This window comes from Alphaproteobacteria bacterium, assembly GCA_019635875.1.
Taxonomy (GTDB): Bacteria; Pseudomonadota; Alphaproteobacteria; order Reyranellales; family Reyranellaceae; genus JAFAZJ01.
This window is the reverse complement of sequence record JAHBYP010000002.1, coordinates 391,410-448,236: the sequence shown is the minus strand read 5'-3', so window position 1 is coordinate 448,236 and position 56,827 is coordinate 391,410. Positions and strand designations below refer to the sequence as shown.

Annotated in this window: 53 protein-coding genes (2 of these 53 only partly in view); 19 read left to right on the top strand and 34 right to left on the bottom strand. The window is 69.3% G+C overall.

Annotated elements, in window-relative coordinates:
- The 6 genes from KF889_08310 to KF889_08285 form a co-directional block, all read right to left on the bottom strand.
- On the bottom strand, positions 1–315 hold the 5' portion of the coding sequence (locus KF889_08310; protein MBX3499431.1) for an efflux RND transporter periplasmic adaptor subunit. It extends 858 nt beyond the left edge of the window; the window shows 315 of its 1,173 coding nt (coding positions 1–315); its start codon is at positions 313–315; its stop codon lies beyond the left edge, outside the window.
- 149 nt (positions 316–464) lie between these two features.
- A complete protein-coding gene (locus tag KF889_08305; protein MBX3499430.1) occupies positions 465–1,316 on the bottom strand; it encodes an SMP-30/gluconolactonase/LRE family protein in 852 nt (283 codons plus the stop codon).
- Positions 1,317–1,397: 81 nt separating this feature from the next.
- Complete coding sequence (locus KF889_08300; GenBank protein ID MBX3499429.1) at positions 1,398–2,468, bottom strand: TauD/TfdA family dioxygenase; 1,071 nt, start codon at positions 2,466–2,468, stop codon at positions 1,398–1,400.
- Between the two features lie 230 nt (positions 2,469–2,698).
- Entirely contained in the window at positions 2,699–4,234 is a 1,536-nt protein-coding gene (locus tag KF889_08295; GenBank protein ID MBX3499428.1) for an alkaline phosphatase D family protein, read from the bottom strand.
- A gap of 47 nt (positions 4,235–4,281) precedes the next feature.
- Positions 4,282–5,430: an aminotransferase class I/II-fold pyridoxal phosphate-dependent enzyme gene (locus KF889_08290; protein MBX3499427.1), complete on the bottom strand. Its 1,149-nt coding sequence runs from the start codon at positions 5,428–5,430 to the stop codon at positions 4,282–4,284.
- 135 nt (positions 5,431–5,565) lie between these two features.
- Positions 5,566–5,766 (bottom strand): Flp family type IVb pilin, encoded by a 201-nt coding sequence (locus tag KF889_08285; protein MBX3499426.1) that lies wholly within the window; start codon positions 5,764–5,766, stop codon positions 5,566–5,568.
- A 150-nt stretch (positions 5,767–5,916) separates the two neighbouring features.
- Here KF889_08285 and KF889_08280 point away from each other — a divergent pair, with 150 nt between their 5' ends.
- Positions 5,917–7,125 carry a cytochrome P450 gene (locus KF889_08280; GenBank protein MBX3499425.1) on the top strand — a complete coding sequence of 403 codons (1,209 nt, stop codon included), beginning with the start codon at positions 5,917–5,919 and terminating at the stop codon, positions 7,123–7,125.
- On the opposite strand, the gene KF889_08275 is transcribed toward KF889_08280, so the two are convergent.
- From KF889_08275 to KF889_08215, 13 genes are all read right to left on the bottom strand, one after another.
- Positions 7,126–7,704 carry an isoprenylcysteine carboxylmethyltransferase family protein gene (locus tag KF889_08275; GenBank protein MBX3499424.1) on the bottom strand — a complete coding sequence of 193 codons (579 nt, stop codon included), beginning with the start codon at positions 7,702–7,704 and terminating at the stop codon, positions 7,126–7,128.
- Between the two features lie 6 nt (positions 7,705–7,710).
- Positions 7,711–8,571 (bottom strand): 5-nucleotide phosphatase, encoded by an 861-nt coding sequence (locus KF889_08270; protein ID MBX3499423.1) that lies wholly within the window; start codon positions 8,569–8,571, stop codon positions 7,711–7,713.
- Entirely contained in the window at positions 8,568–9,569 is a 1,002-nt protein-coding gene (add, locus tag KF889_08265; GenBank protein MBX3499422.1) for an adenosine deaminase, read from the bottom strand. The genes KF889_08270 and add overlap by 4 nt, the downstream gene beginning before the upstream one ends.
- Positions 9,566–10,354 (bottom strand): phytanoyl-CoA dioxygenase family protein, encoded by a 789-nt coding sequence (locus KF889_08260; protein MBX3499421.1) that lies wholly within the window; start codon positions 10,352–10,354, stop codon positions 9,566–9,568. Before KF889_08260 ends, add begins: the two co-directional genes overlap by 4 nt.
- Positions 10,348–11,676: a thymidine phosphorylase gene (gene deoA / locus KF889_08255; protein ID MBX3499420.1), complete on the bottom strand. Its 1,329-nt coding sequence runs from the start codon at positions 11,674–11,676 to the stop codon at positions 10,348–10,350. Before deoA ends, KF889_08260 begins: the two co-directional genes overlap by 7 nt.
- A complete protein-coding gene (locus KF889_08250; protein MBX3499419.1) occupies positions 11,673–12,482 on the bottom strand; it encodes a purine-nucleoside phosphorylase in 810 nt (269 codons plus the stop codon). The genes deoA and KF889_08250 overlap by 4 nt, the downstream gene beginning before the upstream one ends.
- A complete protein-coding gene (locus KF889_08245) occupies positions 12,479–12,874 on the bottom strand; it encodes a cytidine deaminase (protein ID MBX3499418.1) in 396 nt (131 codons plus the stop codon). Before KF889_08245 ends, KF889_08250 begins: the two co-directional genes overlap by 4 nt.
- Complete coding sequence (locus KF889_08240; GenBank protein MBX3499417.1) at positions 12,875–13,849, bottom strand: ABC transporter permease; 975 nt, start codon at positions 13,847–13,849, stop codon at positions 12,875–12,877. It lies immediately after the preceding gene.
- A complete protein-coding gene (locus KF889_08235; protein MBX3499416.1) occupies positions 13,846–14,949 on the bottom strand; it encodes an ABC transporter permease in 1,104 nt (367 codons plus the stop codon). The genes KF889_08240 and KF889_08235 overlap by 4 nt, the downstream gene beginning before the upstream one ends.
- 168 nt (positions 14,950–15,117) lie before the next feature.
- Positions 15,118–16,653, bottom strand: coding sequence for an ABC transporter ATP-binding protein (locus KF889_08230; protein ID MBX3499415.1), 1,536 nt, complete (start codon positions 16,651–16,653; stop codon positions 15,118–15,120).
- A complete protein-coding gene (locus KF889_08225) occupies positions 16,644–17,645 on the bottom strand; it encodes a BMP family ABC transporter substrate-binding protein (protein ID MBX3499414.1) in 1,002 nt (333 codons plus the stop codon). The genes KF889_08230 and KF889_08225 overlap by 10 nt, the downstream gene beginning before the upstream one ends.
- A 197-nt stretch (positions 17,646–17,842) precedes the next feature.
- Entirely contained in the window at positions 17,843–21,022 is a 3,180-nt protein-coding gene (locus KF889_08220) for a cytochrome P450 (GenBank protein MBX3499413.1), read from the bottom strand.
- Between the two features lie 98 nt (positions 21,023–21,120).
- A complete protein-coding gene (locus tag KF889_08215; protein MBX3499412.1) occupies positions 21,121–21,567 on the bottom strand; it encodes a GNAT family N-acetyltransferase in 447 nt (148 codons plus the stop codon).
- 147 nt (positions 21,568–21,714) lie between these two features.
- Between KF889_08215 and KF889_08210 the strand changes: the two genes are divergently transcribed.
- Entirely contained in the window at positions 21,715–23,148 is a 1,434-nt protein-coding gene (locus KF889_08210) for a wax ester/triacylglycerol synthase family O-acyltransferase (GenBank protein ID MBX3499411.1), read from the top strand.
- A 56-nt stretch (positions 23,149–23,204) separates the two neighbouring features.
- The gene (locus tag KF889_08205) at positions 23,205–23,978 is read left to right on the top strand and encodes an alpha/beta hydrolase (GenBank protein ID MBX3499410.1); all 774 of its coding nucleotides are present in this window, start codon (positions 23,205–23,207) and stop codon (positions 23,976–23,978) included.
- Positions 23,979–24,114: 136 nt separating this feature from the next.
- On the opposite strand, the gene KF889_08200 is transcribed toward KF889_08205, so the two are convergent.
- Positions 24,115–25,395, bottom strand: a complete 1,281-nt coding sequence (locus KF889_08200; protein ID MBX3499409.1) for a DUF445 domain-containing protein — start codon at positions 25,393–25,395, stop codon at positions 24,115–24,117.
- A 193-nt stretch (positions 25,396–25,588) separates the two neighbouring features.
- Here KF889_08200 and KF889_08195 point away from each other — a divergent pair, with 193 nt between their 5' ends.
- The 3 genes from KF889_08195 to KF889_08185 all read left to right on the top strand — a co-directional run bounded on the left by KF889_08195 (position 25,589) and on the right by KF889_08185 (position 28,423).
- Complete coding sequence (locus tag KF889_08195) at positions 25,589–26,035, top strand: phasin family protein (GenBank protein MBX3499408.1); 447 nt, start codon at positions 25,589–25,591, stop codon at positions 26,033–26,035.
- Positions 26,036–26,131: 96 nt separating this feature from the next.
- Positions 26,132–26,740 (top strand): nitroreductase, encoded by a 609-nt coding sequence (locus tag KF889_08190; protein MBX3499407.1) that lies wholly within the window; start codon positions 26,132–26,134, stop codon positions 26,738–26,740.
- A 123-nt stretch (positions 26,741–26,863) separates the two neighbouring features.
- The gene (locus tag KF889_08185) at positions 26,864–28,423 is read left to right on the top strand and encodes a gamma-glutamyltransferase (GenBank protein ID MBX3499406.1); all 1,560 of its coding nucleotides are present in this window, start codon (positions 26,864–26,866) and stop codon (positions 28,421–28,423) included.
- Between the two features lie 139 nt (positions 28,424–28,562).
- Here the strand turns inward: KF889_08185 and KF889_08180 are convergent, their stop codons facing one another.
- The 3 genes from KF889_08180 to KF889_08170 all read right to left on the bottom strand — a co-directional run bounded on the left by KF889_08180 (position 28,563) and on the right by KF889_08170 (position 31,987).
- Positions 28,563–29,501: a fumarylacetoacetate hydrolase family protein gene (locus KF889_08180; protein MBX3499405.1), complete on the bottom strand. Its 939-nt coding sequence runs from the start codon at positions 29,499–29,501 to the stop codon at positions 28,563–28,565.
- Positions 29,502–29,570: 69 nt separating this feature from the next.
- Positions 29,571–31,013, bottom strand: a complete 1,443-nt coding sequence (xylB, locus tag KF889_08175; protein MBX3499404.1) for a xylulokinase — start codon at positions 31,011–31,013, stop codon at positions 29,571–29,573.
- 2 nt (positions 31,014–31,015) lie between these two features.
- Positions 31,016–31,987 (bottom strand): sugar-binding transcriptional regulator, encoded by a 972-nt coding sequence (locus KF889_08170; GenBank protein MBX3499403.1) that lies wholly within the window; start codon positions 31,985–31,987, stop codon positions 31,016–31,018.
- An 86-nt stretch (positions 31,988–32,073) separates the two neighbouring features.
- On the opposite strand from KF889_08170, the gene KF889_08165 reads away from it, so the two are divergent.
- From KF889_08165 to KF889_08145, 5 genes are read left to right on the top strand one after another with little or no spacing between them, the layout of a single operon-like run.
- A complete protein-coding gene (locus KF889_08165; protein MBX3499402.1) occupies positions 32,074–33,426 on the top strand; it encodes an iron-containing alcohol dehydrogenase in 1,353 nt (450 codons plus the stop codon).
- On the top strand, positions 33,423–34,745 hold the full coding sequence (locus KF889_08160) for an extracellular solute-binding protein (GenBank protein ID MBX3499401.1): 1,323 nt from the start codon (positions 33,423–33,425) through the stop codon (positions 34,743–34,745). Before KF889_08165 ends, KF889_08160 begins: the two co-directional genes overlap by 4 nt.
- A 52-nt stretch (positions 34,746–34,797) precedes the next feature.
- Positions 34,798–35,715 carry an ABC transporter permease subunit gene (locus KF889_08155; GenBank protein ID MBX3499400.1) on the top strand — a complete coding sequence of 306 codons (918 nt, stop codon included), beginning with the start codon at positions 34,798–34,800 and terminating at the stop codon, positions 35,713–35,715.
- A 2-nt stretch (positions 35,716–35,717) separates the two neighbouring features.
- Positions 35,718–36,638 carry an ABC transporter permease subunit gene (locus KF889_08150; GenBank protein MBX3499399.1) on the top strand — a complete coding sequence of 307 codons (921 nt, stop codon included), beginning with the start codon at positions 35,718–35,720 and terminating at the stop codon, positions 36,636–36,638.
- A 16-nt stretch (positions 36,639–36,654) separates the two neighbouring features.
- Positions 36,655–37,395, top strand: coding sequence for a glycerophosphodiester phosphodiesterase (locus KF889_08145; protein ID MBX3499398.1), 741 nt, complete (start codon positions 36,655–36,657; stop codon positions 37,393–37,395).
- Positions 37,396–37,482: 87 nt separating this feature from the next.
- Here KF889_08145 and KF889_08140 read toward each other — a convergent pair whose 3' ends face one another.
- From KF889_08140 to KF889_08125, 4 genes are all read right to left on the bottom strand, one after another.
- Complete coding sequence (locus KF889_08140) at positions 37,483–38,223, bottom strand: dienelactone hydrolase family protein (GenBank protein ID MBX3499397.1); 741 nt, start codon at positions 38,221–38,223, stop codon at positions 37,483–37,485.
- A gap of 10 nt (positions 38,224–38,233) precedes the next feature.
- Complete coding sequence (locus tag KF889_08135) at positions 38,234–38,836, bottom strand: hypothetical protein (protein MBX3499396.1); 603 nt, start codon at positions 38,834–38,836, stop codon at positions 38,234–38,236.
- Between the two features lie 86 nt (positions 38,837–38,922).
- Positions 38,923–40,689 (bottom strand): NAD(P)/FAD-dependent oxidoreductase, encoded by a 1,767-nt coding sequence (locus tag KF889_08130; protein ID MBX3499395.1) that lies wholly within the window; start codon positions 40,687–40,689, stop codon positions 38,923–38,925.
- Between the two features lies 1 nt (position 40,690).
- Complete coding sequence (locus KF889_08125; protein ID MBX3499394.1) at positions 40,691–41,653, bottom strand: D-2-hydroxyacid dehydrogenase; 963 nt, start codon at positions 41,651–41,653, stop codon at positions 40,691–40,693.
- A gap of 89 nt (positions 41,654–41,742) precedes the next feature.
- Between KF889_08125 and KF889_08120 the strand changes: the two genes are divergently transcribed.
- Entirely contained in the window at positions 41,743–42,600 is an 858-nt protein-coding gene (locus tag KF889_08120; protein ID MBX3499393.1) for a LysR family transcriptional regulator, read from the top strand.
- 70 nt (positions 42,601–42,670) lie between these two features.
- Positions 42,671–43,339 carry a glutathione S-transferase family protein gene (locus tag KF889_08115; protein MBX3499392.1) on the top strand — a complete coding sequence of 223 codons (669 nt, stop codon included), beginning with the start codon at positions 42,671–42,673 and terminating at the stop codon, positions 43,337–43,339.
- A gap of 95 nt (positions 43,340–43,434) precedes the next feature.
- Here KF889_08115 and KF889_08110 read toward each other — a convergent pair whose 3' ends face one another.
- From KF889_08110 to KF889_08090, 5 genes are all read right to left on the bottom strand, one after another.
- Positions 43,435–43,992, bottom strand: a complete 558-nt coding sequence (locus tag KF889_08110; GenBank protein MBX3499391.1) for a histidine phosphatase family protein — start codon at positions 43,990–43,992, stop codon at positions 43,435–43,437.
- 166 nt (positions 43,993–44,158) lie between these two features.
- Positions 44,159–46,453 (bottom strand): xanthine dehydrogenase family protein molybdopterin-binding subunit, encoded by a 2,295-nt coding sequence (locus KF889_08105; GenBank protein ID MBX3499390.1) that lies wholly within the window; start codon positions 46,451–46,453, stop codon positions 44,159–44,161.
- A complete protein-coding gene (locus KF889_08100; GenBank protein MBX3499389.1) occupies positions 46,450–46,932 on the bottom strand; it encodes a (2Fe-2S)-binding protein in 483 nt (160 codons plus the stop codon). The genes KF889_08105 and KF889_08100 overlap by 4 nt, the downstream gene beginning before the upstream one ends.
- A gap of 2 nt (positions 46,933–46,934) precedes the next feature.
- Positions 46,935–47,804: a xanthine dehydrogenase family protein subunit M gene (locus KF889_08095; GenBank protein MBX3499388.1), complete on the bottom strand. Its 870-nt coding sequence runs from the start codon at positions 47,802–47,804 to the stop codon at positions 46,935–46,937.
- Between the two features lie 165 nt (positions 47,805–47,969).
- Positions 47,970–48,998, bottom strand: a complete 1,029-nt coding sequence (locus tag KF889_08090) for a sodium-dependent bicarbonate transport family permease (GenBank protein ID MBX3499387.1) — start codon at positions 48,996–48,998, stop codon at positions 47,970–47,972.
- Positions 48,999–49,097: 99 nt separating this feature from the next.
- Between KF889_08090 and KF889_08085 the strand changes: the two genes are divergently transcribed.
- The 4 genes from KF889_08085 (at position 49,098) to KF889_08070 (ending at position 53,531) form a co-directional block, all read left to right on the top strand.
- Positions 49,098–49,967 carry a LysR family transcriptional regulator gene (locus KF889_08085; GenBank protein ID MBX3499386.1) on the top strand — a complete coding sequence of 290 codons (870 nt, stop codon included), beginning with the start codon at positions 49,098–49,100 and terminating at the stop codon, positions 49,965–49,967.
- A gap of 92 nt (positions 49,968–50,059) precedes the next feature.
- A complete protein-coding gene (locus KF889_08080; GenBank protein ID MBX3499385.1) occupies positions 50,060–51,733 on the top strand; it encodes an amidohydrolase family protein in 1,674 nt (557 codons plus the stop codon).
- 152 nt (positions 51,734–51,885) lie between these two features.
- A complete protein-coding gene (locus KF889_08075) occupies positions 51,886–53,046 on the top strand; it encodes a phytanoyl-CoA dioxygenase family protein (protein MBX3499384.1) in 1,161 nt (386 codons plus the stop codon).
- Positions 53,047–53,153: 107 nt separating this feature from the next.
- Entirely contained in the window at positions 53,154–53,531 is a 378-nt protein-coding gene (locus KF889_08070) for a DUF559 domain-containing protein (GenBank protein ID MBX3499383.1), read from the top strand.
- 87 nt (positions 53,532–53,618) lie between these two features.
- On the opposite strand, the gene KF889_08065 is transcribed toward KF889_08070, so the two are convergent.
- Positions 53,619–53,966 (bottom strand): hypothetical protein, encoded by a 348-nt coding sequence (locus KF889_08065; protein MBX3499382.1) that lies wholly within the window; start codon positions 53,964–53,966, stop codon positions 53,619–53,621.
- 74 nt (positions 53,967–54,040) lie between these two features.
- Between KF889_08065 and KF889_08060 the strand changes: the two genes are divergently transcribed.
- Positions 54,041–55,198 (top strand): acyl-CoA dehydrogenase family protein, encoded by a 1,158-nt coding sequence (locus KF889_08060; GenBank protein MBX3499381.1) that lies wholly within the window; start codon positions 54,041–54,043, stop codon positions 55,196–55,198.
- Between the two features lie 220 nt (positions 55,199–55,418).
- Here KF889_08060 and KF889_08055 read toward each other — a convergent pair whose 3' ends face one another.
- On the bottom strand, positions 55,419–55,769 hold the full coding sequence (locus KF889_08055; GenBank protein MBX3499380.1) for a TfoX/Sxy family protein: 351 nt from the start codon (positions 55,767–55,769) through the stop codon (positions 55,419–55,421).
- A gap of 152 nt (positions 55,770–55,921) precedes the next feature.
- Here KF889_08055 and KF889_08050 point away from each other — a divergent pair, with 152 nt between their 5' ends.
- A protein-coding gene (locus tag KF889_08050; protein ID MBX3499379.1) for an ABC transporter substrate-binding protein crosses the window boundary here: on the top strand, positions 55,922–56,827 show its 5' portion. 42 nt of this gene lie beyond the right edge of the window; 906 of the gene's 948 nt are visible here — the first part of the coding sequence; the start codon lies at positions 55,922–55,924; its stop codon lies beyond the right edge, outside the window.

Here is a 56,827-nt window from a genome sequence, read left to right as displayed (position 1 = left end):
CTCGTCGGCGCTGACGCGGGCCTCGTAGACAGTGGAGTCGAGCTGCGCCAGCTGCTGGCCCTTCTCGACCTTGTCGCCGGGCTTGACCATGATGCGCTGAAGCTGGCCGGACACCTGGGTGCCGACGTCGACGTAGTCGAGCGGCTGCAGCACGCCGACCGCCGAGACCGTGTCCTCGACGTCGCCGACCGTGACCTTCACGGACGGCGGCAGACCAGCCCTGCCGCCGTTGCCCGGCCACAGCAGCCAGCCGGCGACCAGCGCCACGGCGATCGCCGGGGCGCTGTAGAGCGCGAAGCGGACGGGGCGCTGCATGGTCGGACGATCCACCCTCCCGGACTCCCAATCATTATACCGCGGACTGGCCGGCACCAGACCGGCGCAGCCACAGAATGATATCTAGGGTGTCGAACGTGGAGACGGTATGACCGGCGCGTAACGCAGGGTGACCGGCAAGCGGGCTTTCAGCCGAGCTTCACCCGGGCTGGCGCCAGCTTCAGGCCGGGCACGTCGGCGCGGGTCCGGAAGACGGTGCCACAATTCTCCCGGGGTCCGCCGCGTGAGCCGGTCACCACGTAGAGATCGCGCATGTCCTCGCCGGCGAAGCACAGGCTGGTGACCATGGGCAGCGGCACGGCGACGTCCTTGCGGTGCGAGCCGTCGGAATTGAACACCGCGACGCGCCCGCCATGGGCGTCGGCGACCCAGACAGAACCGTCGGTGGCGACCTTCAGCCCGTCGGGCACGCGGCCGACGCCCATCGAGGCGAAGACGCGCCACGGCCCGACCGAGCCGTCGGCGGCGAGGTCGTAGACGCGCACGATCTCGGCCCGGGCATCGGAATGGTACAGCCTCCTGCCGTCGGGCGAGGTGCCCAGGCCGTTGGTCAGCATCACGCCGTCGGAGACGGTGCGCATCGTGCGGTCGAGATCGATGACGTGCAGATGGCCGGGCTTGGGCGGTTCGCCACCGAAGACGCGATAGGCCAGCGAGCCGACGTAAATGCGGCCGGCCGGATCGGTGGTCAGGTCGTTGAAGCCGATGCCGCCCGGCGTGTCGGAGGCTGCGAGCAGCGTCGTCGAGCCCTCTGTGCCGGGCCGCACATGGACGATGTCGCGGCCGCCGACGACAAGGCCGCCCTCGGCGTGCAGGGCCATGCCGCCGATGCCGCGCCGCTTGGGCACCGCGAGGCTTACCTTGTCAGCGCGGTCGAGCAGGAAGACGCCGCCGTTCATCACGTCGCTGAAGTATAGGCCCCTGGCGGAATCCCAGACCGGCCCTTCGATCAGGCCGTAGCCGGTGGCGACCTCTTGCATCGGCGTTTCCTCTTTGGGAGCGCCGGCGCCTCGCCGGCATCATGAAGGAAGAGCCGGCGGGACGCCGGCGGTCCCAGAAGACTACGCCGTCACCTGCGCAATGCCGCCGCGCGGCCGTCCGGCCTCGATCTCGCGCCACAGCACCTCGTGGCCCACCGGCAGCGCGCGGTTGTTGGGCATGGTGAACCACAGGCGCAGCAGCAGGCGGCTGTGGCCGCTCTCGAACTCGTCGGTGAAGGCGGTGCGGCCGTGATAGGTGACGTGGCTGTTGATCAGCTGCAGGTCGCCCGGATCAAGCGTCATCTCGAAGGCGAGCTCCTCGGCGGTCGCCATCAGCAGGTCGATCGCCTCGCGCTGCGCCACGGTGAGCTTCGGCACGCCCGGCACCAGCTCGGCGGCCTCGATGAAGGTCAGCGAGTAGTGGCTCGTGAGCCTTCCGTCGCGCAGGCCGAAGATCGGCAGCCTGTAGACCGTCGCGGGATCCTTCGACTCCTCGCCCAGCCGGCTGCGGTAGAAATCCTCGAACAGCACGTCGAGCAGATCGGGCCGCTTCTCCAGGATGGCGTTGTGGATCGCCCCGGTGCTGCACAGCCGGCTGACGCCGCCGGCCTTGGCCTGGCGCACGCACAGCAGGCCGACCACGTCGGTGCGGTCGGTGTGGAAGCGCAGCAGGTTGTTGGTCAGCGTGCGCGCATAGGACGACAGGAAGGTGCCGCTCTGACCGCTGGCGTCCCTCGTCTGCACCTGCCCATAGGTGCGGCCGACATGGGCGCCCTCGTCGCGAATGGCGCGCATCAGCTCGCCGCTGCGATTCTGGTAGACCGTCGTGCCGAGATGCTGGCCGAAGCCGTAGTAGAGCTGGCGCAGCTCGTCCTCGCTATAGGTCTGGACCGGCATGCCGCGCAGCTTGATCATGCCGCTGCCGTTCTCGAGCTCGTCGCGGATGTCGTCGAACAGCGGCGCGAGCGAGGGCAGCGGGAAATCCGCCTTGGTGATCGACGACCACTCCAGGCCACGCCGCTTGACGCCCTGCAGGGCCGCGTCGATCTCCGCCGCCGCGCCCGGCGGCAGGTCGCGGATCCAGCGGCGGGAATGGACAATGTCGCTGCCGAGCCAGACGCTGGGTCCAGTCAATGGCGTGCGCTTGCTCATGATGTCGCGATCCCTCCGGTCTTATGGATGGATCGCTACTCCCGGCCGTGGCGTCTGGCAAGCGGAGGCAGGAATGTCAGCGTTGCGTCGAAACTCATACCTTCCCCCGGAGGGGGAAGGTGGCGCGGAGCGCCGGATGGGGGATGTCGAAGACGGACTCCTGCGTTCGGCTTGGACATCCCCCTTCCGCCCTTCGGGCACCTTCCCCCTCCGGGGGAAGGTACTGATGGCTATGCCGGCACCGCGCCCGGCTTGCCGGCCGCCACGGCGAAGCTGGCCAGTCGGCGCTTGCCGGATTTGGGGTCGAAGACGTCGTCGACGATCTCGAAATGCGCCTGGCAGGACGCGGGCGTGAGGTCGACCAAGACATAGCCGCGCTTGTCGCCGCGTAGGTACTTCAGGTGCGGATTGCGGGCTTCGAGCGTTCGCACGCGCTCGGCGTTGGGCCCCACCGAGCTGATCGAGGTGCCGACGAACTCCGAGGCGACCACCGGACCGTTGCCGGCGCGGATATCGGCCACGGCATACATGTGGATGTCGCCGCCCAGCACGACGTGGTTGGCATTGCGCCGTGCCGCCATGGCGTCGAGCAGGCGCTGGCGCGCCGCAGGATAGCCGTCCCAGCCGTCCATCCAATAGGCGCGCTCGCCGGCATCGGCGGCGGCGCGGTCGGCCTCGGCCATCAGGGTCTGCTGCGCGATCAGGGTCCAGCGCCCGCGCGCGCGCGACAGGCCGTCGCGCAGCCAGGCCTCCTGCCCGGCGCCCAGCATGGTGCGGCGCGGGTCGATGCGCTCGGCGCAATCGGTGAACAGCGCGCGGCCGCCCTTGCCGTCGGCGCAGGCGTGGTGCGAGCGGTACTGCCGGTCGTCGAGCAGGAACAGGTCGACAAGATCGCCGAAGCGCCACGAATCGTGGATGCGCATGCCCGGACCGCTCGGCGCCATGGACGGCGGCACTGGCATGTGCTCGTACCAGGCGCGATAGGCCGCGGCGCGCCGGCGCAGGAAGAATCCGCGGTCCGAGGTCATCGGCGAGCGGTCGTCGGTGTAGTCGTTCTCGACCTCGTGGTCGTCCCAGGTCACGACCCACGGACACGCTGCGTGCGCCGCCTGGAGATCGGCGTCGCTCTTGTAGAGCGCGTAGCGGTCGCGGTACTCGGCCAGGGTCGTGGGATTGGCCGTGCCGTGCTTGCGCACATGCCGTCGGCCCCAGGACATCTCGTAGATGTAGTCGCCGACATGCACCACAAGGTCGAGCGGCTCGGCGGCCATGTGGCGATAGGCGGTGTACCAGCCCTGCTCGTACTGCTGGCAGGACGCCAGGCCCAGGTGCAGGCGATCCGTCCTGGCACCGTCGGCCGGCGCGGTGCGCGTGCGGCCGACCGGGCTGGTGTGGCCCGCGGCGTGGAAGCGGTACCAGTAGGGCCGCGCTGGCCGCAGCCCGCCGGCCTCGACATGGAGGGAATGCGCTTCGGCCGTAATCGCGCGGAAGGTGCCGCGTGCGGCGATGCGCGCGAAGCGCTCGTCCTCGGCCAGTTCCCACGCGACATCGACGGGCGCGTCCGGCATGCCGCCGCCTTCCAGCGGCGTCGGCGCCAACCGGGTCCACAGCACGACACGATCGGGTCGCGGACTGCCCGATGCGACGCCCAGCGTGAACGGCATCGACGACAGGCGGGGCTGCGCGCGCACGATGGCGGGCGCCGCGACCGTGACGGCACCGGTGATCAGAAGGCGGCGACGCGGGAGGAGGTGACGGGCAAGCATGGCCGGACAGTACACTGGCCGGCTGACGGCTGCCTTGTGCTGCGACCTTACGTCTTCAGGCGCGCCCGCGTGCTGGTGACCAGGCGATCGAGGATGCCATCGAGGATCGGCATCGAGGTCGCGAAGTTGAAGCGGACGAACTGCGCGCACGCGGGGTCGAAGGTCTCGCCGGCGCTGAAGGCGATCTTCGCCTTGTCGTGGAAGAAGTCGAAGGCCGGTGCATTGAGCCCCAGCGCGGTACAGTCGAGCCAGGCGAGGAACGTGCCCTCGGGCGCGTGCACCTTGATCTGCGGCACCTCCGACTTGATCGTGCCTACCATGTGGTCGCGCGCCCGCTGCAGGTGGGCCACCACCGAATCCAGCCAGGGCTGGCCCTCCTTCCATGCCGCGATGGTGGCGTCGACGCCGATCGCGTTGGGATCGCCCATCAGGCGGGCGGGAATGCGGCCGAGGAAGCGGTCGCGCAGCTGCGGCGTGCCGAAATGGATGATGGCGCTGCGCAGGCCCGGGATGTTGAAGCTCTTGGTCGCCGACGTGATGGTGATGGTGCGCGCAGCATAGTCAGGCCCGAGCGAGGCGAACGGAAAATGCCGGTGGCCGGGATAGACGATGTCCTGGTGGATCTCGTCGGAGATCACGATCATATCGCGCTCGATGGCGAACTTGCCGAAGGCCATCAGCTCGTCTCGGCTGAAGACGCGGCCGGTCGGGTTCTGTGGGTTGCACAGCACGAAGATGCGGGTGCGCGCGTCGACCTGCTTCTCGATCTCCTCCAGCCGGTTGACGTGCGTGCTGCCGGTGTCGCGCATCTGCAGCGGGATCATGCGCCGGCCGGTGACGCGCAGCACCTCCTGGAACGGCGGGTAGCTCGGCATCTGCAGCACCACGCCGTCGCCCGGCTCGCTGAACGCCAGCACCGGCGCGTATGTGCCCTGCACCAGGTCGGCCAGCGGCAGGGCCAGATCGGGATCGGTCTGCCAGCCGAAGCGGCCCTTCATGCGCTCGGCGAAGGCGGCGCACAGCGCACCGCCGGCCTTGGCGCCGTTGCGCATGGGATAGCCATAGTCGGTCTTGTCGACGATGCGGCGGACCGCGGCCTGGATCGGCTCGGCGACGCGGAAATCCATCTCCGCGACGAAGGCCGGCAGCACGTCCGGCCCGTACTTGCTCCATTTGGAATTGGTCTGCGCCCGCAAAGTGGCTTCAGGCAGATCGAAAGGATTGCCTAGTGTCGTTGCCGCCATGATGCGGGCCTTCCCTCGTCCCGGTTCGTTCAGCCGGGACGGTAGAGGCTCGCCGAGCCGGACGCCAGCGCGACATGGCCGGGGGGCCTATTTCGGCTCGACCATCAGGCAGATCGTCTCGCTCGCCTGACACTGGGCGAAGGCGACTTTGGTCATCACCACGGCGAGGTTGTTGCCGAGCGCTTCGAAGGAGGGGATCGAGATCACGGCGAGCAGCGAGATGATCAACCCGAACTCGAGTGATGTGGCGCCGCTCTCGTCGCGGCACAGCTGTCGAATGAAGTTCATGGACTCATTTCCCCCAACCGCCTTCCCAGGCACCCCTGCGTTGTTTATCCGTCAATCCACCGTGATTGCCCACAAAGGTCGGGTCCATTCCGGATGGATTTGACTCGTCGCTGCGGCCATGCGTGTCTGCGGTGAAACTGAGGAAACGTCATGTCGATCGCCAGCATCGATGTCAGTGACCCCGGCCTCTACGAGCACGACAAGTGGCGGCCGCTGTTCGAGCGACTGCGCCGCGAGGATCCCGTCCATCATTGCGCTGACAGCCCGTACGGGCCGTACTGGTCGGTGACGCGCTACGCCGACATCATGGAGGTCGAGGTCAATCACGCGGTGTACTCGTCTTCGCAGGAGCTCGGCGGCATCCAGATCGCCGAGATCGCGCGCCCCGGCGAGTTCGCCAGCTTCATCCGCATGGATCCGCCCGATCACACCGTGCGCCGGCGCACCGTCGCGCCGATCGTGGCGCCCAGCAACATCGCCAACATGGAAGCCACGATCCGCCAGCGCACGTCGGATACGCTCGACGGGCTGCCGCGCGGCGAGGTCTTCGACTGGGTCGACCGCGTGTCGATCGAGCTCACCACCATGATGCTGGCGACGCTGTTCGATTTTCCCTGGGAGGACTGGCGCAAGCTCACCTTCTGGTCCGACGTGGCCATCGCCAACGTCAACTCGCCCGACGCGCCGGTCCGTTCCGAGGACGAACGCTTCGCCGAGCTGGGCAGGATGGCGCAGTACTTCGCCGGGCTGTGGAACGAGCGAATCAACGCGCCGCCGCGCTTCGACCTCATCTCGATGCTGGCGCATGGCGACGCGACGCGGAACATGGAACCGCGCGAGTTCGTCGGCACGCTGGCGCTGCTGATCGTCGGCGGCAACGACACGACGCGCAACAGCATGACCGGTGGCCTGCTGGCGCTGGCGTCCAATCCCGGCGAATGGGCCAAGCTGCGCGCCAATCCCGCGCTCGTGCCCAGTCTGGTGTCCGAGACCATCCGCTACCAGACGCCGGTGATCCACATGCGCCGCACGGCGCGCGAGGACACGACACTGGGCGGCAAGACGATCCGCAAGGGCGACAAGGTCGTGATGTGGTACGTGTCAGGCAATCGCGACGAGAACGCCATCGAGCGCGCCGACCACTTCGTCGTCGATCGCGCCCGGCCGCGCCAGCATCTCGCCTACGGCGCCGGCGTGCATCGCTGCGTCGGCGACCGGCTCGCTGACCTGCAGCTGCGCATCCTCTGGGAGGAGATCCTCAAGCGCGATCTCGACATCGAGGTCGCCGGCCCGCCCAGGCGGCTCTACTCCAACTTCATCCGCGGCTACCGCGCCCTGCCGGTGCGCATACGGAACTGATCAGTCTGGCGTCGGCATGAAGGGCACCAGCATCGGCACGCGCCGGCGATAGGCGTCGTAGGTCGCCGCGCCGAGCTCGCTGCTCAGGAACGTCTCCTCGGCGGTCGCCTTGAGCCACAGACCGAGCGAGAACAGCGCGCCGCCGATGACGGCCGGCAGCGAGGCTTCGGCGACAGCCATCGCCAGCGCCGCCCAGATCAGCCCGGTATAGATCGGGTGCCGCGTCAGGCCGTAGGGCCCGGTATCGACGATCCGGTGCCCCTCCTTGCGCGTGATGCCGCTGGACCAGTAGCGCCCCAGATGGAGGCGCGCCCACCACGCGAAAGCGAAGCCGCCGACCATCAGCACGCCGAGCACGATGGCGGCGGTCGGGCCGACCGACCACAGCAGGGGTGCGCCGGGCCAGGCATAGAGGCCGCCGAACAGCAGGATGGCGCCGATGATGGTGACGACGCGGTTGGCGAGCGCCGCGCGTAGCGGCGCCCGCCCGACCGAGCGTGCCGACCACAGGCTGGCGGCGATCCAGCTCAACCCCCACAACGCCCAGGCGACGCGCAACAGGATTGCGGCGCTGAGCACCCGAGTTCAACCCGGCCAGGCCTGCAGCGCGTCGTGCTTGGCCTTGCGCTGCTCGGCGCGCGACTTCTTGAAGTCGTGGCCGAACGGCGCGGTGTCGAAGGAGCCGTAGGTCGGATTGGCGATCATGATCCATTCGCGGCCGAAGCGCTCGGCGTTGGCCTGGAAGGCGGCCAGCCGCTGCGCCTCGCTGCCGCGATAGGCGTCGTCGAAATCGCCGTAGTTGTCGCCGATGTTGAGCAGCACGCGGTAGTCCTTGGCCACTGCCGCGCGGCGCGTGCTCTTGGCGCTGCCCCAGTCCGGCTTCTCGCCCCGGGTCATGAAGACGTCGACGTTGCCGCCCATCGGGAAGCCGAGCTTCGCCATGTTCTGCTTGGTCGCCTCCTTGTCCCTGGCGTCGCGGTTCGTGACGTAGAAGATCTTGGCGCCCTTGGAGTCGGCGTACTTGCAGAACTCGATCGCGCCGGGAATCGCCGTCGAGGTCTGGGTGGCGCAGAACCTGCTCCAGGTCTCGAGGCTGAAGGTCTTGTCGTTCTTCAGCATCCAGACCTGGTACAGCGAGTTGTCGATCAGCGTCTCGTCGAGATCGGCGATCACCGCCGGCGGCAGGTTCTGGAAGTCGCCCTTCTGCTCGTTGGGCGCGCCGGTCCAGCTCTTGCTGGCCAGCGCCTCGTCGAAACGCAGGCGCGCCAGCGTGAACGCCGTCAGGCAGTTGGCCTTGTACTCGACCGAACGCTGCGTCCACAGGGTCGCCAGCAGCAGGTCGTTGGGCGCAGGTCCATCCTGAGCGCGCGCCGGCATCGGCAGCGAGCCGGCAAGCGCGAAACCCGCCATGGCGGTGAGCATACGGCCTCTGGTTATCGCGGTCATGTCTGGTCTCCCTTCTCGATGCGGGCGAGCAGTGCTCGCCGGGTTTGCGTGTCGACGAATGCCGCCTCGATGGCGGTGCGGGTGATCGCCAGCAATTCGGATGCCGAAAGACCCATGTGCGCCGACGCCATCGCGTACTCATTGCCGATCGACGTCGCGAAGAACGCCGGATCGTCCGAGTTCAGCGTGACCCGGCAACCGGCGTCGAGCAACCGGCGAAGCGGATGGCTCACGGGATCGGGATACAGCCCGAGCGCAAGGTTGCTGACAGGGCAGACCTCGAGCACGGTGCCACGCCGTGCCAGCTCCGCCACCAGGCCGGGATCCTCGATCGAGCGGACGCCGTGGCCGATGCGGCTGACCGGCAGGGCGGCGATGGCGTCGCGCACGCTGTGCGCGCCGGCCACCTCGCCGGCGTGCACCGTGCAGGCGAGGCCGGCATTGTCGGCGACGCCGAAGGCCGGCGCGAAATCGGCCGGCGTGTGCAGCAGCTCGTCGCCGGCCATGCCGAAGCCGACGACGTAGGGATGCGGCTCGGCGGCAACGAGCCGCGCGACCTCGAGCGCACGCTGGGGCCCGAGATGGCGCAGGCAGCAGGGGATCAGCCGCGAGACGATGCCGAACTCGGCATGCGCGCGATCGATGCCGGCAGCCAGCCCGGCGAGCTGCGCGGCATGGCCCAGGCCGATGGCGATGGCATGATCGGGCGAGGTGAACATCTCGACGTAGATGGCACCCTCGGCGGCGCAGGCGGCGAGGTAGCCGTACATCAGCTCGCTGTAGTCGCCGGCGGTCCGCATCGCGCCGGCGGCGGCGTCGTAGGCCATCAGGAACTCATTGAAATTGCGCCACGCATAGCCGCCACCCTGCTCGGTGAACAGGCTCGGGGGCAGGGTCACGTCGTTGCGGGCGGCGATGGCGTGGGCCAGCGCCGGCGCCATCGCGCCCTCGATGTGGCAATGCAGCTCGGCCTTGGGCAGGGCGTCGACGGTGCTCATGCGAAGCCTCGCAATGGCAGGTGCGGACGCTGCAGCCAGTTGTCGTCCGTGTAGCGCGCCTCGTCGTCAATGATATGCAGCGAATAGGCATGCCGCTGGCGCGGCGATCGGTTTGCGGCGCTGGCGTGCGGCAACAGTCCGTGCAGCACGATCAGTGTACCGCGCGGCGCTTCCAGCGCCACCGGTTCGACGTCGGGCCACGGCGTCTCGTCGAGAGTGAACATCGCGCCGTCGCGCGTGAAGTGCCGGCGCAGGGGGCCGCGATGTGCGCCGGGCAGGGCGACGAGGCAGCCATTGTCGCGGGTGGCGTCGTCGAGCGCGATCCACAGCCCGACGACGCTCGACGGCTCGGTGAGCAGGAAGGTCGCGTCCTGGTGCCAGTCGACCTCGCCGCCGACGAAGGGCTGCTTGAACAGATACATCGATTGCAGCAGCAGCGGCCGCTTGACGCCGAGCGCCTCGACGAGATCGCGCATGCGCGGCGCGCGTGAGACGCGGTCGAAGACGGGATCGAGATCGTGCAGTGCGTGGCCGATCTTGTTCAGCGTGCGCGCGTCGTCCTCGAAGAAGAAGCGGATGGCGCCACCGGATTCGCGGAAATACGCGTCGCGCGCATGCCCCTGGTCGTTGCTCGAGAACACGGTGCGCGCCGGGCCGGGATCGAATGTGGCCACAAGCTGCGCGGCGCGCGCCTGCAGGGCGTCGCAATCCGCCACCGGCACAAAACCCTCGAGCACGAGGAAGCCGTCGCGGGCATAGGCCTCGCGCTGGCCGGCACTCAGCATCGCGGCGCGACGCGCGCGCGGATCACCGGCTGGGCCGGCGGCGCGGCGTCCTCGATACGGATGGCCTGGCGCAGGATGGCGTCGGCGTCGTCGGCGTCGGCCTCGCCGGTGGCGTGCACGATCGCCAACGGATCGCCGGCCCGCACCGCCTGGCCGATCGGCGCGACATCGGTGAGGCCGACCGCGGCGTCGATGGCGTCCGTCGGCTTGCCGCGGCCGCCGCCCAGGGTGACGACGGCGATGCCGACCTGGCGGGCGTTCATGCCGGTGACGAAGCCCGAACGCGTCGCCGCGCAGGCACGCACAACGGGCGCGACCGGTAGATGCCGGCTGGCACGCTCCATGAAATCGCGCGGCCCGCCCAGGGCGGCGACCATGCGCGCGAAGCGATCCGCCGCGCTGCCGTCGGCCAGCGCGGTCTCGGCGCGGGCGCGGCCGGCCTCCTGCGTCGGCACCAGCTTGCCCAGCACCAGCATCTCGGCCGCCAGCGCCATCACCACCGCGTGCAGGCGCGGCTCGCGCGTTGTGCCGTCGCGCAGATAGGCGACGGTCTCGGCGACCTCGAGCGCGTTGCCGACATCGCGGCCCAGCACGCTGTTCATGTCGGTGATCAGCGCCACGGTCGGCAGTCCCGCGCCGTTGGCGACGTCGACCAGGCTGTCGGCGAGATCGCGCGCCATCTCGGGGCTGTCGGCGAAAGCGCCGGAGCCGGCCTTCACGTCCATCACCAGGCCGTCCAGCCCGGCGGCGAGCTTCTTCGACAGGATCGAGCTCACCAGCAGCGGGATGGTCTCGACGCTGCCCGTGGTATCGCGGATGGCATAGAGCCGCCGATCGGCGGGTGCGAGATCATCGGTCTGGCCGATGATGGCGCAGCCGACCTCGCGCACGACGCGGCGGAAGGCGGCGATGTCGGGCTGCGTGTCGTAGCCCGGGATCGAGGCCAGCTTGTCGAGCGTGCCGCCGGTATGGCCCAGGCCGCGGCCGGAGATCATCGGCACGTAACAGCCGCAGGCAGCGGCGATCGGCGCCAGCATCAGGCTGACCTTGTCGCCCACACCGCCGCTGGAGTGCTTGTCGATGACGGGTCCGGGCAGGTTCAGATCGCGCCAGTCGAGCCGGATGCCGGAATTCGCCATCTCGAGAGTGAGCGCCACGCGCTCCTCGCTCGACATGTCGCGAAAGAACACGGTCATGGCGAAGGCCGCGACCTGCCCCCCGGTCAGGCCGCCGTTGGTGATGCCTCTGACGATGAAGGCGATCTCCTCGGCCGACAGCGCGTGGCCGTCGCGCTTCCTGCGAATGATCTCCTGCGGGATCAGCATAGCGAGCCGATGAAGTCGTGCAGCAGGCGATGCATGGTGCGCGCGCCCTCGCGTGCCACGGCCATGGTCTGCGCATGGCCCAGCGATTCGTCGCTCAGCCCGGCGGCCATGTTGGTGATCAGCGACAATGCCGCGACCTTCATGCCGGCATGCCGCGCCACCACCACCTCGGGCACGGTCGACATGCCCACGGCGTCGGCGCCCAGCCGGCCGGCGGCGCGAATCTCGGCCGGCGTCTCGAAACTCGGGCCGGCGAACCAGATGTAGACGCCCTCGTGCAGGGCGATGCCGGCGGCGCGCGCCACCTCCTGCAGGCGCGCACGCAGCGCCGGGTCATAGGCGTCGCCCAGGTCGACGAAGCGATCGTCGCCGCGCTCGCCGAACAGCGGCGAGACGCCGACAAAGTTGATGTGGTCGGTGATCGCCATCACCGCGCCCGGCCGCATGTCGGTGCGAATGGCGCCGGCGGCGTTGGTCAGCAGCAGCGTGCCGCAGCCCAGCCGCGCCAGTGTGCGCACCGCGACCTTCATCGCATCGGCGCGGCCGTTCTCGTAATAGTGCTCGCGTCCCTGCAGCACGGCGACATTGGTGCCGGCGATCGTGCCGAGCACGAGCTTGCCGGCGTGTCCGCCGACGCCAGGCTGCGGGAAGCCGGGCAGCGCGGCGTAGTCGATGCGCCGCGGTGTGGCGATCTCGTCCGCGAAGTCGGACAGGCCGGAGCCGAGGATCATCGCGACCCGCGGCACGAAGCCCGGCGCCCGGCGCGCGATCTCCCCGAGGCAGCGATCGATCTCGCCGCTCATAGATTGTGCGGTCCGAATGACAGCGGCAGCAGCTCGCCCAGCCTCAGCGTCCGGCGCCAGCCTTCGGGGCCGCAGACATGGATCGGCAGCTCCTCGCCGGCGAACTCGCGCAGCTTCTGGCGGCAGCCGCCGCAGGGCGTGCACAGCGCCTCGCCGCCGCCGATCACCAGCGCCTCGACGATGCGCCGTCGGCCGGCGCCGACCAGGGCGGCGATCGCCGAGGCTTCGGCGCACCACCCCTGGGGATAGGCGGCGTTCTCGACGTTGCAGCCGCCATGGATCGAGCCGTCCTCGGCGCGCAGCGCGGCGCCGACCTGGAACTTGGAATAGGGCGCATAGGCGCGGCCCATCATGGCGCGGGCCAGGCTCAGCAGGTCATCGGGCGCGGCCACTCAATGCTCCTTCTCGTACGGCACGCCGATCGCCCTGGGCGCGCCGGCGCGGCCGATGAAGCCGGCCAGCAGCAGGATGGTCAGCAGGTAAGGCAGCGCCTGGATCAGCTGCACCGGCACCTCTCCAATGCTGGGCAATCGCACGCCCTGCAGGCGGATCGCCACGGCGTCGAGCAGGCCGAACATGAGGCAGGCGCCGAAGGCCGGCAATGGCCGCCATTTGCCGAAGATGATCGCCGCCAGGGCGATGAAGCCCTGGCCGGCCGTCATGTCGCGGCTGAAGCCGGCGTTCTGCGCGATCGCCAGATAGGCGCCGGCGATGCCCGCCAACAGCCCGCACAGCAGCACGGCGCGATAGCGCAGCCACGCCACCGAGATGCCGGCGGAATCGACCGCCAGCGGCATCTCGCCCACGGCGCGCAGCCGCAGACCGAACCGCGTCTTGCCGACGATCCACCAGGTCAGCGGCACCGACAGCAGCGCGACATAGACCAGCCCGTTCTGGCCGCTGATCAGGCTGCGATAGATCGGCCCGAGGACCGGCACGCCTGCCAACATTTCCGCGCCGGGCAGGGTCAGCGGCATCAGCCGCGCTTCCGGCGCCAGCGGCGGCGTCTGGCCACCGCGGGCGAAGAACGCCGTGCCGAGCACGATCGTGAGGCCGGCGGCGATGATGTTGATCGCCACGCCGCTTACCACCTGGTTGCCGCGCCAGGTGATGCAGGCGAAGCCGTGCAGCAGCGCCATCGCCGTGCTGGCGAGGATGGCGGCGATTACCGCCAGCCAGGCCGAGCCGGTCACCGCGGCGATGGTGCCCGCGGCGAAGGCGGCCATCAGCATCTTGCCCTCGAGGCCGATATCGATGATGCCGCTGCGCTCCGAGAACAGCCCGCCCATGGCGCAGAGGATCAGCGGCGTGGCCACCCGCAAGGTCGCCGCGAGCGTCAGCACGACGAGGTCGAAACCCTCGCTCATGCGCGCCTGACCCGCGCCAGCAGGGATTGCAGCCAGGGGCGCGGCAGGTTGGCGAGCGCGCCGGAGAACAGGATCACCAGGCCCTGGATGACCACGACCATCTCGCGCGTCATCGCCGGGATCTCGAAGGCGAGCTCGGCGCCGCCCTGCTGCAGGGCGCCGAACAGCAGCGCCGCCAGCGCGATGCCCAGCGGGTGGTTGCGGCCCATCAGCGACACGGCGATGCCGGCGAAGCCGTAGCCGGCGGTGAAGTCGAGCACCAGGCGGTGATGCACGCCGAGGATCTCGTTGACGCCGACGAGGCCGGCGAGCGCGCCCGACAGGCACATCGCCATCATGGTGAGCTGCTTCAGGTCGCTGCCGGCATAGGTCGCGGCGTCCGGGTTGTGGCCCATGGCGCGCAGCGAATAGCCCCAGGGCGTATGCCACAGGAAGATCCAGACGCCGCCGCAGCACAGCACCGCCAGCACGATCGAGAGATTGAGCGCCGACCGCGCCACGCCGATGCCGATCGCCGCCAGCGCCTCGTGCATCGCCGGCAGCGTGCCGGCCTCGAAGCCGCGGCTCTGTGGCGTCATCGAGCCGGGCGCGATCAGCACGTTGACCATCAGGTAGACCATCAGCGCCGCGGCGACGAAGTTGAACATGATGGTGGTGATGACGATGTGGCTGCCGCGATGCGCCTGCAGCCATGCCGGCACCGCCGCCCACGCCGCGCCGAAGGCCGCCGAGGCGAGGATCGCCAGTGGCACCAGGATGATGCCGGGCAGGAAGCGGTCGAGCGCCAGCACGCACAGCCCGGCGCCCAGCCCGCCGATATAGGCCTGGCCCTCGCCGCCGATATTGAACAGGCCGGCGTGGAAGGCCACGGCCACGGCCAGCCCGGTGAAGGCGAAGTTGGTGGCGTAGTACAGCGTGTAGCCGATGGCCTCCGAGGAACCCAACGCACCGGCGACGAGCAGGTTCAGCGCCCTCAGCGGATCGACGCCGATCGCCGTCACGATGACGCCGACGGTGATCAGTGCCAGCGCGATGTTGACCAGCGGCAGCAGGCCGATCTCGGCCCAGGGCGGCAGCGCGCGGCGCGGGACGGTGGTCATGAGCCTTCTCCCCACGAAGGTGGGGAGAAGGTGCCGAGCGCAGCGAGGCGGATGAGGGGCTTCTCGTGCAACGACTCACGTCCGCATCGTTGAGACGCCGCGAAGCCCCTCATCCGCCCTTCGGGCCCCTTCTCCCCGCCTTCGCGGGGAGAAGGGGAGGCTGCTGCGCTACACATGCGCGTTGGCCATCATCAGGCCCAGCGTGCGTTCGTCGGCTCTCGCCGCCGGCACCTCGCCGACGATGCGGCCGCCGAACATCACGACGATGCGGTCGGCGAGCGATAGGATCTCCTCGAGCTCGACAGAGACCACCAGCACGGCGCAGCCGGCGTCGCGTGCCGCCACCAGCTGGCGATGGATGAACTCGATGGCGCCGATGTCGACGCCGCGCGTCGGCTGGCCGACCAGCAGGATGCGCGGGGTGCGATCCATCTCGCGCGCCAGCACCAGCTTCTGCTGGTTGCCGCCGGAGAAGCTCGAGGAGCGCAGCGCCGGGATCGGCGGGCGCACGTCGAAGCGCTCCATCAGCAGGCCGCAATGCGCCGTGGTCGCGGTGTGGTCGAGGCGAAAGCGCCGGGTGAACGGCTTGAGCCGGTGATAGCCCAGGATCGACGTCTCGGCGGCGCGGAACGGCGCGACCATGCCCTGGCGCAACCGGTCCTCGGGCACATGACACAGCCCCAGCGCGCGCATCTCGGCCGGGTCGGTCGGATCGCTCGCATCGACGACGCGGCCGCGGACCTGCAGGCGGCCGCCCGACGGCGCGCGCACGCCGGCGAGAACCTGCAGCAGCTCGGTCTGGCCGTTGCCCGAGACGCCGGCGACGCCCAGGATCTCGCCGGCGCGCAGCTTCAGATCGATGCCGTCGAGCAGCTTCACGCCGCGCGCGTCGACGAGCGCGAGCTTCTCCGCCTTCAGCAGCACCTCGCCGAGCTCGACCGACTCCTTGTCGAGCGTCAGGCGCACCTTGCGGCCGACCATCAGCTCGGCGAGCTCCTCGGTACTGGTGTCCGCGGTGCGCCGCTCGGCGACCACCTCGCCCTGGCGCATGACATAGACCGTGTCGGTCGCCGCGATGATCTCGCGCAGCTTGTGGGTGATCAGCAGAACGGTGACGCCGCGCTCCTTCAGCGTGGCGAGGATGCGAAAGAGCCGGTCGGTCTCCTGCGGCGTGAGCACGGCACTGGGCTCGTCGAGGATCAGCACGCGCGCGCCGCGCAACAGCACCTTGAGGATCTCGACGCGCTGCTGCTCGCCGACCGAAAGGCCGGCGACGACCGCGTCGGGATCGACGCTCAGCCCGTACTCGCCCGCCAGCCGCGAAAGCTCTCGGCGCGCCGCGGCGAGGCCGCGCCGCAGCACCGGCCCGCCTTCGGCGCCGAGCACCAGGTTCTCGAGGACCGTGAAGGTGTCGACCAGCATGAAATGCTGGTGGACCATGCCGATGCCGTGGGCGATGGCGTCGGCCGGTCCGCGAATGCGCACGGGCTCGCCGTCGATCAGGATCTCGCCGGCATCGGCCTCGTAGAGCCCGTAGAGGATGCTCATCAGGGTCGACTTGCCGGCACCGTTCTCGCCGACGATGCCGGTGACCGAGCCCCTGGCGACGCTGAGCGACACGCCCTTGTTGGCGCGCACCGTGCCGAACGACTTGTCGATGCCGCGCAGCTCGACGGCCGGCGGCGCCGCGCCCTCTACGGGCAAGTATTGTTGCTCATGTAGTCGTGGACCTTGATCGAGCCGGAGATGATGCCGGCCTTCACCGTGTCCATCTGGCGGCGCATCGGCGGCGTCACCAGCATGTCGTTGTGCTGGTCGAGCGCCCAGTCGACGCCGCCTTCCTTCAGGCCCAGCACCTGCAGGCCGGGCTTCCACGCGCCGCCCCTGGCGGCCTGGAAGCTCTGATAGGCGACGAGGTCGACGCGCTTGACCATCGAGGTCAGCATGGTGCCGGGATGCAGATGGTTCTGGTTGGAATCAACGCCGATGGCAAGCTTGTCGCGATCCTTGGCCGCCTGCAGCACGCCGATGCCGGTGCCGCCGGCGGCGGCGTAGATCACGTCGACGCCGCGGTCGAACTGGCCCTTTGCGAGCTCGGCGCCGCGGCCCGGATCGTTCCACGCCGCCGGCGTCGTGCCGGTCATGTTCTGGATCACCTCGATCTTGGCGTTGGCGTGGCGCGCGCCCTGGACGTAGCCGCAGGCGAAGCGGCGGATCAGCGGGATGTCCATGCCGCCGACGAAGCCGATCTTGCCGGTCTTCGACGCCAGCGCCGCCAGGTAGCCGACCAGGAACGAGCCTTCCTGCTCCTTGAACAGCACCGACTGCACGTTGGGCAGGTCGACCTTGCTGTCGATCAGGGTGAAACGGATCTTGGGGAACTCCTTGGCGATCTTCTCCAGCGCCACCGCCTGCGAGAAGCCGACGCCGATGATCGGGTCCTGGCCGCGCTGGGCGAAGCGCCGGTGCGCCTGCTCGAACTGCGTCTCGTTGCTGCTCTCGAACTCGGCGACGTCGAGCTTGGTCTCGGTCTTGAACTTGGTGACGCCGTTGTGGACGCCCTCGTTGAACGACTTGTCGAACTTGCCGCCCATGCCGTAGACCACGGCCGGCTTGATCGCGGTCTGGGCGTGCGCCGCGCCGGCGGCGCCGGCAACCGCGAGGATGGCGATCCAACGCAAGACGTCACGCTTCATGAAGCCCTCCCACAGGCGAAGTTGCGGAAGTGTGAACCGACTCGAAGCGTTGCGCCACAACTCTACCTTCCCCCGGAGGGGGAAGGTGGCGCGCAGCGCCGGAAGGGGGATGTTGAAGACGGACTCCTGCGTTCGTCTTCGACATCCCCCTTCCGCCCTTCGGGCACCTTCCCCCTCCCGGGGGAAGGCAAGAAGGACTAGGCAAACACGTCAGGTACGTAACGCCCGGCCCGTTCCATCTGCACGAGCCATGCCGCGGCCTGCTCCTCGCTGCAGTTCACCGCCTCGCGATAGATGTCCTCCAGCGTCTTGCGCACGGCGGGCGCCATGTACTGCCCATCGCCGCAGAGGAAGAAGATCGCCCCCTTGCGGAAGACGTCGCGCACCAGCTCGCGCTCCTGCCACAGGCGATGCTGCACGAAGGTGATCTCGCCCTCTGGCTTCTTGAAGAAGGCCGGGTAGAGGCTCACCACGCCCTCCTTCCGCCAGCCCTCCAGCTCGTCACGGTAGAGCAGGTCGACATCGGGATGGTCGCAGCCGAAGAACAGCAGCGCCGGTCCCGCCTTCTCGCCGGCGCGATGGCGTGCGGCGCGCTCCTGCACGAAGCCTCGGAACGGCGCCAGGCCGGTGCCGGCGCAGATCATCACGATGGGCGTTGCGTTGTCGGCCGGCGGATGGAACGGCACGTTGGGCGTCTTGATCGCCACCGGCACCTGATCGCCGCTTCTCAGCCGGGCGAGATAGCTCGAGCAGGTGCCGTGGAACTGGCCACGCCCCGACCACGCCGGGGCGTCGACCACGGCGACGGTCAGGCTGCAGCTCGTGGCGCCGGCGCGCGGCGAGGAGGAGATCGAGTACTGGCGCACGCGCATCGCCGGCAGCATCTCCAGGAACTCGCCCAGCCCGACCTGGCAGGATTCGTAGTGCTCGAGGATCTCGAGCACCGAGACGCGCTTCTTCAGGACCGAGGCCTGGTACAGCTCCGCGTTCTCGGCCACCGCCGCCAGCTCGGCGGCATGCGGCGGGCAGGGGTTCATCGCCGCCAGCCGCTCGACGTTCTTGCGCGTCGCCGGCGCCGACAGCTCGACATGATGGCCCAGCAACTCGCGCACGCTCACCGCACGATCGGTCGGCAGCGAGGCCGCCATGGCGCCGCGATTGGAGCGCAGCACGACGGCGGCGTCGGGGCTCAGCCCCATGCGCTTGGCGGCGCGCTCGACCAGCTCGGGGTGGTTCTCCGGCAGCACGGCGAGATAGTCGCCGGCGGCGTAGGTCACACCCTCGGGCAGCGCGAACTCGATATGCCGCTTGGAACGGCCCAGCGGCGAGGTCATGTCGACCAGCTCGCGGTTCTCGCCGATGGTGGCGAAGCCGAGCTTGTTCTCCTCGACCAGCGCGATGCTCGAATGCGGCACCACCTCGACGGCGTAGAGCGGGCCGGACTCGACATCCGCCGCGGCGACGCCCAGCGACGACGACACGGCGGGCCAGAAATCGGCGTACCATTTCTCGAAGTCGCCGAAGAAATCGGCGCGCGCGTCGCCTTCGCCGCGACCCAGGATCGCCTGCGCGCCGGCATTGTCGAGGCGCTCGGCGATCTCCTTGGGGATCGACTGGTAAGTCAGGTTCCAGTCGCGGTTGCCGCACCCGAACAGGGCGTAGCGCACGCCGACCAGCGCGCCGTCGGGCACGCCCGCCAGCCAGGTCGCGAACTTGCGCGCGTTGTCGGGCGCCTGGCCGTTGTAGGACGCGGTGACGATGCCGACCGCGCCGTCCTTGGGCAGCATGCCGGCGTAGTCGTCGAGCGGCGCCACCTTCACGGCGTAGCCGCGCGCCTGGCCGTCGCTGGCGATGCGCCGCGCGAAAGCTTCCGACGAGCCAGAGTTCGAGCCGTACAGCAGCAGCAGCGGCGTGCCATGTGACGGCGCCGACGGCTTCGAGGCATCGGCCGCCGCGGCGGTGGCTGCCGGCGCGGTGCGCGTGGCCGAGCTGCGCGCCACCTGCTTGCGCACGCGGGCATAGATCTTCACGCCGTCGGGCTTGATGGTCAGCGTTTCCTTGATCACCAGGTCGTAGGGGCCGGTGCGCCTGATGTCGAAGCGCTGCAGCATCATCGCCACCACCAGCAACGCCTCCTGCCAGGCGAAGGCGCGGCCGATGCAGGAGCGCACGCCGCTGCCGAAGGGCAGCCAGGCGTGGCTGGGGATCTTCTCGCGTGCGCCCGGGGCGAAGCGGTCAGGATCGAAGCGCTCCGGGTCGGGCCACACGCTTTCGTCGCGATGCAACGACGGCGTCAGCACGATCAACACGTCGCCCTTCTTCAGCGGATAGCGGCCGGCGAGCGTGGTGTCGTCCTTGGGCCACAGCGAGAAGGCCGGCGCAGTCGGCCAGACACGCAGCGATTCGCGCAGCACCTGGTCGAGATAGACCAGCTTGCCGACATCCTCGAAGCGCGGCGGCTGATCGCCGAGCACGGCGTCGACTTCCGCCCGGGCTTTCGCCAGCACCTCGGGATGCTCGAGCAGCAGATGCGTGGTGAAGGACAGCAGGCCGCTGGTGGTCTCGTGACCGGCGATCAGGAAGGTGATCAGCTGGAAGCGGATGTTGTCGTCGTCGAGCCGGTCGCCAGTGACCGGATCCTTGGCGGTCAGCATCAGGCCGAGCAGGTCGCGCGGCGCCTCGTCGGGGCTCAGCCGCCTTCGCTCGGCGATGAGATCGTCGACGATCTTCATCATCAGTCGCACATCGGCGTCGTACTGGCGCTGCGTCATCAGCATCAGGCGCGTCTGCAGCGGCACGCGGCTGGCGCGGCTGCCGGCCTCGCCCAGCGCGCGCACCATCGCCTCGACGAAGGGATGCATCTCGCGCTGGTAGAAGGAGTTGAAGCGATAGGCGAAGCCGCACAGCGCGATGGTGTCGAGCGTCAGCCGGGTCATGTTGTCGACGACATCGACCGGCGTGCCCGGTCCATAGCGTTCCCAGCGCGTCAGCATCTGGTCGGCGATGTCGACCATATCCTCGAAATAGTTGCGCATCGCTGCCGGGCCGAAGGCCGGCATCAGCAGGCGATGCGCCTTGGCCCAGTTCGGCTCGGTGTTGTAGGCGGTGAACAGGCCATCGCCGGCGAAATCCCTGATGTGCTTGAGCGGGCCGGAAACGTACTTCTCGAACCGGCTCTCGTCGCAGGCATCGGCAATGATCTCGTGCCCGCTGATGATCAGCACGGCGCGGCCGGGGAAGGCCAGCCGATAGATCGGTCCGTACTGGCGGGCCAGCTTCATCATGTTCTGGATCGGCACATCGAGGCCGACATCCGGCACATTGCCGACGATCGGGCGCACGGGTGGCTGCGGAATCGACGAGCCGGCCATCGTCATGGCGTTTCCCTCCGGTGCACGGTTGGCACTACCTTAGGCGAAGGCCGGCCGTTTTGCCCAGCCGGGCGCGTGAACGGCGGGTTTGGCGCGTGGTCGCCTTACAGGGTCAGCTCCATGAAGCGTTCCCCGTTGGGTCGGCTATCGCCGGTCTCGCGGAATCCGAGGCGGGCATAGAACGGGCCGGGACCGCCTTCATCGGGAAAGAAGGTCAGCGTCATGCGGCGGAAACCGTCACTGCGACACTGCTCCAGCAGAATCGACAGCGCCGCCCGTCCGTACCCTTTGCCCTGATGTCGGCCATCGATCATGAAGCGCCACAGATAGCAGCCGCCGTCCTTTCCGGTCGGGCGCCACATCACGAAGCCCACCGGCTCATCACCGGCGTAGATGGCCCGGAACCGGGCGGTCGGCTCGAAATGGGCCTGGGCGATCGAGACTGCATTGGGGGCGACGAACCGCGCCTGGTCGGCGCGCGGCTCCAGGTCGCAGATCGTGCCCACGGTTTGCGCGGTGACCTCGCGCAGGCTGACGACAACCTCGTCCATGGCGTGATTTGAGCATACCGGGCAGCGTGCCACTACGCCCGTGACCACACCTTGCTTGCCAACCGGCCGGCTTTGCGCCGAAATGGTGCGGGCGCGGCGATGACAAGCGCCACAAGGCGCGGGCCGCGCGAGCGACGGGAGGATGCGATGACGCGGCTCGGCGGCGTGGACGCCAGTTTCCTCTATTTCGAGACGCCCGAAACCCCGATGCATGTCGCGGGCTTCACGCTCTACGACCTGCCGGAGGGCTACGAAGGCACGTTCTACGAGCGCTTTCGCGACCTGATGGTGAGCCGCCTGCACCTGGTGCCGGTGTTCAGCAAGAAGCTCTCGCCGACCATCCTCGACATCCACCATCCCAGCTGGATCGAGGATCCCAACATCGACATCACCTACCACATCAAGCGCGTCACCCTGTCGCCGCCGGGCAATCGCGAGCAGCTCGAGCAGATGATCGCCCAGCTGCATTCCCAGACGCTCGATCGCAGCCGGCCGCTGTGGCAGTTCGTGGTCATCGACGGCTTCGAGACCGGCCAGGTCGCGCTGTACTCGAAAGTCCATCACGCCGCCGTCGACGGCGGCGCCGGCATGGTGATCACCAATGCGATCTACGACCTGACGCCCGAGCCGCGCAAGGTGAAGCCGCCCGAGCCCAAGCCGGCGGGCCAGTCGGTGGCCTCGGGCAATCCGATGGCCGACCTGGTCACCTCGATGGTGCGCTTCCAGCTCGACATGATGCGCGCCGCGCCCGAAGTGATGAGCAACGTCGCCAGCATGTTCTTCCCCAAGGTGGCGAAGGATCAGCCGATGGAGGCGTATCTGCCGAAATCGCCGGTCAAGGACATGCCCAGCCTGCTGGCGCCGAAGTCGATCTTCAACGCCGCCATCACCCGGGAGCGCTCCTACGCCGCGCGCTCGCTGCCGCTGGCCGACGCCAAGGCCATCGCCAAGGCCACCGGCGGCAAGCTCAACGACGCGGTGATGGCGATCTGCTCCGGCGCGCTGCGCCGCTATCTGCTGGGCCGCCACGCGCTGCCCAGCGAGCAGCTGATCGCCTTCGTGCCGATCTCGCTGCGCGAGCTGGGCAACACCGATCTCAACAACCAGGTGTTCGGCATGATGTGCGGCCTGGCCACCCACGTCGCCGATCCGCTGGAGCGGCTGAAGGCGATCCAGGCCGCCTCGGCCGACGCCAAGCAGATCGCCGGCGGGCTGAAGAACGCCATGCCGCAGGACTATGCCTTCTTCGGCGCGCCCTTCCTGATCCGCGGGCTGACCGAGCTCTACGGCCGCTCGGGCCTGGCCGACGTCATGCCGATGGCGGCGAATGTCTGCATTTCCAACGTGCCCGGTCCGCCGGTGCCGCTCTACGGCGCCGGCGCCAAAGTCGCGGCGCTCTACCCGGTGTCGATCCCGACCCATGGCTGCGCGCTGAACCTCACGGTGCAGAGCTATCTCGGCAACCTCGATTTCGGCCTCACCGCCGACCGCAAGGCGGTGCCCGATATCGGCGTTCTCGCCGACCATCTGCTGGAGGCCTACGCCGAGCTGAAGGCGGCGGCCCTGCCGGCCAAGGCTTGAATTCGGCTCCCGGCCCTTCATATTCCCTGAACCGGTTCACCACAGCGAGACCCTGAATGACCGCTGCCACCGAGGCGATGCGCCCGCCGTCCCGAACCCTGCTGTTCCTGGAGGGGCGCGCGCTGTGGGAGCTGGGTGCCTTCGTCGGCTCGCTGCCCCTGCTCAACGCCGCGCCGCGCGGCGACGGCCATCCGGTGCTGGTCCTGCCCGGCCTGATCGCCAGCGACGTCTCGACCCGGCCGTTGCGCGCCTTCCTCAAGGGCCGCGGCTATGCCGTCCATGGCTGGGGCCTGGGCCGCAATCTGGGGCCGCGCGAGGGCGTCGAGGACGGCATGCGCGAGCGGCTGCTGGAATTGCATCAGCGCTATGGCCGCAAGGTCAGCCTGATCGGCTGGAGCCTGGGCGGCGTCTTCGCCCGCGAGCTGGCCAAGCAGGATCCACAGGCGGTGCGTCAGGTGATCACCCTGGGCAGCCCCTTCGCCGGCGATCCGCGCGCCACCAATGCCTGGCGCGTCTTCGAATGGGCCAGCGGCCAGAAAGTGCCGGAACGCGGCTCGCGGCGCATCGACCGGCTGCGCGAGGCGCCGCCGGTGCCGAGCACCGCCATCTATAGCCGCAGCGACGGTATCTGCGCCTGGCAGGCCTGCCGCGAGGAGGCCGGCCCGCTGGCCGACAACATCGAGATCATGGGCAGCCATTGCGGCCTGGGCCACAACCCCGCCGCCGTCTACGCCATCGCCGATCGCCTGGCGCAGCCCGAGGACGGCTGGCAGCCCTTCGAGCGCGAGGGCTGGAAGCGCGCGGTCTATCTCGATCCGGAACGGGCTTAAGGTCCTTCCCTTCCCCCGGAGGGGGAAGGTGCCCGAAGGGCGGAAGGGGGATGTCGAAGCCGAACGCAGGAGTCCGTCTTCGACATCCCCCATCCGTCGCTCCGCGCCACCTTCCCCCTCCGGGGGAAGGTAAACTCTAAGCCAGCCGCATCAACACCTCCGCCGTGTGCAGGCCGAGCCCCGCCAGGCCGCCGATCAGCGCGCCGTTGAAGCGGATGTATTGCAGGTCGCGGCCGACATTGAGCTCGATCATGTGGATCAGCTGATCGACCTGCCATGACTTCACCTGGTCGGCGACGAAGCGCGAGATGCCGCTTTTCTGGTTGGCGACGAAGGCCCGCAGCACCGTCACCATGCCCTCGTTGATGTCGGCGCGGATCGAGCGATCCTCGCTGAGCTTGCCGCCGATCTCGACCAGCAGGTCGGTCAGCGCGCCGCGCACGATGGATGACGGCGACTGCGTCTCCTGCTCGATGAAGCCGCGCACGCTCTCCCAGATGCCTTCGGCGAGGGTGCGGATCTCCGGCCGCGCCAGCAGATCCTTGCGCAGCCCGTCGAGTCGCTGGGCGTAGTCCGGCGACGTGCGCAGCTTGTCGATGAAGGCGGCGATGAAGCGATCGAACTCGCCGCGCACCGCGTGGCTTTCGTCGGCGCGCACCTCGTCGAGGAACGCCGACACCGAGGTCACCAGCTTGCGCAGCACATAGGCGTCGGCCTGGAACAGGCGGAACAAGGTCGGCAGCTCGTTGCGGATCTTGTCGCGGATCGCGTCAAGCGCCTCGGCGTTGGACAGCAACTGGCCCAGCGCCACCAGCAGCTCGTCGAGGATGCGCTGGTGCCGGCGATCGTGCGTGACGGCATCGAGCAGGCCGGCGGCGAGCGGCGCGATCTCGACGGTTTCCAGCCGCTCGACCACGCGCTTCGCCAGGAAGCCGCGCAGGCCCGAGCCTTCCATGGCGTTGAGCGCCTGCGGCAGCAGCCGCAGCATGAAGCGTGCGAGATCGTCGCTCTGCCGACGATCGGCCAGCCAGTCGGCGACCATGGCGGCGAAATCGACCTCGCGCAGCTTGGCGGCGACCGGCTGGTCGGCGAGGAAGTGGCGTTCGATGAACTCGCCCAGGCTGTCGGCGATGCGCGCCTGGTTGCGTGGCACGATGGCGGTGTGCGGGATCGGCAGGCCCAGCGGTCGGCGGAACAGGGCGACGACGGCGTACCAGTCGGCCAGGCCACCGATCGCGGCGGCCTCGGCGAAGGCGGCGAGGAAGGCGAAGCCGGGATGATAGCGCTCGGCATAGCGCGCGCCGGCCAGCACCAGCAGGCAGACGACCAGCAGGCCGGTCGCAGCGGCCCGCGTGCGCCTGAGTTCGCGCAGGCGCAGCGCGTCGCGGGCGCCGTCGGTCGTCAGGGCTATGGTCATGCAGGGCTCGCTTTCTCCGGCGGTCGGCTAATTGCCTGACAAATCGGGTAAAATCACGTCTTCGCATCTGCGTTGTTGCGTCGCAATATAATCGATGTTGCATTGCAGCACGAGACGGTGTATGTCTTCTCCATCGCGGGCCGAACCGCGGACGCGAACCCAGGCCATAGCTCATTCGAGGATGGAGACAGACATGACCGAGACCAGCAATCCGAACCCGACCGCGACGCTCAACGACGTCGTGTCCCAGATTCCCGAGGCCGCGCGCGACTTCGTGCGCAAGGCGACCGAGACCGGCAAGGAGCGCGCCGCGCGCGTTCACACCGGCGCCGAGGGTGTCGCCGCGACCGTCTACGACGTCGCCGGCCTGACCCTGAACGGCTCGGCCCAGATCACCAACAGCCTGATGAAGGCCGCGCACCAGAACGTCGAGGCGACCCTGGGCATGATCGCCAAGCTCGCCGGCGCCAAGTGCCTGGGCGAGGCGACCAACGTGCAGCTCGAGTTCGTGCGCGACTACGGCAAGGCCAATGTCGAGCAGGTCCGCGAGATCGCCGACATCGCGCGCAAGGGCTATGGTGAGATCGAGAAGGCCGTCCGCGACGGCTACGCCAAGGTCACGCCGGCCAAGGCCGCCTAAGCGGTTCCGAACGCCCCCTCAGGAAGAGCCCGCGCAAGCGGGCTTTTCTTTTGCCCAGGAGTTGCGAATCGTTCTCAGCTACACTATGTGTTCCCCATGGCCGCTGAAGCACTGGCGCGGGCCCTGCCGCGCGATAACCCCGATGCGTTGAACAGCCTGCTGTCGCGCATCTCCGTCCCACCCCGTCTGCTGGTCGAGCCGGGTCCCGATCAGGCGCAGATCGACCTGATCCTGAAGGCCGCGATGCGCGCGCCCGATCACGGCAACCTCAAGCCGGTGCGCTTCATCCTGGTGCGCGGGCCGGCGCGCGCGAAGCTCGGTGACCTCTTCGCGCAGGCGACCCGGCAGCGCGAGCCCGAGGCCGAGGACGGCCTGCTGGAGCGCGTGCGCACCTGGCCGCGCACCACGCCGCTGGTCATCGCCGTCGTGGCGCGCACCCAGCCCGGCCACAAGATCCCGGTGGTCGAGCAGCTGCTTTCGGCCGGCGCCTCGGCGACCAACATCCTCAACGCCATGCACGCGCTGGGCTTCGCCGGCATGTGGGTGACCGGCGCCAACGCCTACGATGGCTTCGTGCACAAGGCGCTGGGCATCGTCGAAGGTGAGAGCCTGCTCGGCTTCATCGGTGTCGGCACCGCGCCCGCAGCCTATGACGGCCGCCAGCCGCCGGTGCGCGAGCCCGCGGTGAGCGACTGGACAGGCTGAGCCTTTCCGATTCGCGACTGCAGCGTCGCGAAATCCGCTTGCCGTAGCGGACGCCGTTCATCGCAAGATCGGCCGACCCCAGGGGAGGCCATCTTGCACGGCAAACGTCCGACCATCTCGTCCATGCACGGCGTCGTCGCCGCGGCCCATCCGCTGGCCGCCGCCGCCGGCGCGCGCGTGCTGTCCAGTGGCGGCAACGCCTTCGACGCCGCCGCCGCGACCGCCGCCACGCTCAACGTCGTCGAGCCCTACATGTCCGGCCTCGCAGGCCAGGGGCTGGCGACCTGCTACGTCGCCGCCGAGAAGCGCGTGCGCGTGCTCGACTTCCTGCCGATGATCCCCGGCGGCTTTCCGGTCGACAAGCTCAAGCGTCGGGAGGACGTGGCGCGCGGCGCGTTGGGTGTCGGCAGCCCGGGCAATCTCGCCGGCTGGTGCACCATGGTCGACACCTACGGCAGCAAGTCGCTGGCCGAGCTGTTCGCGCCGGCGATCACCGTCGCGCGCGACGGCTTTCCGCTGATCGAGTTCAACGTCGAGGAGACCAATGGCGGCGGCGCCGACCTGCGCCGCCACGAGGCGCTCTTCGGCACCTGGGCGAAGAACTACACCGACGGCAGCGGCCGCGTCGCGCCCGGCTACATCCTCAGGCAGCCCGATCTCGCGCGCACCTTCGAGGCGCTGGCCAAGGACGGGCCGGGCCTGCTGCATGGCGGCGCGCTGGGCCGCATCGTCGTCGATCACCTGCAATCGCTGGGCGGCTGCATCACCATGGCCGACCTCGAGGCGGTGAAGCCGCAATGGCAGGACCCGATCGCCGCCTCCTATCGCGGCATGGACATCCACGTGCCGCCGCCGCCCTGCGAGGCGTTCCAGTACCTGCTGGCACTGCGCATCCTCGAGGGCTTCGACCTGAAGAGCATGCCGCGCAACGGCGTCGATCACCTCGACACGGTGCTGCGCGCCATCCGCGTCGCCGCCGGCGTGCGCATCGCCAACAACAATCCCTCGAGCCAGAAGCTGGCCCATCTGCTGTCGGAGGATCACGTCGCCGGCCTGCGCGCCCGCGTGCGCGACGGCAAGGTGGTCGATGGCCCGACCGAGCAGTGGACGCCGCCGCCGGCCGATGGCCACACCACCTCGTTTTCGATCGCCGATCGCGACGGGAACCTGGTGTGCGTGACGCAGAGCCTGGGCAGCATGTTCGGCTCGGGCGTGGTCGTGCCCGGCACCGGCATCTGCCTCAATAATTTCCTGTACTGGGCCGACGTCACGCCCGACAGCCCCAACCGCTCAAAGCCGGGCGGTCCGCTGCCGGTGTGCGTCGCGCCCTCGATCGGCCTGCGCGACGGCAAGCCGGCCCTGGTGCTGGGCACGCCCGGCAGCTACGGCATCCTGCAGACCCAGGTGCAGGCGGTGGTGCAGCATCTCGATTACGGCCTGCCATTGCAGGAGGCGATCGAGGCGCCGCGCGCGCGGCTGACCGACGGCCGCGCGGTGATGCTGGAAGCGCGGGTCGAGCCGGCGGTGATGGATGGCCTGCAGCAGCGCGGCCACAACCTCAGGCGTGGGCCGGAATGGACGATGCAGGTGGGCGGCATGCAGGCCATCGCCCTCGATCCGACCACCGGCGCACGCACCGGCGCCTGCGATCCGCGCCGCGACGGCTACGTGGTGACGGCTTAGCGTTGTTACCTTCCCCCGGAGGGGGAAGGTGGCGCGCAGCGCCGGATGGGGGATGTTGAAGCCGGACTCCTGCGTTCGGCTTCGACATCCCCCTTCCGCCCTTCGGGCACCTTCCCCCTCCGGGGGAAGGGATTAAGCGTTACGACGCCGCGGCGGCGTACTTGCCGGTGAGCTGCGGCGTGGTCGGCGTCGCCGCCTTCTTCTCCTGGCGCTCCAGCCGCGTCTCGCGCGCCCAGGTGCGCTTGAGCTCGTCCTTCACGCTGAAGGCCAGGCGGCCCAGCCCCTCGGTCTCGATCTCGACCTTGTCGCCGTCCTGGAACGAGCTCAGCCCGCGATGGTTGGTGCCGGTGGCGAGGATGTCGCCGGGCTCCAGCGAGTGGAGCGAACTCACCCACTCGACGCAGCGCGGGATCTTGTGCGCCATGTCGTCGGTGTTGAAATCCTGCTTCAGCACGCCGTTGATCCACAGGCGGATGCGCAGCTTCTGCGGATCGGCGATCTCGTCCTTGGTGACGATGAACGGGCCGATGGGCGCGAAGGTGTCGCGCGACTTCATCTGGTAGAAGACGTTGCCCGAGGGCGGCAGGCCGCGCGCCGAGCCGTCGATGAAGTTCATGTAGCCGAAGACGTGGTCCATGGCGTCGGCCGCCTTGACCCTGGTCGCGCGCTTGCCGATGACCAGCGCCATCTCGGCCTCGCCCTCGAAGATCGTCGCCGGCACGTCGGGCAGCACCATGGTGTCGCCGTTGCCGATGATGGCGTTGGGCGATTTGTGGAAGCCGTTGATCGGCGCCGGCTCCTTGAGCGTGCCGTTCTCCATGTAGTTCACCGCCATGCAGGCGATGTTCACCGGCCGCGGCAGCGGCGGGCGGATGCGTACGCTGGCGAGCGGCACCGCCCTGCCGGTGTCGGCGGCGTCCTCGAGCCTGGAGCGATACTCCGCGAAGCGCTCGATCAGGCCGTTGATCAGGTCGTGCGGTCCGACGCGCGGGATGTCGGACACCGCCGATGCCACGTCGACGATCGCGTCGCCCTTGACCACGCCCAGCCGGAAATCATCGAAGAAGCCGATCTTCATGGCGCCCTCCCGCGCGACAACCATTCGCGAGCCGAGATTGCCCAAGTCGGGGCCGGCCCCGCAATGGGTTCAGCGCGATTGACGTCCTGCAAGATCGGCGAACGCGCCGCGCTTGGCGGCCAGGGCGTCGCGGCGTGCCGAATCGGGCGCGACGGCACGGCCCGCCGGGTGCGCCGCGACCAGCTTCCCGCCGACGGCCGCGCGCGCCAGCCGTGCGGCGCCCAGCGCCGGTCCCGTCGCGCTGCCATCGGGAACTGACAAGGTGCGATCCAGCGCGCTGGCGATCAGCGAAGTCCACAGCCGGCTGCGCGCACCGCCGCCGATCAGCATCGGCCGCGCCGGCGTCGCACCGGCCGATTCGAGCGCGTCCTGGCAGTCGCGCAACGCGAGCGCGACGCCTTCCATCACCGCCTGCACCAGATGCAGGCGCTCGGTGGCGAAGCCGAGCCCAGCGAACGCCGCGGTGAGCGAGAGATCGTCGTGCGGCGTGCGCTCGCCGCCGAGATAGGGCGCGAACAGCGGCGTCTCGTCGGAGGCGATGTCCGCCTGCTCGACTTCGGCGACCAGCGCGCCGATGTCGTGCGCGCCGACGATCCCGGCCACCCAGGACAGCGCGGCCGCGGCACTGAGCACGACGGCCTGCTGGCAGTAGAGGCCGCGCACGGCATGGCGGTGCGTGTGCATGCCGTGATCGAGGGAGGGCGCGAAGCGTCGATTGGCGACGAAATAGACGCCCGAGGTGCCGAGGCTGATGCAGGCATCGCCGTCGGCGACGACGCCGGCCCCGACGCCGCCGCACATGTTGTCGCCGGCGCCACCGGCGACGGGCGTGTCCGGCGGCAAGCCCCAGCGCCGGGCGAGCGTCGCGCGCAGCGTGCCGGCGGGCTCGGCGCTCTCGACCAGTCGCGGCAGCTGCGCGCGCCGCACGCCGCAGCATTCGAGGATCGCGTCGGACCAGTCGCCCGCTGTCGTGTCCATCAGCAGCGTCGCCGAGGAGTCGGCGCGATCCGATGCCGCCTCGCCGCACAGATGCAGGCGCACGTGATCCTTGGGCAGCAGGATCCAGCGTGCACCGGCGACGTGTTCCGGCTCGTGCCGGGTCAACCAGCGCAGCTTGGGCGCGCAGAATCCGGCCATCGCCCGTGCGCCGGTCAGGCTGGCGAAGCTGGCGATCTCGGCCTCCAGCGCGTGACCATCCCGCGCGGCGCGGCCGTCGCTCCACAGCAGGGCCGGCCGCAGCGGCTCGCCCTCGCCATCGAGCAGCGCGACGCCCAGCATCTGGCCGCTCAGCCCGATGGCGCGAACGCGGCCCATCAGCTCGCGATGCCCGGCGGCGAGCGCGTCGAGCGTCGCCTCGGTCGCGCGCCACCAGTCGCGCGGATCCTGCTCCGACCACTGCGGTCGCGGCCGCGAGACGCCGAGCGGCGCACTGGCTTCGGCCAGGATCGCATCTTCCTCGTCGACCAGCACGCTCTTCACTCCCGACGTGCCGATGTCGATGCCGAGATACATGCTCAGCCGCGCACGATGTCGAGCGCCGCCGAGGCCGTGCGTTCGTCGCACACCAGCACGCTGGCCAGCCGCGCGCGCAGCACGGCGGCGATGATGCGCACCTTGTTGGCACCGCCCGAGGCGATCACGACCGTGGGGATCCGGCGCAGCTCGTCGAGCGGCAGCGCGATGGCGCGTCGATTGAGGGGGTGATCGACCGGCTTGCCGTCGGCGTCGAGGAACTGGCCCATCACGTCGCCGACGGCGCCGGCGGCGCGCAGCTCGGCCACCGGCACGTCGCGCGGCAGGCCGTAGCGGATCAGCAGCGAGCGACGGCCGAGATCGCCGACGCTCAGCAGCGCGATGTCGCTGGAGCGCACGCGGTCGAGCGATTCGCGAAAGACGTCCTGGGCCAGGATGGTGTCGCGCGATCGCGGGCTGCCGGCGTAGATCGGCGCCGCGAAGTAGTGGCAGGACGCGTTGAGCCGCCGCGCCAGGTCGCTGGCGATCTCGAAGGTGTTGAGCTCCAGGCCGCGCGTCAGGCCGCCCATCATCGAGCTCACCGAGAGTTCCGGCCGGCGCATCGAATCGACGTGCCGGATGGTCTCGCGCAGGGTGGCGCCCCAGCCCAACGCGACACCGCTCACCTTGTGCTCGCGCAGGTGCCGCGAGAGGTAGCCCGCCGCCGCCTGGCCCAGGATGCCGGCGACGAGGTCGATGTCGTCGGGCGTCGGCACGATCACCGCATGCGCCAGCCCGGCATCGCGGCACAGCGCCTGCTCGAGCGCGGCGCAATCGGCCAGCCTGGAGTTGAGCGTCACGCGCACCAGGCCGCTGGCGCGGGCGTCGGCCAGCAGGCGGTTGACGCGCAGGCGCGTGATGCCCAGCCGGTCGGCGATGTCGGCCTGGGTCAGGCCCTCCATGTGATAGAGCCACGCCACCCGGATCGGCAGCTGCTCGTCGGGGGCATCCGATGAATGGACGGCGTCGTTCATGGCGCCAGCATTCCACATCCCGGCGCCTTCGTCATCGATGCGAAACATTTGTTGCGTATGAAATACAAATGTTCGATGGTGTGCCCATGGACGGCGGCACGGGCTTTCTGGCGGAGGCGGTGCGCGCGGCGGCGGTGACACGGCATGTCGCGGTCGGCGCCGGCGCGCTCAATTCGCTCGCCGCGGCGGCCGCGGTGGCGCCGGGGCATCGACGGCTGGTGGTGATCGCCGACGACAACACCTTCGCCGCGGCCGGCCGGGCGGCCGACGCCATCCTGCGCGGCGCCGGCCTGGCGGTGGCCGAGCCGATCGTCATGCCCGGCGCGCCCCGCCTGAAGCCGCATGTCTACCTGGCGCAGAACCTCGCCGCCCGACTGGACGGGGGCACGATTCCCCTCGCCGTGGGATCGGGCGTGGTCGGCGACCTGGTGAAGTACGCGGCGTCGCTGGCCGGCCGGCCCTATCTCTGCGCCGCCACTGCGGCGTCGATGGACGGCTACGCCGCATCGGGCGCGGCGCTGCTCGATGGCTGCTTCAAGCGCACCTTCGACTGCCCGCCGCCGCTGGCCGTGGTCGCCGATCTCGACGTGATCGCCCAGGCGCCGCCGGCGATGGCGTCGTGGGGTTATGGCGATCTCGCCGGCAAGGTGGTCGCCGGCGCCGACTGGCTGCTGGCCGATGCGCTGGGTGAGGACGCGATCAACCCCGGACCCTTCGCCATGGTGCAGGATCGCCTGACCGGCTGGCTTGGCGATCCCGCCGGGCTGAGAAGCGGCGATCGCGGCGCCCTGCACGGTCTGGTGAGCGGGCTGCTGGTCTCCGGCTTCGCCATGCAGGCGCACGGCAATTCACGACCGGCCAGCGGCAGCGACCACCAATTCGCCCATCTGTGGGAAATGGGGGGCCTGTCGGTCGGCGGCGAGCGGGTCTCGCACGGCGTGTGCGTCGGCATCGGCTGCGTCGTGATGCTGGCGCTCTATGAATGGCTGCTGGCGCAGGATCGGCCGGTGGCCGACATCGACGCGGTGCTGGCGGCGCAGCCGCGATGGCCGACGGTCGAGCAGCGCGTGCGGTCGGCGTTCAGCGGCACGGCGCTGGCCGATCGCGCGGTGGCGGAGATGGCGGCCAAGCGCCGTGATCCGGCGCGGCTGCGCCAGCGGCTGCGGCGCTTCGTCGAGATCTGGCCGGGCCTGCGCGAGCGCCTGGGCGCGCGTCTGCCGGCGCCGGCGGCGATGCGCGCGGCGCTCGCCGCCTGCGGCGCGCCGTCGACGCCCGAGGCGATCGGCGTGATGCCCGGAAAGCTACGCGCCGACATCGAGCGCGCCCGCATGATCCGGCGCCGCTACACCCTGCTCGACCTGCTGGCCGATGCCGGCCTGCTCGAGCGGGCGATCCACGAGGTCTTCGGCAACGGTTCGGACACAGGGAGGGAAGCATGACCATCGCGAGACGGACGATGATGGCGGCGCTGGCCGCGATCGGGCTGGCGGCGGCGCCGTCGGTCCAGGCGCAGCAGCGCATCGAGATCCAGTGGTGGCACGCCATGGGCGGCGTGCTGGGTGAGCGCACCAACGAGGTGGCGCAGAGATTCAACGCCTCGCAGACCAAGTACACCGTCGTCGCCGTCAACAAGGGCAACTACGACGAGGTGATCAACGGCGTGATCGCTGCCTATCGCGCCAAGCGCCAGCCGCATCTGGTGCAGATCTACGAGCGCGGCTTCATGACCATGCTGCTGTCCGACGCCGTCGTGCCGGTGCACCAGCTGATGGCCGACAACAACTACAAGGTCGACTGGGACGACTTCATCAAGCCGGTGGCCGGCTTCTACATGCACAAGGGCAAGCTGATGACCATGCCCTTCAACTCCTCGACGCCGATCCTCTGGTACAACAAGGACCATTTCGAGAAGGCGGGATTCGGCAAGCCGGCCTCGACCTGGCAGGAGCTCGAGAAGCAGCTCTACGAGATCAAGGCCAAGGGCATCGCCGAGTGCGGCTCGGCGCTGGCCGGCGACTACCACTGGAGCCTGATCGAGAACTACAGCGCCATCAACGACCAGCCCTACGCGACCAAGTCCAACGGCTTTGACGGGCTCGATACCGAGCTGCTGTTCAACAAGACCACTGTCGTGCCGCAGATCGCGCGGCTGAAGAAGTGGCTCGACGACGGCGTGATGCAGATGGCAGGGCAGGGCTTCAGTCCCGAGCAGCTCTACACCTCGGGCAAGTGCGCGACCTTCATCGCCTCGACGGCGGCGCACGGCTCGGTCGAGCGCAACGCCAAGATCGCCTGGAGCGCCACCTATCTGCCGCACGAGCAGGGCGTGACGGCGCGCAACAGCACCATCGGCGGCGCCACCGTCTGGGTGATGAAGGGCCACAAGCCGGAGGAGTATGCCGGCGTCGCCGCCTTCATGAACTTCCTCGCCAGCACCGACCTGCAGGTGTGGTGGCACCAGGTCACCGGCTACGTGCCGCTGACCAACGCCGCCTACAAGGCCGCCAAGTCGACCGGCTACTACGACAAGAACCCGACGCGCGAGATCGCCGTGCTGCAGCTCAGCCGCGGCACGCCGACGGCCAACTCGGTCGGCTTCCGCTTCGGCAACTTCACGCAGATCATGTTCGCCCAGCGCCAGGAGTTCGAGGCGGTGGTCGCCGGCAAGAAAACGCCGCAGCAGGCGATGGACGATGCCGTGCGCCGCGGCAACGAGATCCTGCGCCAGTACGAGAAGCTGCACGCGGGCAAGTACTAGGGTACAGGGCACGGGGCGCCGGCTTGCCGCCGGCGCCCGACGGCGAGAGATCATGGCCAAGGCAGCACCGGCACGCGAGAGCGGACTGAAGCGCGCGCATTTCCGCGAGCCGCGCACGGCCTATCTGCTGCTGTTGCCGCAGCTGCTGATCCTGGCGCTGTTCTTCTTCATTCCGGCGATCCGCGCGCTGGCGCAGGCGTTCCTGCTCGCCGATCCGTTCGGCGCGCGCTCGCAGTTCGTCTGGTTCGACAACTTCACCGCCCTGCTGTCGAGCCCGGAGTACCAGTCCTCGATCTGGGTCACGGTGGTCTTCACCATCGCCCAGAGCGCCATCACGCTGTTCGTCGCCGTGGTGCTGGCCTTCGCCACCGACCGCGTGGTGCGCGGCCGCGGCACCTATCGCGGCATCCTGCTGCTGCCCTATGCCATCGCTCCGGTGATCGCCGGCATCCTCTGGGCCTTCCTGTTCAATCCCGCGGTCGGGCCGCTGGCGCATCTGCTGCACGCCCTGGGCATCCCCTGGGATCCCAACCGCAATGGCGATCACGCCATGATCCTGGTGATCGCCGCCGCCTCGTGGAAGCACATCTGCTACGACTACATCTTCCTGCTCGCCGGCATCCTCGCCGTGCCGCAGTCGCTGATCGAGGCGGCGGCGGTCGACGGCGCCGGGCCGATCCTGCGCTTCGTGCGCATCGTCATCCCGCTGCTCGGGCCGACCTTCTTCTTCCTGATGGTGATGAACTTCGTCTACGGCCTGTTCGACACCTTCGCCATCGTCGACGCCGTGACCAGGGGCGGGCCGGCCGGGGCCACCAACATCCTGGTCTACAAGGTCTACCAGGACGGCTTCATCAATCTCGACCTCGGCTCCTCGGCGGCGCAGTCGGTGATGCTGATGGCCTTCGCGCTGGTGCTGACGGTGCTGCAGTTCCGCTACATCGAGCGCAGCGTCAACTACGACGTCTGACCATGGTCGAGCGCGCGCCCACTCTCGACTTCATCTGCCACGCCATCCTGGTGCTGGGCGCGGCGCTGATCTGCCTGCCGCTGTACTTCGCCATCGTCGCCGGCTCGCTGACCATCGCGGACGTGCAGAAGGTGCCCCTGCCGTGGCTGCCGGGCGACCAGTACTGGGCCAATCTCGAGGCCGCCTGGGCCAAGGGCAATTTCACCCGCCTGTTCCTCAACTCCGCCATCGTCGCGGTGGGCATCACGGTGGGCAAGGTGGCGATCTCCATCCTGTCGGCCTTCGCCATCACCTATTTCCGCTTCCGCTTCCGCATGACGGCGTTCTGGCTGATCTTCACGTCGCTGATGCTGCCGGTCGAGGTGCGCATCGTGCCGACCTTCGAGGCGGTGTCGAACGCCGCCCTGCCGCTGCAGTGGCTGATCGACGCCCTCGATGTCGGCGCCTGGCTTTCGCCGCTCACCGGCAAGCGCTACGAGATCGCCATCGAATGGAACATGATCAACACCTATGGCGGGCTGATTCTGCCGCTGATCGCCTCGGCGACGGCGACCTTCCTGTTCCGCCAGTTCTTCCTCACGATTCCCGAGGAGCTGTGCGAGGCCGCGAGGCTCGACGGCGCCTCGCCGCTGCGTTTCCTGCGCAGCATCGTGCTGCCGCTGTCGGTGTCGAACATCGTGGCGCTGTCGATCATCCTGTTCCTCTACGGCTGGAACCAGTATCTCTGGCCGCTGCTGTTCACGACGGACAAGGACATGGCCACCGTGGTCATCGGGCTCAAGCATCTGGTGCCGCGCGCCGACATGGAGCCGGCCTGGAACATCGCCATGAACGCCGCCCTGCTCGCCATGCTGCCGCCGGTGATCGTCGTGATCGCCCTGCAGCGCTGGTTCGTGAAGGGCCTGGTCGACAGCAGCAAGTGAACGGCTGCAGGCGCCCATGGTGATGATCGTCGGCCATCGCGGCGCGCGCGACCTTTGGCCGGAGAACTCGCTGCGCGGCTTCCGCGAGACGCGCGCGCTGGGTGTCGACGCCGTCGAGTTCGACGTGCACCAGACACGCGACGGCGGCATCATCGTGATCCACGACCCGACCTTCGAGCGCACGGCGCAGGCCAGCGGTCCGGTCGGCGAGCGCAGCCTGGCCGAGGCCACCGCGATCGAGCTGCGCGACGCCGGCGGCGAGCGCGTGCCGACGCTCGAGCAGGTGCTCGACATCCATCAGGACAGCGACCTGGAGCTGCATATCGAGATCAAGACCGATGCGCGCGGCAACGCCTATCACGGCCTCGAGCAGCGGCTGATCGATGTCGTGCGCCGCCGGCGTCTGGAAGCGCACGCCGTGCTGACCTGCTTCGCGCCCGGGGTGCTTGAGCGCGCTCACGCGATCGCGCCCGACATCCGCCTGCTGGCGTCCTTCGACCGTCGCTCGGCCGAGCTGCTGGGCGGTATCGAGCGCACGCTCGACCGCTTCCTCGCCATTCCCGGCCTGATGCTGGCGGTCGAGAAGTCGCTGCTGTCATTGACGCAGCCGCTCTGCCTCGATCGCGCCGGCAGCGAACGCCTGGCCGCCTGGGTGCCCAACAGCCCGGAAGATCTGGCGTACTGGCTGACCCAGCCGATCCGCGCCGTCACCACCGACCGGCCCGACCTGGCGCTGAAGCTCCGCGCGGCGTCCTGATTTCGGAAGGACTGTCATCCCGAGCGCAACGAGGATCCAGGGAAGCTGCCTGGATCCCTCGCTGCGCTCGGGATGACAGAAGCCTCGTCAGCCCAGCCGTCGCCGGTAGAGCGCGATCAGGCGCTCCCAGTGGCGTTCGGCCGCCGGCTTGTCGTAGCACCAGCGTTGCGGGAAGGCGAAGCCGTGGTGCACACCCATCTGGATCTCGAGCTCGCCCTTGGCGCCCGAGGCGTCGAACAGGCGCTTGAGCTCCTTGACCATGTCGGGCGGCGCCAGCTCGTCGTGCTCGGCGCAGGAGATGTAGAGCTCGCCCCTGGCCTTGCCGAGATTGAGATGCGGGCTCTCGACCGCGTCGCTCACCAGCCAGGTGCCGTAGAACGAGGCCGCCGCGGCGATGCGCTCGGGATAGCGCGCGGCCGCGGCCAGCGAGTAGGGGCCGCTCATGCAGTAGCCGTGCGTGCCGACCGGGCCTTTCCTGATGTCCGGCCGCGAGTCGATGAACGCGAACATCGCCTGCACGTCGTCCATGATCGGCGGGATGGTCATCTTGGTGCGCACCGCGCGCATGCGCTTGTACTCGTCGCTGTCGCGCGTGAGCACGTCGGGACCGTACTTGGTGTCGCGGCCGGCGCGGTAATAGAGGTTGGGCAGGATCACGGCATAGCCCGCCGTGCCCAGCCGCCGCGCCATATCGTAGAGCTCCTCGCGGATGCCGGGCGCGTCCATCAGCATCAGCACCGGCGGGCAGGCATCGCCGCGCTCGGGGCGGCAGACGAAGGTCTCCATCGCGCCGTCGCGGGTCGCGATGTCCAGGATCTCCTCGTGCATGGCCGCGCCCTCAGACCGAGATCCAGGTCTCGGAGAAGGCCAGCATCGCCGTGCTGATCTTGTGCCCCGCGACCTCGCGCGGCACCGGCCTGCCCGACAGCTTGCGGCCGTTGACGGTGATGGTGGCGTCCTGGCAGCCGACGAAGAGGCTGGGCATGTGGTGCTTGCCGGTGGCCGACTTGTCGGGCGGCAGGGCGAAGCAGAACGGCTTGCCCAGCCCGCTCCAGTTCAGCACCACCGATGTGTCGCCCGCCTTCACCGTCTCGCTGTAGCTGGCGAGCGGATCGCCCGAGGACGTGAAGCTGTCGGCCCTGAGGTACTTGATGCCGGCGAGGCCGGGCAGCCCTTTCCAGGCGCCGAAGTTCGAGACGAAGCCGGCGATCAGGTAGCGCGCCAGCGCCTCGTTGTCGTGATAGCAGACATTGCCGGTTCCATTGGCGTCCTGCGGCGATTGCAGCAGCACCAGCGCATGGCCCTGGCCGTGCGGCGACAGCACGACGCGGAAGAAGCTCGCCAGCGCGACGAACGGGCCGTCGGGATTGTCCTTGAGCGAGATGCCGGGATTCTCGCCCGACCAGTCGACATTGCCCGAGAAGACGATCGGATCGGCCATGTGTGTTTCCTCCGTGTGAGTGGCGCTCCGTCGACGACGCCGATGTGCGTGCTGGGCGTAGGTCCTTCGACTTCGCTTCGCTTCACTCAGGACGACGGAGGAAGGAGACCTTCCTCCGTCGCCTTGATCTGCAGCGCGAGGTAGCGCGAGTAGATGCGGCATTGCGCCAGGCTGCCGGCGGTGAACCACAGGCCGGGCTGCTTCGTGCGGCCCCACATGTTCCGCAGCTCGCCGCCCTCGTCGAAGCCCCAGACCGGGCCGATGCGGTCGGCGACGGCGTCGCCGAGGAATGCGCGCACCATGTCCTGCTGGTTGCGATAGCCGGTGGCGGTGACCACGAGCTCGGCCGGCAGCACGGTGCCGTCCTTCAGCCTGAGGCCATCGGCGACGAAGCGGTCGATGTCGTCGTGCTGCACCAGCTTCACACGACCCTCGACGATCATGTCGGAGCAGCCGACGTTGAAGTAGTACCCGCCGCCGCGCCGCAGATACATCATCTGGAAGCCGGTATCGTCCTCGCCATAGGTCAGCCTGAAGCCGCGCGATCGCAGGCCGGCCAGCAGGTCGCGATCGTTCTCGCGCATCTCCGCGGTCGAGAGCTGGTAGGCCTGGCGCAGCACCGCATAGGGCATCGCCGTGGCGATCAGGTCGCAATCCTCGAACGCGATGCCTTCGTTGTAGATCGAATAGACCTTCTGCGCCTCCTTCAGGCTGACGATATAGGTCGGGCTGCGCTGCACCATGGTGACCTGCGCGCCGCTGGCGCAGAGATCCTGCGCCACGTCGTGGCCACTGTTGCCGGTGCCGACGACGATGGCCGGCCGGCCCTTCCACTCGCCGCCTTCGGTGTAGGCGCCGGAATGCATCACTGCGCCCTTGAACGAATCGAGCCCCGGCGTGTCGGGCCTGATCGGAATGCCGCTGGCGCCGGTGGCGAAGATCACGTGGCGCGGCCGCACCACGCGCTCCTGCCCGTCGCGCCTGAGCCGGATCACCCAGTGGCCGGCGTTGTCGTCGTAGCGCCCGCCGATCAGCTCGGTGCCGGTCCAGTAGTTCAGCTCCAGCGCCTCGACATAGGCCTCGAACCAGTTGGCCAGCTTGTCCTTGGGGATGAACACCGGCCAGGTCGGCGGGAACGGCATGTAGGGCATGTGGTTGACGTGCACTTCGTTGTGCAGGGTCAACGCGTGATAGCGCAGGCGCCAGTTGTCGCCGATGCGCGGATGCTTGTCGACGATCAGCGTGTCGATGCCGAGCTGGTTCAGCCGCGCGGCGACGGCGAGGCCGGCCTGTCCGCCGCCGACCACCAGTGTCACCGGATCGCGATCGTCGTAGGCGATGGCGCGTTGGCGCTGGTCGAGCCAGTTCTCGCCGCCGAAGTCACGCGAGTAGCGCTCGGCATCGTCGACATCCTGCGGCGCGATCTCGGGGAAGCCGCGCAGCTCCTCCAGGGTCGTCACCAGGGTCCAGCAGCGCCACACACCGTCGCTGTCCGGCGCCAGGCGCGCCACCGCGTCGCCGCGACCGAAAGCGGTCTCGAAGCTGAAGATCGACTCGATGCACTCCACGCCGGCGCGGCGCACGCGGCGCGGCGGCGCGCGATGCGCCGGCAGGTGCAGGCCGGTCGGCTTCGTGCGTGCGAGATTGTCCCGAAGCATCGCGGCGATGGCCTCGCGGCCGCTGGCCGTGCCGATGCGCCAGGTGAAGGCGAGCACGTCGCGCCAATGGCCGTCGGGCAGGAACTGCGCGGTGACGGCATCGGGCTTGCCCTCGCGCAGGGCGGCGGCGAAGGCGGCGAGCCAGTCAGCGGCGATCTGCCGGGAGATCTCGGGTGCGACGACGATGCCGTCCATCTCAGTACCCCGCGGCTCGGTCGACCACTTCCTTGAGCGGCTTGCCGTCGAGGAAGCGGCCGAGATTGTCGACGAACAGCTTCGCGACGAAACGGTCGCGCTGCGGATGCGGGCCGCCGATATGCGGCAGCACGATGATGCCCTCGGCGGTCCACAGCGGGTCGCTCGACGGCAGCGGCTCCTGACGGAAGACGTCGAGCAGCGCGCCGGCGATCGTCTTGTCCTTCACCGCCGCGATCAGGTCGGCATCCTTGATGGTGTGGCCGCGGCCGAAGTTCAGCAGCCACGCCGTGGGCTTCATCCGGGCGAAGCGTTGTGCGTCCATGAAATTGTCGGTGGCGGGCGTCGCCGGCAGGAGCAGCAGCACGAAGTCGGATTGCGCGAGCAGCTCGTCGGTGCGCTCCGGCGGCAGCACCGCGGCGACGTTGGCCACCGTGCCCGGCGTGCGCCGGGTGCCGATCACGCGCATGCCCAGCGCCGCGGCGATGCGCGCCACCTCCGCACCGATCGCGCCCAGGCCGAGAATGCCCAGGGTCTTGCCGGTGAGCGGCTGGGCGACCATGTGCGTCCACTTCGCGCTCTTCTGGCTCGCCGCCGCGGCGGCGTAGGGCTTGGCGACGTAGAACAGCGCGCCGATGATGTTCTCGGGCATCGATTCGGTGTGCGTGCCGCGCGCACAGGTCAGCGTCAGGCCGGTCGGCAGGTCGGGCAGCGCCAGCCAGCCCTCGACGCCGGCGCTCATCGCCTGCACCCAGCGCAGCTTCGGCATGCTCGGCAGCAGGCCGGCCGGCACGGCGCCGGCCATCATCGCCTCGGTCGCGGCGAGCTGGTCGGCCGAGGGCTTGTCCTTGCGCGACAGCGTGTCGATGGCGACGCGGTCAGCGAGGCCCGCCGCCTTCACGGCGTCGAGGTAGGCGGCGGTGTTGTCGGTCCACAACAGGACGCGGGCGCGGTTGGTGCTCACGGATGGATGTCCCTGATGGTGCGGGGCGAGCCTAGCGGATCGCGGGCCGAGCCGCAGCGCGCTAATCTGGAAGGGCAGGATGGACAGAAATGACGAGCCCACTGCCGCTACGATCGATCGAGGCCTTCATATCCGTGGCGCGCGCCGCGAGCCTGGCCGCCGCGGCGACCTCGCTGAACATCACCGTGCCGGCGGTGAGCCGCCGCATCGCCATCCTGGAACGCCATCTCGGCATGCGGTTGTTCCAGCGCCTGCCGCGCGGCGTGGCGCTCACCGATGCGGGCGCTGCCTATATCGCTGAGGTCGCCCCGGCCTGGGACCAGCTGCTGAAGGCCAGCGCAGCAGCGAAGGCGTCGGCGAGGGCCCGACCCCTGAAGATCAGCGTGATGCCGAGCTTCGCGGTGAACTGGCTGATGCCGCGCCTGGTGCGTGACGCCATGTCGGTCGAGCTCGAGACCGATGGCGACGTCGTCGATCTGCGGATGCGTCCCGACCTCGATGCCGCCATCCGCCTGGGGCGTGGACCATGGCCGGGACTGGTATGCCTGCGCTTCCTGCCGGTCGAGGCCTATCCGGTGGCAAGCCCGACCTACGCGCCGCGGCCGCGCACGCCGCACGACCTGTCAAAGCACGTGCTGATCGGCTCCAACCACCAGCCGGACTTCTGGCCGGAGTGGAGCCGCCTGTCCGGCGCCGCGTTCAGCCGCGAGCGCTACCGGAGCTTCGACAATCTCCAGCTGGTCTACGAGGCGGCAATCGCCGGCTTGGGCATCGCGATCGGCCTCGATCCCATCGTGCGGCGCTATCTCGACAGTGGCCGGCTGGTGCGGCTGTGGCCGGAAACTGTGACGCTCTCGCGCAGCTTCCATCTCGTGCATCGCCAGGATCGCGTCGTCGATCGCAGCTACGGGAAGTTCCGCGACTGGCTGCTCGCGCAGGCGGCTTGAGATTTCCTGAAGGCAGCGGTCGCAGGACTGAATGGTGAGCCGAGCGCGCGGCACCTATGGTCGCGCCCGCATGACGACCTATCGCCTCCATTACTTCCCCGAGTCCGGCAACAGCTACAAGCTGGCGCTGATGCTCACGCTGTGCGGCCAAAGCTTCGAGCCGGTGTGGACCGACTTCGGCGGTGGCGTGACGCGCACTGCAGCGTGGCGCGACACCGTGAACCGCATGGGCGAGATTCCCGTGCTGCAGGAGGACGGCGCGCGCTGCACCCAGACCGCGCCGATCCTGCTGCGCCTGGCCGAGCGCTACGACCGCTTCGGCGGCGTGAGCGAGGCGGAGCGCTTCGAGATCCTGCGCTGGCTGTTCTGGGACAACCACAAGCTCAGCGGCTACATGGCGACCTACCGCTACCTGCGCGCCTTCACGCCATCGCCCGATCAGGCGGTGTTGGCCTGGCTGCGCCGGCGACTCGACGACTTCCTCGGTGTTCTCGATCGCCACCTGCAGGAGCAACCCTTCGTCGCCGGCGGGCACGCAAGCGTCGCCGACCTGTCGATGACCGGCTATCTGTGCTTTCCGCCGCACGAGAGCGGCTACGATCTCGCCGCCACCCATCCCGCCATCGCCGCCTGGCTGGCGCGCGTCGCGGCGCTGCCAGGCTGGCGCGCGCCCTACGACCTGCTGCCGGGCCAGCGGCTTAGACTCTACCTTCCCCCGGAACGGGAAGGTGGCGCGTAGCGCCGGAAGGGGGATGTCGAAGACGGACTCCTGCGTTCGTCTTCGACATCCCCCTTCCGCCCTTCGGGCACCTTCCCCCACCGGGGGAAGGGAGATCACCTCGGCACTGGTATGCGGCCGATTTCCTTCAGCGTGTTGTCGACGACGACGATCTCGCCTGAGGCCGGATTGTAGCCGGTGAGCTGGGCGATCAGCGCGCCGTGGGTCAGCACCAGGAGCGCGCCGGGTCCCGTCCAGGCGCTAACGATGGTGCGGGCACCGTTGGCCATCGCCTCGCGGCGGTCCGTCCATACGACGGGATTGCCGAAGGTGGTCTCGAGCTCGACGGTGCCGACATCCATCAGTTTCGCGGTGTCGACGCAGCGGCACCACGGCGAGCTCAGGATGCGCGCGGGCTTCACGCCGCGATCGCGGAAGGCTTTGCCGACCGCGGCGGCTTCGGTGCGGCCCCTGGCGCTGAGGTTGCGCTGGGTGGCGCAGTCCTCGAGCCTAAAGCCCTGCGGATCGCCGACGCCGCCGGGTGCGTCGGCGTGGCGCATGAGCGCGATGGCGTTGCCCGTGCGCAGCGCACTCCAGGCGGCGGCTTCGTTGGCCGACGCGGGCGCAGCGCCCAGCAGGCAGAGAATCAGGGAAAGAGAAAGGATCGTTCGCATACGGTGTCGTCCTGAGCGTGAGCGAAGGACCTAGCGGTGGAGCGACCGTACACCATGCATCCTTGTGACCGCGATACCGCGAGATCCTTCGCTTCGCTCAGGATGACGGCACGAAAAAAGCCGCCCCACCCTGCGGCGGGGCGGCTTCGTTGAAAAGGCTGCAGCCTTACTCCGCCGCCATCTTCGGCGTGGCGGCGTCGATCGCCGCCGAGAGGCGGGGCGGCGACAGCGGCAGGTCGGTCATGCGGATGTTGATCGAGCGCGCCACCGCGTTGCCGACGGCGGCGAGCGGCGGCACGATCGGCACCTCGCCGACGCCGCGCACGCCATAGGGGTGGTGCGGGTTGGGCACCTCGACCACGAGCGCGTCGATCATCGGCAGGTCCGAGGCCACCGGCATGCGGTAGTCCAGGAAGCCCGCGTTATCGAGGCGGCCCTTGGCGTTGTAGATGTACTCCTCGTTCAGCGCCCAGCCGATGCCCTGCACGGCGCCGCCCTGGATCTGGCCCTCGACGTAGCTCGGATGGATCGCCGTGCCGACGTCCTGCGCCGCGGTATAGCGGTCGATGTGCACGCAGCCGGTGTCGCGATCGACCTTCAGATCGACGACGTGCACGCCGAAGCCCGGACCGGCGCCCTGCGCGTTGAGCTGCGCATGGCCGTTGATCGGGCCGCCGGTCTTGCCCGCGGTGGCCGCAAGCTGCGCCAGCGACAGCGGCTCGAACTCGCCGACATTGGAGCCGGCGGGCTTGGCCATGCCGTCCTCCCAGACCACGGCGTCGGGATCGACGCCCCAGGTCTTGGCGGCGCGCACCTTCAGCTCGCGGATCATGTCGCGCACCGAGTTCACCACCGCGAGACCGGTGGCGAAGGTGACGCGGCTGCCGCCGGTGACGAAGTTGAAGCCGATCGAGGAGGTGTCGGCGATCACCGGCCGCACCTTCTCGTAGTCGACGCCAAGCTCCTCGGCCGCCATCAGGGCGAGCGAGGCGCGCGAGCCGCCGATGTCGGGGTTGCCCGAGATCACCGTGACCGTGCCGTCCTCGGCGACGTGCGCGGCGGCGCTCGAATCGGCGCCGACGTTGAACCAGAAGCCGGCGGCGACGCCACGGGCATAGCCCGGCTTGGGCGGCGTCTTGTAGTGCGCCGAGTTCTTGATCGCCTCGAGCGTCTCGACGAAGCCGATGGTGTCGAAGGTCGGGCCGTAGCTGGTCTTGGTGCCCTTCTTGGCCGCGTTCTTCAGGCGCAGCTCGATGGGATCCATGCCCAGCTCCTGCGCCAGGATGTCGAGCGTCGACTCGACACCCCAGGCCGAGATCGGCGCGCCCGGGGCGCGGTAGGCGGCGACCTTGGGCCGGTTGCTCACCACGTCGAAGCCGACGACCTTGATGTTGGGGATGTCGTAGCAGGCGAAGCTGGTCCAGCACGCCGGCCCGAGCGGCGAGCCCGGGAAGGCGCCGGCCTGCAGCGCGATCTCGCACTCGGCCGCGACGATGGTGCCGTCCTTGCGGGCGCCGAGCTTGACGCGCACGGTACCGCCGGGGGCGGGACCCGAGGCGCGGAACACCTCCTCGCGGGTCATTACCATCTTCACCGGCTTGCCGGATTTCTGCGACAGGCGCACGGCGATCGGCTCGAGATAGACCACGGTCTTGCCGCCGAAGCCGCCGCCGATCTCACTGGGCGTGACGCGGATCTGCGAGGTCTCGATGCCCAGCAGGCGACTGACGAAGCCGCGCACCTGGAAGTGGCCCTGCGTCGTCGACCACAGCTGCACCTGGCCGTCCTCGGCAGCGCTGGCGAGGCAGGCGTGCGGCTCGATATAGCCCTGGTGCACGGCCTGGGTGGTGTACTCGCGCTCGATCGTCACCTCGGCCTGCTTCCAGCCGGCCTCGATGTCGCCCTTGGCGTTGTCCATGCGCTTGGCGATGTTCGACGCCTTGGTCGGCGGCGGCTTGACGCCCTCGGTGATGAGGTGGTCATGCAGCACCGGCGCGTCGGGCTTCATCGCCTCGGCGACGTCGATGACGTGCGGCAGCACCTCGTACTCGACCTTGATCAGCTCGACCGCCTGGCGGGCGATCGCGTCCGAGGTCGCGGCGACGGCGGCGATCGGGTGGCCTTCGAACAGCACCTTCTCGCGCGCCAGGATGTTGCGGGTGATGTCGCGCAGGTTCACCTGCATCTCGCCCGCCGGCACGATGACGTTGGGCTGCTCCGGCAGGTCCTGGGCGGTGATCACCGCCTTGACGCCGGCCAGTTTCTCGGCCGCCGAGGTGTCGATCGACTTGATCAGGGCATGCGCGTGCGGGCTGCGCAGCACGCGGCCGATCAGCTGGCCGGGCATGTTGAAGTCGGCGCCGAAGCGGGCGCGGCCGGTCACCTTGTCGGCGCCGTCGGGACGATCGACGCGGGTGCCGATCCACTTGTACTTTCCGCTGTTTCCTTGGCCGGTGCTCATCGGGCGGCTCCTCTCATTTCGGCGGCCACTTCCATGACCGCGCGGATGATCTTGTCGTAACCGGTGCAGCGACAGAGATTGCCGGCGAGCCCGAAGCGCACCTCGGTCTCTGTCGGATTGGGGTTCTTGGCCAAGAGCGCCTTGGACGCGATGAGGAAGCCCGGCGTGCAGATGCCGCACTGCAGGGCGGCGAACTCGACGAACTTCTTCTGCAGCGGGTGCAGCTGGTCGCCCTGGGCGATGCCCTCGACTGTCTCGATCTTCTTGCCCTCGGCTTCCGGCGCCAGCACCAGGCAGGAGCAGACCAGGCGATCGTCCAGCGTGATCGAGCAGGCGCCGCAATCGCCCGAGCCGCAGCCTTCCTTGCTGCCGGTCAGCCCGAGGTTGTCGCGCAGCACGTCGAGCAGCGACTGCGAGGGATCGCAGAGGAACTCGGTCGGCTCCCCGTTGATCGTGGTGGAGATGTGCATCTTGGCCATGATCAATTTCCCTTCGCGCGCTCGATGGCGATCGCGGTGCTGCGCTTGAGCAGCACGCCGGCGATCTTGGTGCGGTATTCGATGGTGCCGCGCTTGTCGTTGATCGGCTTGCAGGCCGCGCGGCAGGCGGCCGCCGCCTTCTCCAGCGCCGCCTCGTCGAGCGACGAGCCGATGAGTGCCTTGGCCGCATCCTCGACCAGCAGCACGGTGGGCGCCACGGCGCCCAGGCCGACACGCGCCGCCGTGCACTTGCCGCCGGCGATGGTGAGGCTGACGCCGACGCCGACCACTGCGATGTCCATCTCGGTGCGCGGGATCAGGCGCAGATAGGCGTCGCTCGAGCCCTTGGGCCGCGCCGGCAGGGTGAAGCTGACCAGGATCTCGCCGGGCGCCAGCGTGGTGCGGCCGGGGCCGGCATGCAGCTTCTCGACCGGGATCTCGCGCCGTCCGTTGGGGCCGTGGATGGAGAGCACGGCGCCCGCGGCGACCAGCGCCGGGCCGCTGTCGGCCGCCGGCGAGGCGTTGCACAGATTGCCGCCGGCCGAGGCGCGGCCCTGGATCTGCTTCGAGCCGATCAGGTTGATGGCCTCGACCACGCCCGGCCAGGCCGCCTTCAGCGCCTTGTGCTCGCCGAGGATCGCGCCGCTGACCGCCGCACCGATGCGGAAGGAGCCGCCGCCCAGGTCCTTGATGTCCATCATCTCGTCGATCTTCTTGATGTCGACGATCACGCCGGGCTTCTGCATGCCCGAGCGCATCTGCACCAGAAGATCCGTGCCGCCGGCCAGGATGCGCCCCGTGCCGTTGGCCGCCAGCATGGCCTTGGACGCCTCGTCCAGCGTACTGGGCGCGCTATACCTTACGTCGTTCATCGTTCGGTCCCGCTTGGAAATTGCTGGGCCCTCTCCCTAGGGACCCAAACCCACAGGACTATAGTGGCGACTCGTTTGGCGCGTGTAAAACATTGATGCGGGCCCGACCCGGCCGATTCGCGACCATCTTCCCGCCCGGAATCGCATGGCACCGCTGCAGCGATGTCAGCCGTAGAGCCACGCCGCCATCGCGCTGTAAAGAGGCAGGCCGGCGACGATGTTGAAGGGGAAGGTGATCGCCAGCGAGCACGTCAGATAGTACCCGGGATTGGCATCCGGCAGCGCCAGGCGCACGGCGGCGGGCGCCGCGATGTAGGACGCGCTCGCCGCCAGCGTAGCCAGGATCACCGCGCCGCCTTGCGAGAGGCCGGCGAGATGCGCGATCGCGACACCCAGCGCCGCGTGCAGGACGGGCATGGCGACGGCGAAGGCGGCAAGCTTCACGCCGACTTGCCGGAAATCGCCGAGCTTGCTCGCCGCCAGCTGGCCCAGCGCGAGCAGGAAGAGGCAGAGCGCGCCGGGAAAGAGATCGACGAAGAAGGGCTTGGCCTTCGCCATGCCGGCCGGCCCGGCGAGCGCGCCGATGAGCAGGCCCCCGGCCAGCAGCAGGATGCTCTTCGACGACAGGGTTTCGGCCAGCACCCTCGACAGTCCGCTCGCCCCGGCCGGGCCTGGCGATCCCGTCAGGACGCCCGCGCCGCCGCCCGCCGCGATCACGCGCGGCGCGAGAGTGGCGACGCCGGCGAGGACGATCGCGACGACGATGGCGGGTACTTCCATGATCGCCAGCAACGCCGCCGCATAGCCCTCGTAGGCCATGCCCTGACGATCGAGCAGGGCCGTCACGGCGGCGAAAGTGACGGCGGAGACCGAACCGTAATGCGCCGCCATCGCCGCTGCGTCGGCTATCGGGAGCCCGAGGACGCGGCGGAGCAGGGCGTAGCACCACAGGGGAATCGCGAAGCCCAGCGCCAGCGCGCCCGCGACCGGCGCCGCCAGATCGCCGACCGGCCGCCCCGACAGCTCGACCCCGCCCTTCAGGCCGATCGCCAGCATCAGGTACATCGACAGCATCGAGACGGCGGTGTCCGGGAGGCGCAGATCGGAGCGCACGAGCACGGCGAAGGCACCCAGCGCGAAGCAGAGAACGGCAGGGGACAGGAGGTTCGTGGCGGCGAGTTCGAGGAGCGTCATGCAGGGCTTTCAAAGGGTTGAGCCGTATATGCGAGTTGATATAGATTAGGAAAATAAATATTGTTTGTATTAGTCATCAAGTATCACAATGATGACCGCATGCGCCCCGCTCTGGACCACGATCTGCTGCGCACGTTCATCGCCGCCGCCGATGCCGGCAGCCTGACGCGCGCCGGCGAACGGCTGCGGCTGAGCCAGCCGACCATCAGCCTGCAGATCAAGCGCCTGGAGGAGGCGCTCGGCTGCCGCCTGATCGAGCGCAGCCCCCGCAGCTTCCGGCTGACCGGGGATGGCGAGACTTTGCTCGGCTACGGGCGTCGCATCCTCGCGCTCGCCGAAGAGGCGGTCGGCCGACTCACCGAGCCCAACGTGGCCGGCCGGGTGCGCCTGGGCACGCCCGAGGATTTCGCCACCACCCACCTGCCGGGCGTGCTGGCGGCGTTCGTGCGCGCGCATCCCAAGGTTGTCCTGGAAGTGACGACCGATCTCACGCTGCACCTGATCGATCGCTTCCAGGCCGGCGAGTTCGACCTGGTCCTGATCAAGCGCGAGCCCATGGGACCGAGCGCCGGCGTGCGTGTCTGGCGCGAGCCCCTGGTCTGGACCTGCGCCACCGATCAGATCGGGGCCTTCACCGATTCGACGCACGAGTTGCCGCTCGTCGTCTCGCCGCATCCCTGCGTCTATCGTCGGCGTGCGCTGCGGGCGCTCGACGAGGCCGGACGCGTCTGGCGCGTCGCCTACACTTCGACCTCGCTGGCCGGAGCCCAGGCCGCCGTGCGCGCCGGGCTTGGCGTCACCGTGCTGCCCGCCGGCATGGTGCCCGCCGGCTTCAAGGTGCTCGGCCGCAACTCGGGCCTGCCCGCGCTGCCCGACGCGGAGATCGCGCTGATGACGGCAAGCCCGTTGCCCGGTCCGGCGGAACGGCTGGGGCATCACATCGTCGGCTCGCTGGAGCGGGTCGGCTGAGCGATCCCGGCGCAGGAGGTATGCGTGAGCGCGCCGTTGCGGCTCAGCCGATGATGCTACCCTGTCGCCGCGGTTCCTTCAGGGAGGAGACCATGAGCTACGACGTCGTCATCAAGAACGGCACCGTGGTCGACGGCACGGGCGCTCGGCGCTACCAGGCCGATGTCGCCATCGCCGACGGCAAGGTCGCGGAGATCGGCAAGGTCACGGAAGGCGCCAAGCGCACCATCGACGCGCACGGGCTGGTGGTGACGCCGGGCTTCGTCGATCCGCACACGCATTACGACGCGCAGATCTGCTGGGACGGCGCGGTGACGCCCTCGTCGTGGCACGGCGTGACGTCTGTCGTGATGGGCAATTGCGGCGTCGGCATCGCGCCGTGCAAGCCGCAAACCCGCGAGATCGCGATGAAGGACCTGGTGAACGTCGAGGGCATTCCCTTCGACGTGCTCAACAAGGGCATCACCTGGGACTGGGAGACGTTCCCTGAGTTCATGGACGCCGCCGCCGCGCGCCAGCCGTCGCTGAACCTCGCCTTCATCGCGCCGCTCACGCCGTTCCGCCACTACGTCATGGGCGAGGCCTCGATGGAGCGCGCCGCCAACGCCGAGGAGACGGCCGAGATCGCCCGGCTGATCGGCGAGGCGGTCGATGCCGGCGCGCTGGGCTTCTCCAGCACGACGCTCAACCAGCACATGGGCTTCGAGGGCAAGCCGCTGGCCTGCCGCAACGCCAGCCGCGAGGAGATGAAGGCCTACGCCAACCAGCTCAAGCGGCGCGGCAAGGGCGCCATCGAGATCGCGCTCACCCGCCAGGTCGGCGTGCTCGAGCAGGACCAGTGCGACCTGCTCGACTTCCTGCTGGAGGAGAGCGGCCGGCCGGTGACCTTCATCGCGCTGTTCGACCGCGACGACATCCCCGAGGCGGTGCGCGACACCCTGCGCCGCTGCGCGCCGCAGGTGGCGAAGGGCGCCCGTCCGCAGACCTCGCCGCTGCCGCTGACGCGCGAGGTCGACATGAAGAACCCCTTCGCCTTCGCCGCCTTCCCGGCGTGGAAGCGGGTCTTCGCCGACATGTCGCCACAGGCGCACAAGACGGTCTACGCCGATCCCGCGTTCCGCAACGAGTTCCGCGAGAACCTCAAGAACCCGACGGGCTTCAGCAACTGGGGCCGCATCGGCGTCTACGCGGTGAAGAACCCGGCGCTGAAGTCGCTCGAAGGCAAGTCGGTGGCTGAGATCGCGCAGGAGCAGGGCAAGGACGGCGTCGATGCCTTCCTCGACCTGGTGCTGGCCGACAATCTCGAATGCGAGCTGACCATGGCCTCGTGGAACACGCGCGAGGACCGCATGCGCGAGCTGCTCAACAACAACGCGATCCTGATGGCGCTGGGCGACGGCGGCGCGCATGTCGACATGCTGTGCGACGCCGGCTACCCGACCTACCTGCTGGGCACCTGGGTGCGCGAGAAGCAGGCGATCACGCTCGAGGAGGGCGTGCGCAAGCTGACCTCCGACCCGGCCGATCTGTTCGGCCTGAAGGATCGCGGCCGGCTGGCCAAGGGCGCGCCGGCGGACGTGGCGATCTTTGATGCCGGGCGCATCGGCTCGACCAACCACGGCGAGCGCCGCTACGACCTGCCCGGCGGCGCCAAGCGCATCGTCATGCCGTCGAAAGGCGTCGAGTACACCATCGTCAACGGCGCCGTGACCTGGGAGCAGGGCACGCTGCACGAGGCGAAGGCCGGCAAGGTGCTGCGCGGCTGATCTTACCTTCCCCCGGAGGGGGAAGGTGGCGCGAAGCGCCGGATGGGGGATGTCGAAGACGGACACCGACTCTGTTGAGGCATCCCCCTTCCGCCCTTCGGGCACCTTCCCCCTCCGGGGGAAGGTAGGGCGTTGGTGATGGAGAGCTTTCAATGGCGATGACCGGGACCGCGCCGCTGACCGCCGCCGAGCATGCCCGCGCGATGGCCGTCTACAGTCGCGCCGGCGAGGCACGGGCGCGGGCGCTGGGCAACCGGGGGCCGATCCGCTTCGGCACCGACGGCAGGCTCGTGCCGGAGATTCTGGAGTCGTACTGGACGCACGGCTTCTACGTCTTCGAGGGCGTGGTCGGTGCCGAGGAGCTGGCCGAATTGCGCGAAGCCGTCGATGGCGTGCTGGCGCGGGCGCCCGTCGCGCCGGGCGCGGCGCTCGATCGCTTCGGCCGGCCGGCCCTGGGCGAGGGCATCATCAAGCCGCCCTACAAGATCGCACGGCCGCTCAGCGATCCCGTCGGCGGCACCGACAAGAACAACGGCCGCCATCCGGTGCAGATGCAGCAGCCCGAGCCGGGCCAGGACGATCCCGAATGGGTGGTCGAGCTGCTCGACGGCAATCTGCACCTGATAGACGAGTGCCTGCGGCTCTACGGCCATCCCGGCCTGCTGGGCGTCGCCGCCTCGATCCTCGGCGACGATTTCGTGCCCTACAACGAGGTGACGTTCGTGAAGGAGCCGGGGCTCGGGCCGTCGGTCGCCTGGCACCAGGACGGCACGACGCACTGGAACGCGCCCGACTGGGATGAGGGCGCGCACGGCTTCAACTTCATGACCCAGCTCTATCCCAGCACCGCCGGCAACGGCGTGTGGGTGCTGCCGGGCAGCCACAAGCTCGGCAAGGCCGACATCCGCCGCAAGGTCGCCGAGGCCGGCTCCGAGCGCATCGAGGGCGCGGTGCCGATGCTGTGCGACGCGGGCGACACGATCGTCACCAACCGCCAGCTGCTGCACGGCTCCTTCGCCAACTCCTCGCCCGATCGGCGCATCACGCTCAACGCCGGCTTCTTCCCGCGCAAGCGCGTGCTGAATGTCACCGCGCGCCGCCTGCACGGCGCGATGGAAACCTACGACCAGGCGCGCATCGACGAACGCTGCCGCATCATCCTGCTGGCCATTGATGCGCGCCGGCAGCGCTTCCCGCATGAGCAGGCCTATGTCTACAAGCCGCTCGCCGGCCGCGAGGACGCTAACCGCTTCAACGAGACCACGCGCCGCACGCTGCTGCTCAACTACAATCAGCGCGACATGTTCATCTGACCTCCCTCTCCCCGCATGCGGGGAGAGGGTTGGGGTGAGGGGCTGTTCGAGGTGACGTACAACCGTCGGTTCATGGAAGAGAACTGCGACTCGCGTATCATGCCGGCATGCGCATCCTCCGCGGCGCCTATTTGGCACGAACTACGCGTTCACGACGGCTATGCCGCGACTCCACCGATGCCGAGCGCATTCTTTGGGCGGCGTTGCGCGGCCGACAACTCGATGGCCTGAAATTTGTGCGGCGGGAGCCGATCGGCCCATACTTCGCCGACTTCGTCTGCCGCGACGCCAAGCTGGTCGTCGAACTCGACGGCGGACAGCACGCCGACAGCGCGTATGATGAACGGCGCGACGCGGCGATCAGCGAGGCCGGCTATCGCATTCTGCGGCTATGGAACAACGAGGTTCTGGGCAACGTCGAAGGCGCGCTCATGACGATCGCTCGTGCGGCCCGGTCAGCCGGCGAGAGGGGTGGTGAGGGTTGAGCAAGGTTGCGCACGGCGATCGTGCGCCACTGGATACAGCCCCTCACCCCGACCCTCTCCCCGCAGGCGGGGAGAGGGAGTGAAGAGTCACACCGCCTTGCGCACCACGTGGCTGCGGTTGAACGTGTGCGGGCGGATCTCGGCGGCCCAGCGGCCTTTTTCCGACGCCTCGCCCCATGCCTTGCTCACCAGGATGTCCGGGCTGTCGAGCTCGTAGAGCGCGGTGTAGCGCGCCATGCCGGCGCCATCGATCGGCTTGATCTCGCCGGCGATGACGAAGGCGGCCGGCTCGGTCTTCCAGCGCGTGACGCCGTGCACGCCGGGCACGGCTTTGATGAAAGCGACATGCTCGTCGTAGATCTCGTTGAACAGCGCCTCCTTCTCCGGCGCGACATCCATGCTGACGATGAACAGGTACTTTGCTGCGATGGGCATGGCCTCTTGCCTCCTCCCGCTGTCTTATGGTCGCGCCATCCTACAGCATGGGCGGCAGGAGCAGGGGAGAGCCGATGAAGACCGCCGAGGCGCGCGCCCGCGACCTGCAGCCATTGCTCGACGCGCACGGCGCGGAGATGGATCGCCGCCGCGAGCTGACACCGGAGGTGGTCGAGGCGCTGTTCGCCGCCGACATGCTGCGCCTGCTGCTGCCGAAATCCCTCGGCGGCCAGGAGATCCACCTGCTCGACTACTGCAAGGCCTGCGAGCAACTGGCCTGGGCGGACGCGAGCGTCGCCTGGTTCGTCAACCAGTCCAACGTCTCCTCGGCGACCTCGGCGGCGGCGATGTCGCGCGAGGCGGCGATGACCGCCTTCGGCAGCGCGCGCGAGGGCCTGGCCTGGGGCGCGCGGCACAACATGAGCAAGGCGATCCGCGTCGAGGGCGGCTATCGCCTGAGCGGCACCTGGAGCTTCGCCAGCGGCGGACGCCACACCAACTATCTCGGCGCGCACAGCGCGGTGCAGAACCCCGACGGCACGCCGCGCATGCTCTACGGCAGGCCCGACGATCGCAGCTTCGTCTTCAGGCGCAGCGATGCGCAGATCACCGACGACTGGTACGTGCTGGGCCTGCGCGGCACCGGCTCGGACACCTACACGGTGAGCGACCTCTTCGTGCCCGACGGCTGGGCGCCGGCGCGCGAGGCGCTGGAGGAGCGCCGCGAGAGCGGGCCGCTCTACACCATCATGTCGACCCTGCTCTACGCCACCGGCTTCTGCGCCGTCACCCTGGGCGTCGGGCGGCGCATGCTGGAAACCTATATCGAGCTGGCGCGCGGCAAGCAGAGCCGCGCCGCTACCAGCATCATGGCGCGCAACGACGCCATCCAGCGCGAGATCGCCAATCTCGAAGCCAAGCTCTCCGCCGCGCGCGCCTTCCTGCACGAGGCGCTGGTGCAGGCCTACGACGCGGCGGCTTCGGGCACGCTCGACACCGACCGGCGCGTCCGCCTGCGGCTCGCGACCACCTGGGGCATGAACGCCGCCACCGACGTGTCGATCGCCTCCTACCGCGCCGCCGGCACCACGGCGATCCTCGACGCCCAGCCCTTCGAGCGCCGCTTCCGCGACGCCATGAGCGCCAGCCAGCATTTGCAGGCCCTGCCGCCCCACCTCGAGATGGTCGGCCGCCACCTGCTGGGCACCGAGAACAAGCTGCAGCATCTGTAAGCATTGGGCGGTCGATCGGACCCACCTGTCATCCTCGGGGCCGTCCGCGGCCCTGGAGCGCAGCGAGGGATCCAGGGACGGGCTCCTCGCTCCGATATCTTCCCCCGGAGGGGGAAGGTGGCGCGCAGCGCCGGATGGGGGATGCCTCAACGAAACCGATGTCCGTCTTCGACATCCCCCTTCCGCCCTTCGGGCACCTTCCCCCTCCGGGGGAAGGGACTCATTTCTTCCGCCGCTTCGTCGCCGCGCGGCGGGCCGCGGCGAGCGCGGCGCGCGCCCAGTCGATGAGCTCGTCGGGCTCGTCGATCAGCCGCTCGGGCACGCGCCAGAAGGCCAGCTCGATCAGCCTGCCGCCCTTGGCGTAGTTCAGCGGCGGCGACGACGCGGCCTCGGCGAACAGCGCGCGGTTCTGCGCATTGACGCGGACATAGAACGTGTCGTCGCTGACGACGCCCAGCATCACCCCGTCGCAGAACACGCCGGTCTTGCCGAACATGCGGCGCATCGAGACGCGGCCCAGCGTCTCGAGCTGCTCCTTGAGGAATTCGGCGAAGCCGGCGCTGGCGACCATGCCGGCATTCTCCGCCAGCGGCGCGGCCGTTGACAACGCCGCGGACCGTCAGCAGCGTCGCTGCCGGTGCCGTTCGGGCCGCGCCGCTCCAGCGGCGCTCATGATGCGTCGCTGGAGCGACGCGGCCCGAACGCAGGAGCGGGGGAGATCGGATGAGGCGTCGTGTCCTGCTTCTCGCATCGCTGGCGGCGCTGCCTTCGTCGCCGCGGGCGCAGGGCGGCAAGTTGCCGAGCATCGGCTTCCTGTTCCCCGGCAACGCCGAGCCGCTGCTCGGGCGCATGCGCAACGAGCTGCGCAAGCTGGGCCATGTCGAGGGCCGCACCGTCGCCTTCGAGGTGCGCGCCGCCGCGGGCCAGGCGGAGCGCCTGCCGGCGCTGGCCGCCGAGCTGGTGCGCCTGCCGGTCGACGTCATCGTGGCGACGCAGACGCCGTCGGTCTTCGCCGCGCGCGCGGCCACGACCACGATCCCGATCGTCATGGCCTCGGGCGACCCGGTGCGCACCGGCCTGGTCACCTCGCTGTCGCGTCCCGGCGGCAACATCACCGGCATGGCGGGGGCCACGCCCGAGCTCAGCGCCAAGCTGCTCTCCCTGGTGCGCGAGGCGGTGCCCGGCGCGAGCCGCATCGGCGTGCTGGCCAACGACGGCGATCCGTTCACGGTGCATTTCCTGGAGCTGCTCGAGAACGCGGCGCGCCAGACCGGCGTGACCCTGCATGTCGAGCGCGCCAGGGCGTCCGACGACTACGAAGCCGCCTTCGCCGCCTTCGAGCGCGAAGGCGTGCGGGCGCTGATCGTGCAACCCAGCATGCGCCGCCGCCACGCCGTCGCCCTGGCCAATGCGCGGCGGATCGCGACCGCCTCGCCGTGGGAGCTCTTCGCCGGGGAGGGCGGGCTGCTGGCCTACGCCGCCAGCCGGCAGGAAATCGAGCGCCGGCTGGCGCAGTTCGCCGACCGCATCCTCAAGGGCGCCAGGCCGGCCGACCTGCCGGTCGAGCTGCCGACCGAGTACGTGCTGGTCGTCAACCTCAAGGCGGCCCGCGCGCTGGGCGTCGAGATC

Coding starts and splice junctions, on each gene's coding strand:
- KF889_08075 (MBX3499384.1), top strand. CDS start 51,886: ATGGCGATGACCGGGACCGCGCCGCTGACCGCCGCCGAGCATGCCCGC.
- KF889_08305 (MBX3499430.1), bottom strand. CDS start 1,316: ATGCAAGAGGTCGCCACCGGCTACGGCCTGATCGAAGGGCCGGTCTGG.
- KF889_08170 (MBX3499403.1), bottom strand. CDS start 31,987: ATGAACGACGCCGTCCATTCATCGGATGCCCCCGACGAGCAGCTGCCG.
- KF889_08205 (MBX3499410.1), top strand. CDS start 23,205: ATGACCGCTGCCACCGAGGCGATGCGCCCGCCGTCCCGAACCCTGCTG.
- KF889_08150 (MBX3499399.1), top strand. CDS start 35,718: ATGGTCGAGCGCGCGCCCACTCTCGACTTCATCTGCCACGCCATCCTG.
- KF889_08250 (MBX3499419.1), bottom strand. CDS start 12,482: ATGAGCGGCGAGATCGATCGCTGCCTCGGGGAGATCGCGCGCCGGGCG.
- KF889_08285 (MBX3499426.1), bottom strand. CDS start 5,766: ATGAACTTCATTCGACAGCTGTGCCGCGACGAGAGCGGCGCCACATCA.
- KF889_08090 (MBX3499387.1), bottom strand. CDS start 48,998: ATGACGCTCCTCGAACTCGCCGCCACGAACCTCCTGTCCCCTGCCGTT.
- KF889_08080 (MBX3499385.1), top strand. CDS start 50,060: ATGAGCTACGACGTCGTCATCAAGAACGGCACCGTGGTCGACGGCACG.
- KF889_08295 (MBX3499428.1), bottom strand. CDS start 4,234: ATGCTTGCCCGTCACCTCCTCCCGCGTCGCCGCCTTCTGATCACCGGT.
- KF889_08165 (MBX3499402.1), top strand. CDS start 32,074: ATGGACGGCGGCACGGGCTTTCTGGCGGAGGCGGTGCGCGCGGCGGCG.
- KF889_08235 (MBX3499416.1), bottom strand. CDS start 14,949: ATGACCACCGTCCCGCGCCGCGCGCTGCCGCCCTGGGCCGAGATCGGC.
- KF889_08145 (MBX3499398.1), top strand. CDS start 36,655: ATGGTGATGATCGTCGGCCATCGCGGCGCGCGCGACCTTTGGCCGGAG.
- add (MBX3499422.1), bottom strand. CDS start 9,569: ATGAGCACCGTCGACGCCCTGCCCAAGGCCGAGCTGCATTGCCACATC.
- KF889_08155 (MBX3499400.1), top strand. CDS start 34,798: ATGGCCAAGGCAGCACCGGCACGCGAGAGCGGACTGAAGCGCGCGCAT.
- KF889_08100 (MBX3499389.1), bottom strand. CDS start 46,932: ATGGCCAAGATGCACATCTCCACCACGATCAACGGGGAGCCGACCGAG.
- KF889_08270 (MBX3499423.1), bottom strand. CDS start 8,571: ATGACCGCGATAACCAGAGGCCGTATGCTCACCGCCATGGCGGGTTTC.
- xylB (MBX3499404.1), bottom strand. CDS start 31,013: ATGTATCTCGGCATCGACATCGGCACGTCGGGAGTGAAGAGCGTGCTG.
- KF889_08120 (MBX3499393.1), top strand. CDS start 41,743: ATGACGAGCCCACTGCCGCTACGATCGATCGAGGCCTTCATATCCGTG.
- KF889_08065 (MBX3499382.1), bottom strand. CDS start 53,966: ATGCCCATCGCAGCAAAGTACCTGTTCATCGTCAGCATGGATGTCGCG.
- KF889_08185 (MBX3499406.1), top strand. CDS start 26,864: ATGCACGGCGTCGTCGCCGCGGCCCATCCGCTGGCCGCCGCCGCCGGC.
- KF889_08095 (MBX3499388.1), bottom strand. CDS start 47,804: ATGAACGACGTAAGGTATAGCGCGCCCAGTACGCTGGACGAGGCGTCC.
- KF889_08070 (MBX3499383.1), top strand. CDS start 53,154: ATGCGCATCCTCCGCGGCGCCTATTTGGCACGAACTACGCGTTCACGA.
- KF889_08190 (MBX3499407.1), top strand. CDS start 26,132: ATGGCCGCTGAAGCACTGGCGCGGGCCCTGCCGCGCGATAACCCCGAT.
- KF889_08280 (MBX3499425.1), top strand. CDS start 5,917: ATGTCGATCGCCAGCATCGATGTCAGTGACCCCGGCCTCTACGAGCAC.
- KF889_08105 (MBX3499390.1), bottom strand. CDS start 46,453: ATGAGCACCGGCCAAGGAAACAGCGGAAAGTACAAGTGGATCGGCACC.
- KF889_08110 (MBX3499391.1), bottom strand. CDS start 43,992: ATGCGAACGATCCTTTCTCTTTCCCTGATTCTCTGCCTGCTGGGCGCT.
- KF889_08260 (MBX3499421.1), bottom strand. CDS start 10,354: ATGCTGAGTGCCGGCCAGCGCGAGGCCTATGCCCGCGACGGCTTCCTC.
- KF889_08135 (MBX3499396.1), bottom strand. CDS start 38,836: ATGGCCGATCCGATCGTCTTCTCGGGCAATGTCGACTGGTCGGGCGAG.
- KF889_08215 (MBX3499412.1), bottom strand. CDS start 21,567: ATGGACGAGGTTGTCGTCAGCCTGCGCGAGGTCACCGCGCAAACCGTG.
- KF889_08060 (MBX3499381.1), top strand. CDS start 54,041: ATGAAGACCGCCGAGGCGCGCGCCCGCGACCTGCAGCCATTGCTCGAC.
- KF889_08115 (MBX3499392.1), top strand. CDS start 42,671: ATGACGACCTATCGCCTCCATTACTTCCCCGAGTCCGGCAACAGCTAC.
- KF889_08085 (MBX3499386.1), top strand. CDS start 49,098: ATGCGCCCCGCTCTGGACCACGATCTGCTGCGCACGTTCATCGCCGCC.
- KF889_08160 (MBX3499401.1), top strand. CDS start 33,423: ATGACCATCGCGAGACGGACGATGATGGCGGCGCTGGCCGCGATCGGG.
- KF889_08195 (MBX3499408.1), top strand. CDS start 25,589: ATGACCGAGACCAGCAATCCGAACCCGACCGCGACGCTCAACGACGTC.
- KF889_08210 (MBX3499411.1), top strand. CDS start 21,715: ATGACGCGGCTCGGCGGCGTGGACGCCAGTTTCCTCTATTTCGAGACG.
- KF889_08130 (MBX3499395.1), bottom strand. CDS start 40,689: ATGGACGGCATCGTCGTCGCACCCGAGATCTCCCGGCAGATCGCCGCT.
- KF889_08055 (MBX3499380.1), bottom strand. CDS start 55,769: ATGGTCGCCAGCGCCGGCTTCGCCGAATTCCTCAAGGAGCAGCTCGAG.
- KF889_08240 (MBX3499417.1), bottom strand. CDS start 13,849: ATGAGCGAGGGTTTCGACCTCGTCGTGCTGACGCTCGCGGCGACCTTG.
- KF889_08300 (MBX3499429.1), bottom strand. CDS start 2,468: ATGAGCAAGCGCACGCCATTGACTGGACCCAGCGTCTGGCTCGGCAGC.
- KF889_08200 (MBX3499409.1), bottom strand. CDS start 25,395: ATGACCATAGCCCTGACGACCGACGGCGCCCGCGACGCGCTGCGCCTG.
- KF889_08180 (MBX3499405.1), bottom strand. CDS start 29,501: ATGAAGATCGGCTTCTTCGATGATTTCCGGCTGGGCGTGGTCAAGGGC.
- KF889_08140 (MBX3499397.1), bottom strand. CDS start 38,223: ATGCACGAGGAGATCCTGGACATCGCGACCCGCGACGGCGCGATGGAG.
- KF889_08225 (MBX3499414.1), bottom strand. CDS start 17,645: ATGAAGCGTGACGTCTTGCGTTGGATCGCCATCCTCGCGGTTGCCGGC.
- KF889_08220 (MBX3499413.1), bottom strand. CDS start 21,022: ATGACGATGGCCGGCTCGTCGATTCCGCAGCCACCCGTGCGCCCGATC.